At 40.7% G+C, this 57671-nt stretch carries 53 protein-coding genes and 3 pseudogenes (1 of these 56 running past the window's edge); 10 read left to right on the forward strand and 46 right to left on the reverse strand.

Annotation, left to right across the window (positions count from 1 at the left end):
* Positions 1-18: 18 nt before the first annotated feature.
* Positions 19-1005: a transposase gene (locus tag HMPREF9960_RS03465; protein ID WP_005590162.1), complete on the forward strand. Its 987-nt coding sequence runs from the start codon at positions 19-21 to the stop codon at positions 1003-1005.
* A 72-nt stretch (positions 1006-1077) separates the two neighbouring features.
* Here the strand turns inward: HMPREF9960_RS03465 and HMPREF9960_RS03470 are convergent, their stop codons facing one another.
* The 7 genes from HMPREF9960_RS03470 to HMPREF9960_RS03500 all read right to left on the reverse strand — a co-directional run bounded on the left by HMPREF9960_RS03470 (position 1078) and on the right by HMPREF9960_RS03500 (position 8285).
* Positions 1078-2148, reverse strand: coding sequence for an ABC transporter substrate-binding protein (locus HMPREF9960_RS03470; RefSeq protein WP_005590161.1), 1071 nt, complete (start codon positions 2146-2148; stop codon positions 1078-1080).
* A complete protein-coding gene (locus tag HMPREF9960_RS03475; RefSeq protein WP_005590157.1) occupies positions 2145-2918 on the reverse strand; it encodes an ABC transporter permease in 774 nt (257 codons plus the stop codon). Before HMPREF9960_RS03475 ends, HMPREF9960_RS03470 begins: the two co-directional genes overlap by 4 nt.
* The gene (locus tag HMPREF9960_RS03480) at positions 2915-3721 is read right to left on the reverse strand and encodes an ABC transporter permease (protein WP_005590155.1); all 807 of its coding nucleotides are present in this window, start codon (positions 3719-3721) and stop codon (positions 2915-2917) included. The genes HMPREF9960_RS03475 and HMPREF9960_RS03480 overlap by 4 nt, the downstream gene beginning before the upstream one ends.
* Complete coding sequence (locus HMPREF9960_RS03485) at positions 3702-4859, reverse strand: ABC transporter ATP-binding protein (protein ID WP_005590153.1); 1158 nt, start codon at positions 4857-4859, stop codon at positions 3702-3704. The genes HMPREF9960_RS03480 and HMPREF9960_RS03485 overlap by 20 nt, the downstream gene beginning before the upstream one ends.
* A 203-nt stretch (positions 4860-5062) precedes the next feature.
* On the reverse strand, positions 5063-5965 hold the full coding sequence (gene murB, locus HMPREF9960_RS03490) for a UDP-N-acetylmuramate dehydrogenase (protein WP_005590152.1): 903 nt from the start codon (positions 5963-5965) through the stop codon (positions 5063-5065).
* 165 nt (positions 5966-6130) lie between these two features.
* A complete protein-coding gene (thrB, locus tag HMPREF9960_RS03495; protein ID WP_005590150.1) occupies positions 6131-6997 on the reverse strand; it encodes a homoserine kinase in 867 nt (288 codons plus the stop codon).
* A 1-nt stretch (position 6998) separates the two neighbouring features.
* The gene (locus tag HMPREF9960_RS03500) at positions 6999-8285 is read right to left on the reverse strand and encodes a homoserine dehydrogenase (protein WP_005590149.1); all 1287 of its coding nucleotides are present in this window, start codon (positions 8283-8285) and stop codon (positions 6999-7001) included.
* Between the two features lie 132 nt (positions 8286-8417).
* On the opposite strand from HMPREF9960_RS03500, the gene HMPREF9960_RS03505 reads away from it, so the two are divergent.
* The gene (locus HMPREF9960_RS03505) at positions 8418-9350 is read left to right on the forward strand and encodes a polysaccharide deacetylase family protein (protein WP_005592191.1); all 933 of its coding nucleotides are present in this window, start codon (positions 8418-8420) and stop codon (positions 9348-9350) included.
* A 100-nt stretch (positions 9351-9450) separates the two neighbouring features.
* On the opposite strand, the gene HMPREF9960_RS03510 is transcribed toward HMPREF9960_RS03505, so the two are convergent.
* The 8 genes from HMPREF9960_RS03510 to HMPREF9960_RS03545 form a co-directional block, all read right to left on the reverse strand.
* Positions 9451-10407 carry an ABC transporter permease gene (locus HMPREF9960_RS03510; RefSeq protein WP_005590147.1) on the reverse strand — a complete coding sequence of 319 codons (957 nt, stop codon included), beginning with the start codon at positions 10405-10407 and terminating at the stop codon, positions 9451-9453.
* Between the two features lies 1 nt (position 10408).
* Complete coding sequence (locus HMPREF9960_RS03515) at positions 10409-11503, reverse strand: ABC transporter permease (RefSeq protein ID WP_005592208.1); 1095 nt, start codon at positions 11501-11503, stop codon at positions 10409-10411.
* Between the two features lie 13 nt (positions 11504-11516).
* On the reverse strand, positions 11517-13031 hold the full coding sequence (locus tag HMPREF9960_RS03520; protein WP_005590145.1) for an ABC transporter ATP-binding protein: 1515 nt from the start codon (positions 13029-13031) through the stop codon (positions 11517-11519).
* Positions 13032-13167: 136 nt separating this feature from the next.
* The gene (locus HMPREF9960_RS03525; protein ID WP_005590144.1) at positions 13168-14223 is read right to left on the reverse strand and encodes a BMP family lipoprotein; all 1056 of its coding nucleotides are present in this window, start codon (positions 14221-14223) and stop codon (positions 13168-13170) included.
* Between the two features lie 71 nt (positions 14224-14294).
* Positions 14295-14684, reverse strand: coding sequence for a cytidine deaminase (locus tag HMPREF9960_RS03530; protein ID WP_005590143.1), 390 nt, complete (start codon positions 14682-14684; stop codon positions 14295-14297).
* Entirely contained in the window at positions 14671-15333 is a 663-nt protein-coding gene (gene deoC / locus HMPREF9960_RS03535; protein ID WP_005590142.1) for a deoxyribose-phosphate aldolase, read from the reverse strand. The genes HMPREF9960_RS03530 and deoC overlap by 14 nt, the downstream gene beginning before the upstream one ends.
* A 17-nt stretch (positions 15334-15350) precedes the next feature.
* Positions 15351-16628 carry a pyrimidine-nucleoside phosphorylase gene (locus HMPREF9960_RS03540; RefSeq protein WP_005590141.1) on the reverse strand — a complete coding sequence of 426 codons (1278 nt, stop codon included), beginning with the start codon at positions 16626-16628 and terminating at the stop codon, positions 15351-15353.
* 2 nt (positions 16629-16630) lie between these two features.
* Positions 16631-17218: a class I SAM-dependent methyltransferase gene (locus HMPREF9960_RS03545; RefSeq protein WP_005590139.1), complete on the reverse strand. Its 588-nt coding sequence runs from the start codon at positions 17216-17218 to the stop codon at positions 16631-16633.
* A 93-nt stretch (positions 17219-17311) separates the two neighbouring features.
* Between HMPREF9960_RS03545 and coaA the strand changes: the two genes are divergently transcribed.
* From coaA to HMPREF9960_RS03565, 4 genes and pseudogenes are all read left to right on the forward strand, one after another.
* Positions 17312-18232, forward strand: a complete 921-nt coding sequence (coaA, locus tag HMPREF9960_RS03550; RefSeq protein WP_005590138.1) for a type I pantothenate kinase — start codon at positions 17312-17314, stop codon at positions 18230-18232.
* Between the two features lie 70 nt (positions 18233-18302).
* A pseudogene (rpsT, locus tag HMPREF9960_RS03555) lies at positions 18303-18538 on the forward strand (30S ribosomal protein S20).
* A 65-nt stretch (positions 18539-18603) separates the two neighbouring features.
* Entirely contained in the window at positions 18604-19122 is a 519-nt protein-coding gene (locus tag HMPREF9960_RS03560; protein WP_005590136.1) for a DNA topology modulation protein, read from the forward strand.
* A 301-nt stretch (positions 19123-19423) separates the two neighbouring features.
* Complete coding sequence (locus HMPREF9960_RS03565; protein ID WP_005590134.1) at positions 19424-20152, forward strand: TraX family protein; 729 nt, start codon at positions 19424-19426, stop codon at positions 20150-20152.
* 279 nt (positions 20153-20431) lie between these two features.
* On the opposite strand, the gene yaaA is transcribed toward HMPREF9960_RS03565, so the two are convergent.
* Entirely contained in the window at positions 20432-21160 is a 729-nt protein-coding gene (gene yaaA, locus HMPREF9960_RS03570) for a peroxide stress protein YaaA (RefSeq protein WP_005590133.1), read from the reverse strand.
* Between the two features lie 170 nt (positions 21161-21330).
* Between yaaA and HMPREF9960_RS03575 the strand changes: the two genes are divergently transcribed.
* The 3 genes from HMPREF9960_RS03575 to HMPREF9960_RS03585 all read left to right on the forward strand — a co-directional run bounded on the left by HMPREF9960_RS03575 (position 21331) and on the right by HMPREF9960_RS03585 (position 23356).
* Positions 21331-21777: a DUF1836 domain-containing protein gene (locus tag HMPREF9960_RS03575; RefSeq protein WP_005590132.1), complete on the forward strand. Its 447-nt coding sequence runs from the start codon at positions 21331-21333 to the stop codon at positions 21775-21777.
* Positions 21761-22408: a PAQR family membrane homeostasis protein TrhA gene (gene trhA / locus HMPREF9960_RS03580; protein WP_005590131.1), complete on the forward strand. Its 648-nt coding sequence runs from the start codon at positions 21761-21763 to the stop codon at positions 22406-22408. Before HMPREF9960_RS03575 ends, trhA begins: the two co-directional genes overlap by 17 nt.
* A 189-nt stretch (positions 22409-22597) precedes the next feature.
* Positions 22598-23356 (forward strand): CPBP family intramembrane glutamic endopeptidase, encoded by a 759-nt coding sequence (locus HMPREF9960_RS03585; protein ID WP_005590130.1) that lies wholly within the window; start codon positions 22598-22600, stop codon positions 23354-23356.
* 119 nt (positions 23357-23475) lie between these two features.
* Here HMPREF9960_RS03585 and HMPREF9960_RS03590 read toward each other — a convergent pair whose 3' ends face one another.
* From HMPREF9960_RS03590 to HMPREF9960_RS03605, 4 genes are all read right to left on the reverse strand, one after another.
* Complete coding sequence (locus tag HMPREF9960_RS03590) at positions 23476-25116, reverse strand: hypothetical protein (protein WP_005590129.1); 1641 nt, start codon at positions 25114-25116, stop codon at positions 23476-23478.
* Entirely contained in the window at positions 25106-25849 is a 744-nt protein-coding gene (locus tag HMPREF9960_RS03595; protein WP_005590128.1) for an ABC transporter ATP-binding protein, read from the reverse strand. Before HMPREF9960_RS03595 ends, HMPREF9960_RS03590 begins: the two co-directional genes overlap by 11 nt.
* 110 nt (positions 25850-25959) lie before the next feature.
* A complete protein-coding gene (locus HMPREF9960_RS03600; protein ID WP_005590127.1) occupies positions 25960-27573 on the reverse strand; it encodes a M20/M25/M40 family metallo-hydrolase in 1614 nt (537 codons plus the stop codon).
* Between the two features lie 124 nt (positions 27574-27697).
* Positions 27698-30742: a CocE/NonD family hydrolase gene (locus HMPREF9960_RS03605; RefSeq protein WP_005590126.1), complete on the reverse strand. Its 3045-nt coding sequence runs from the start codon at positions 30740-30742 to the stop codon at positions 27698-27700.
* Positions 30743-30921: 179 nt separating this feature from the next.
* Here HMPREF9960_RS03605 and HMPREF9960_RS03610 point away from each other — a divergent pair, with 179 nt between their 5' ends.
* On the forward strand, positions 30922-32370 hold the full coding sequence (locus HMPREF9960_RS03610) for an alpha-amylase (protein WP_005590125.1): 1449 nt from the start codon (positions 30922-30924) through the stop codon (positions 32368-32370).
* Positions 32371-32442: 72 nt separating this feature from the next.
* On the opposite strand, the gene HMPREF9960_RS03615 is transcribed toward HMPREF9960_RS03610, so the two are convergent.
* The 26 genes and pseudogenes from HMPREF9960_RS03615 to HMPREF9960_RS03745 form a co-directional block, all read right to left on the reverse strand.
* Entirely contained in the window at positions 32443-33417 is a 975-nt protein-coding gene (locus HMPREF9960_RS03615; protein WP_005590124.1) for an alpha/beta hydrolase, read from the reverse strand.
* Positions 33418-33512: 95 nt separating this feature from the next.
* Positions 33513-34550, reverse strand: a complete 1038-nt coding sequence (locus HMPREF9960_RS03620) for a M42 family metallopeptidase (protein WP_005592209.1) — start codon at positions 34548-34550, stop codon at positions 33513-33515.
* Positions 34551-34739: 189 nt separating this feature from the next.
* On the reverse strand, positions 34740-35444 hold the full coding sequence (locus HMPREF9960_RS03625; protein WP_005590122.1) for an MIP/aquaporin family protein: 705 nt from the start codon (positions 35442-35444) through the stop codon (positions 34740-34742).
* Between the two features lie 70 nt (positions 35445-35514).
* On the reverse strand, positions 35515-37341 hold the full coding sequence (gene glpO, locus HMPREF9960_RS03630) for a type 1 glycerol-3-phosphate oxidase (protein ID WP_005590121.1): 1827 nt from the start codon (positions 37339-37341) through the stop codon (positions 35515-35517).
* A 56-nt stretch (positions 37342-37397) separates the two neighbouring features.
* Positions 37398-38906 carry a glycerol kinase GlpK gene (gene glpK, locus HMPREF9960_RS03635; protein WP_005590120.1) on the reverse strand — a complete coding sequence of 503 codons (1509 nt, stop codon included), beginning with the start codon at positions 38904-38906 and terminating at the stop codon, positions 37398-37400.
* Positions 38907-39063: 157 nt separating this feature from the next.
* Positions 39064-40491, reverse strand: a complete 1428-nt coding sequence (locus HMPREF9960_RS03640; protein ID WP_005590119.1) for an AcpB/EbpR/MafR family transcriptional regulator — start codon at positions 40489-40491, stop codon at positions 39064-39066.
* Between the two features lie 191 nt (positions 40492-40682).
* On the reverse strand, positions 40683-41195 hold the full coding sequence (locus HMPREF9960_RS03645) for a DUF6630 family protein (protein ID WP_005592216.1): 513 nt from the start codon (positions 41193-41195) through the stop codon (positions 40683-40685).
* A 134-nt stretch (positions 41196-41329) separates the two neighbouring features.
* Complete coding sequence (locus HMPREF9960_RS03650) at positions 41330-41785, reverse strand: hypothetical protein (protein WP_005590116.1); 456 nt, start codon at positions 41783-41785, stop codon at positions 41330-41332.
* Positions 41778-41969, reverse strand: coding sequence for a hypothetical protein (locus HMPREF9960_RS03655; protein WP_005590115.1), 192 nt, complete (start codon positions 41967-41969; stop codon positions 41778-41780). The genes HMPREF9960_RS03650 and HMPREF9960_RS03655 overlap by 8 nt, the downstream gene beginning before the upstream one ends.
* Before the next feature lie 54 nt (positions 41970-42023).
* Positions 42024-42911, reverse strand: a complete 888-nt coding sequence (locus HMPREF9960_RS03660) for a DUF4300 family protein (RefSeq protein WP_037586144.1) — start codon at positions 42909-42911, stop codon at positions 42024-42026.
* Between the two features lie 241 nt (positions 42912-43152).
* Positions 43153-43464, reverse strand: a complete 312-nt coding sequence (locus HMPREF9960_RS03665; RefSeq protein ID WP_005590110.1) for a hypothetical protein — start codon at positions 43462-43464, stop codon at positions 43153-43155.
* Positions 43465-43577: 113 nt separating this feature from the next.
* Positions 43578-45344 carry a glycoside hydrolase family 13 protein gene (locus tag HMPREF9960_RS03670; RefSeq protein WP_005590109.1) on the reverse strand — a complete coding sequence of 589 codons (1767 nt, stop codon included), beginning with the start codon at positions 45342-45344 and terminating at the stop codon, positions 43578-43580.
* Positions 45345-45584: 240 nt separating this feature from the next.
* Positions 45585-45958, reverse strand: a pseudogene (locus HMPREF9960_RS03675) (hypothetical protein).
* A gap of 428 nt (positions 45959-46386) precedes the next feature.
* A protein-coding gene (locus HMPREF9960_RS03680; RefSeq protein WP_408641163.1) for an IS3 family transposase occupies positions 46387-47519 on the reverse strand; the annotation gives its coding sequence in 2 pieces (ribosomal slippage) (positions 46387-47249 and positions 47249-47519; 1134 coding nt in all).
* A 336-nt stretch (positions 47520-47855) separates the two neighbouring features.
* Positions 47856-48800, reverse strand: a complete 945-nt coding sequence (locus HMPREF9960_RS03690) for a HEPN domain-containing protein (protein WP_005590103.1) — start codon at positions 48798-48800, stop codon at positions 47856-47858.
* A 96-nt stretch (positions 48801-48896) separates the two neighbouring features.
* Positions 48897-49094, reverse strand: a complete 198-nt coding sequence (locus tag HMPREF9960_RS11105) for a resolvase (protein WP_428835773.1) — start codon at positions 49092-49094, stop codon at positions 48897-48899.
* A 144-nt stretch (positions 49095-49238) separates the two neighbouring features.
* Positions 49239-49517 carry a recombinase family protein gene (locus HMPREF9960_RS11110; protein WP_005590101.1) on the reverse strand — a complete coding sequence of 93 codons (279 nt, stop codon included), beginning with the start codon at positions 49515-49517 and terminating at the stop codon, positions 49239-49241.
* A 128-nt stretch (positions 49518-49645) separates the two neighbouring features.
* On the reverse strand, positions 49646-51397 hold the full coding sequence (locus HMPREF9960_RS03705) for a recombinase family protein (RefSeq protein WP_005590100.1): 1752 nt from the start codon (positions 51395-51397) through the stop codon (positions 49646-49648).
* 457 nt (positions 51398-51854) lie between these two features.
* Positions 51855-52079, reverse strand: coding sequence for a helix-turn-helix domain-containing protein (locus HMPREF9960_RS03710; protein WP_000919629.1), 225 nt, complete (start codon positions 52077-52079; stop codon positions 51855-51857).
* A 103-nt stretch (positions 52080-52182) separates the two neighbouring features.
* Positions 52183-54012, reverse strand: coding sequence for an SAG1250 family conjugative relaxase (locus HMPREF9960_RS03715; protein ID WP_005590094.1), 1830 nt, complete (start codon positions 54010-54012; stop codon positions 52183-52185).
* Complete coding sequence (locus tag HMPREF9960_RS03720; protein WP_005590092.1) at positions 53999-54364, reverse strand: MobC family plasmid mobilization relaxosome protein; 366 nt, start codon at positions 54362-54364, stop codon at positions 53999-54001. Before HMPREF9960_RS03720 ends, HMPREF9960_RS03715 begins: the two co-directional genes overlap by 14 nt.
* Before the next feature lie 4 nt (positions 54365-54368).
* Positions 54369-54725 carry an SAG1252 family conjugative relaxosome accessory protein gene (locus HMPREF9960_RS03725; RefSeq protein ID WP_005590090.1) on the reverse strand — a complete coding sequence of 119 codons (357 nt, stop codon included), beginning with the start codon at positions 54723-54725 and terminating at the stop codon, positions 54369-54371.
* 290 nt (positions 54726-55015) lie between these two features.
* On the reverse strand, positions 55016-55306 hold the full coding sequence (locus HMPREF9960_RS03730) for a DUF5960 family protein (protein WP_001080186.1): 291 nt from the start codon (positions 55304-55306) through the stop codon (positions 55016-55018).
* A pseudogene (locus HMPREF9960_RS10770) lies at positions 55296-55660 on the reverse strand (hypothetical protein). The gene HMPREF9960_RS03730 and the pseudogene HMPREF9960_RS10770 overlap by 11 nt, the downstream one beginning before the upstream one ends.
* Positions 55657-57072 carry a Y-family DNA polymerase gene (locus HMPREF9960_RS03740; RefSeq protein ID WP_005590087.1) on the reverse strand — a complete coding sequence of 472 codons (1416 nt, stop codon included), beginning with the start codon at positions 57070-57072 and terminating at the stop codon, positions 55657-55659. Before HMPREF9960_RS03740 ends, HMPREF9960_RS10770 begins: the two are co-directional and overlap by 4 nt.
* Positions 57073-57074: 2 nt before the next feature.
* On the reverse strand, positions 57075-57671 hold the 3' portion of the coding sequence (locus HMPREF9960_RS03745) for a LexA family transcriptional regulator (protein ID WP_037586146.1). The gene runs 69 nt beyond the window's last position; 597 of the gene's 666 nt are visible here — the last part of the coding sequence; the start codon falls outside the window, past its right edge; the stop codon is at positions 57075-57077.

Below are 57671 nucleotides of genomic sequence, written 5' to 3' on the forward strand. Positions count from 1 at the left end.
ATTTAGAAAGGCTATCCCATGCACATTCACTATAACACAAATCAAACGACTTTACCACTAGAACTTGCTTGCATTTTACCACAAGACCATATTGTCTTTACCATTGAAAAAGTGGTGAATGCCTTGGAGTATAGTCACTTTCACGCTTTCTATCATAACTTTGGTCGGCCGTCTTATCACCCTAAAATGCTTTTAGCAGCTCTACTATTTGCCTACTCACAAGGAATTTTCCCTGGACGAAAAATCGAAAAAATGATGATTGAAAATATCGCTATGCAGTACCTAACGGGACAGTTGGTTGTCAGCTACCGCACCATCAATCGCTTTCGAGTCGGTGCAGGGATGGAAGACCTCATTCGTGATCTTTTCATTGACCTCAATCTTCGTTTGAAAACGGAAGAGTTAGTGACTTTAGATTGTCTGTTTATTAATGGCACTAAGATTGAAGCCAAGGCTAACAAGTATAGTTTCGTATGGAAAAAGGCAACGAACAAGTTTTCCCTCAAACTTCAAGAACAGATACAGATCTATTTTCAAGAAGAAATCACTCCCCTTATCCATCAAGCTATCGAACTGGATACACAAGAGCCTATCTCCTCAGAGCAGTTGCTTGAATTCGCTCAAGTCCTTGAAGAAGAATTGGGAAAACTGAACCAGAACATTGAGGAGACACCCGTTAAAGGGAAGGATGAACGTAAAACCCAGCGTCGGAAACTCAAGAAAGTCTTGCATAAAGTCAAGGAGGATTTTTCAGTACGTACTGAAAAATATGAGAGCTATCAAGACTTAAAAGCTAAAGAATGCCAGGCGCTTTTATCTCCCGAAGGTAGACAGATTTTCGCTCAACGTAAGGTTGATTTGGAACCTGTCTTTGGGCAGATAAAGGCTTGTTTGGGTTATAAGAGATGTAACCTAAAAGGCAAGCGTCAGGTGAAAATTGACATGGGATTAGTGCTCATGGCCAATAATCTCCTTAAATACAATAAGAGAAGGAGTCAAAATTAAAAGCTAGAGTTCCGCAATTGGAAAGCTCTAGCTTTTTTGTGGTCGAGAACTATTTTATCTCAGGCTCTTTGGCTATTTGCGATACATTTTGACTTGAAGATAGAGGTCATTGTAGGTTCCGAGCCATTTTGGACCTAATTGCTGATAGACTTCCAGATGCTTCATGGTTTCCTCGGTTGGATAAAAGGCCTCATCTTCCTGTACCTCTTCTGGCAGCATGGCCTTGGCAGGAAGGTTTGGCGTTGAGTAGCCAACATAAAGGGCATTTTTATAAGCATTTTCTGGTCTCAACATGAAATTGATAAACTGATAGGCAGCTTTTTTATTTTTGACCGTCTTTGGAATAACGATATTGTCAAACCAAAGATTGCTGGCTTCTGTAGGCACGACATAGCGCAAGTCTTCATTGGCTTCCAGCATTTGGCGAGCTTCACCAGAGAAGGTCACGCCGATAGCCGCGTTATTCTGAATCATATAACCCTTCATCTCATCAGCGACGATGGCCTTGATATTGGGCGTCAGAGTGTAAAGTTTATCGACAGCCTCCTGCAGCTGGTCAGCATCTTTGGAGTTAAGACTATGACCATTCGAGTTCAGACCAATCCCCATGACTTCACGGGCTCCGTCAATCATCATGATGGAGTTTCTGTATTCTGGCTTCCAGAGATCGTTCCAGTGTTCAGGCGCGTGCTCGACCATTTTAGTATTGTAAACAATGCCCAACGTTCCCCAGAAATAAGGAATGGAATACTGATTTCCTGGATCAAATGGCTGATCCAAAAAGTCTGAACCAATATTTTCCAGGCCTTTGATCTGGCTATGGTCCAATTTCTCCACCAAGTTTTCCTTCATCATTTTGGCAATCATGTACTCACTTGGGATTGCGATATCGTAGGTTGTACCACCTTGCTTAATTTTTGTGTACATGGCTTCGTTAGAGTCGAAGGTTTCGTACTGCACCTGCACGCCTGTTTCCTTGGTAAACTCAGTCAGTAATTCCGGATCAATGTAATCTCCCCAGTTATAGACAACCAATTTATCACTGCCCTTACTATTGGCTTTACTCTCAATCCGATAGCTAATGCCCCACAAAATCAGGATAATCGCAAGAATCCCTGCTAAAAACGAATAGAGTTTTTTCATGCTGCTTCCTCCTTCTCACGCGTGATAAAGTAATAGCCAATGACTAAAACGATACTAAAGAGAAAGACCAGAGCAGACAGGGCATTGATTTCCAAGGAAATTCCTTGCCGTGCACGGGAATAAATTTCTACGGAAAGAGTTGAGAATCCATTTCCTGTCACAAAGAAGGTCACAGCAAAGTCATCTAGTGAGTAGGTGAAGGCCATAAAGTAGCCGGCAATGATCGCTGGCGTCAGATAAGGCAGCATGATTTCCTTGAGCATCTGGACTTGACTGGCTCCCAAATCATAAGCAGCCTTAATCATGTCATCATTCATCTCTTTCAGCCTTGGCAAAATCATCAGCACAACAATAGGAATTGAAAAAGCGACGTGGCTGGCCAAAACGGACACAAAGCCCAGCTGGAATTTAGCCGTGGTAAAGAGAATCAGGAAGCTAGCCCCAATCATGACGTCAGGCGCCACCATCAAAATATTATTGATGGATAAGAAAGCGTCCTGATATTTTTTGCGGGCTTGGTAAATATAAATAGCACCAAAAGTTCCGATAATCGTAGCGATGAGAGAAGACAGAAAGGCCAAGAAGAATGTCTGCGCCAAAATCAAAATCAATCGTGAATCTTCAAACAGCTTTTGAAAATGAACCAGATCAAAGCCCGTAAATTTATTCATGTCATCGCCAGCATTGAAAGCATAGGCAATCAAGTAAAAGATCGGAAGATAAAGGATTAGAAACACAATCGCTAAATAAAGATTAGCAAATTTTTTCATCGTTCTCTCCTTTCCTTGGTTGCCCACATGGTGAAGAGCATGGCAATAATCAGAACTACTCCGATGGTTGAGCCCATTCCCCAGTTTTGCGTCGTCAAGAAATGCTGTTCAATGGCTGTTCCCAGCGTAATAACACGATTTCCACCGATCAAACGCGTCAGCATGAAGAGGCTGAGACTGGGAATGAAGACGGACTGCACACCACTTCTCACGCCATTCATTGAAAGTGGAAAGACGACATTGCGGAAAGTCTGCCAACGATTGGCACCCAAGTCATAGCTAGCATTGATGAGATTGGGATCCAAATCATCCAAGACGTTGAAAATCGGCAGAATCATAAAGGGCAGCTCAATGTAGCTGGCAACAAAAATAAAAGAAAAGTCAGTGAAAAGAATCTGCTTGGGACCGATACCGATAAAGGTCAAAAATTCATTTACCGAGCCGTTTTGCCCAAAAATACCGATAAAGGCATAGGCCTTAAGCAAAAGATTGATCCAAGTCGGCAGGACAATTAGCATGAGCCAGAGCTGGCGATGCTTGAGCTGGGTCAAAAAATAAGCAGTCGGATAGGAAATGAGCAAGGTCACCAAGGTGATGATGCCTGCGTAAAATACCGAGTTAAAGCTCATTTTCAAATAGGTCAAATTCTGCGAAGTGAAATAAATACGATAGTTTTCCAGCGTGAACTGCCCTTCGATATTAAAGAATGATTTCCAGACAATCATCATCACTGGAGCTAGGACAAAAAGCAGAATCCAAAGAAAATATGGAAGCATAAAAAGGTTAGAGGTTGTTTTCTTCATCTCTTTCCTCCTCAATGGCATTGATCAGCCCTGCTTCTTGTTCTTCGATTTCTACGTATTCTTCAATCCGAGCATCGAATTCTTCTTCGGTTTCATTGAGGCGCATGATATGGATATCCTCTGGCTCAAAGTCCAGACCGATTTCTTCTCCGACGATGGCCTTGCGGGTCGAGTGAATCATCCATTCATTTCCGAGTTCATCATAGGCGATAATTTCGTAATGAACCCCGCGGAAAAGCTGGGTATCTACTTTAACCTGCAGTTTTCCTTCTTCAGGCAGAGTAATGCGCAAATCCTCTGGACGAATCACCACTTCAACGGATTCGTTTGGTCGCATGCCTCCGTCAACTGCTTCAAAACGCTTGCCATTGAACTCGACCAAGTAGTCTTCGATCATCTTACCTGGAAGGATATTAGATTCTCCGATAAAGGTCGCAACAAAGTGGTTAATTGGCTCATCATAGATATCCACTGGCGTTCCTGACTGGACAATCTCCCCCTCATTCATGACAAAAATCCAGTCACTCATAGCTAAGGCTTCTTCCTGGTCGTGGGTGACAAAGACAAAAGTGATCCCGAGGCGCTGTTGGAGTTCACGGAGCTCATATTGCATATCCGTCCGCAACTTCAAATCCAGCGCAGAAAGAGGCTCGTCTAGTAGGACAACCCGAGGCCGATTGATGATAGCACGAGCAATGGCTACCCGCTGACGTTGACCACCTGAGAGTTTCCGAATAGAGCGACGCTCATAGCCTTCTAGCTGCACCATTTTCAGCACTTCAGCAACTCGCTCTTCAATTTCTTTTTTGTCTACCTTCCGTAACCGCAACGGAAAGGCTACATTCTCAAAAACATTCATATGCGGGAATAGAGCGTAGGACTGGAATACAGTATGAACATCCCGCTTATTAGTAGGAATGTCATTGATGCGAACACCATCCAAAAAGATGTCTCCCGTTGTCGCATCTAGCAGTCCTGCAATAATATTAAGGATGGTTGACTTCCCGGAGCCAGAAGCCCCTAGAAGCGTATAAAATTTTCCTTCTTCTAATTCAAAGTTAATATCTTTGAGAACGACGGTGTTACTGTCTTCAAAAACCTTCGAAACGTTTTTGAACTCAATAATTGGTTTTTTCAATTGGCATAAATTCCTTCTTTTCCATGTATTAACAGATTTTTGGTTCTGTCAGACCAAAAAAACCTCTCGAGGGCTACTATGGCCCTGCATACTTGCGATATCGATAGGCTTTCACCCCCTTTACTAATGACACATGGATATTGGCTATTCCAAAGACTTAGACAAATCTTAGAAAAGCAATCAGATAATTACATATTGGACTCTTATGCTTCTCCAATAATTCGAACTTCTCGTTCCAGAGTGACACCTGAATGCTCCTCGACTGTTTTAATAACATGAGCAATCAATTCTTCATAATCACTAGCTGTACCATGATCGACATTAACCATGAAACCAGCATGTTTTTCTGAAACCTCTACACCGCCGATTCGATAGCCTTTTAGACCGGCCTCACTGATTAATTGACCAGCAAAATGTCCCAGAGGACGCTTAAAGACCGACCCACACGATGGGTATTCTAAAGGCTGCTTGAGTTCACGTAGATAGGTCAGGCGTTCCATTTCCTGACGAATGTTTTGGTGGACACCTGGTGCCAGACCGAACTTAGCTGAAATGACGATGTCGCCAGTTTCTTGAATAAGTGAATGACGATAACCAAACCGCATATCACGTGCATCCAAGGTCTTAATTTCTCCTTCAGGGGTCAAGACCTTGCAAGAAACAAGCACATGAGCAATTTCTCCGCCATAAGCGCCAGCATTCATAAAGACAGCACCGCCGACACTACCCGGGATGCCACAGGCAAATTCAAAGCCAGTTAAACTATGATGAAGGGCAATACGAGTAGTCTGAGTTAGATTGGCACCAGCTTCTGCCTCAATCGTATAGCCATCTACTGTTACATTATTTAGCTTGTCAAACATGATGACAAAGCCTCGAATACCGCCATCTCGAACGATAATGTTACTTGAATTCCCAAGCACCAACCAAGGAATATTTTCACGATTGGCCAATTTGACAATCCGAGCCAATTCATAACGGTTGCGTGGAAAAACTAAGAAATCGGCAGCTCCGCCTACCTTTGTATAAGTGTATTGACTCAAAGGTTCATTAAAACGGATGTCGATTCCTTCTAATTCCGCAGAAAATTTTTCTAGGTTTTGCATGACTTACTCTCTTTTTTACAAATTACACTCTATTATATCAAAATTAAATGATATTTACGATAGACTAAGGGAATTAAAGATTCTTTTTCAAAGCAAAAAGAAAGAGGAGAACGAAGATTGTAGACCAACACTGCGTCCACAAGTTCGTCATCCTCAAACTCTCTTCTATTTTTCTACACGTACACCCTGAGTATCGACTTGCAACTGGAAGACTTGTCCATCAAAGCCTTGTTCCTTGATTTGCTGATAAATCTGCTCAGCTTTGTCTTTTGAAGATAAAACCATAACAGTCGGACCAGCTCCAGAGATGTAAGTCGCAAAAGCGCCCTGTTTTCTGGCTAAGAATTTAATGTCAGAAAATTCTTTGATAAGCGGTTGGCGATATCTCTCATGGAAACGATCGGATTCGATAGCACGACCAGCTGTTTTCATATCGCCCTTTAAGAGCGCTGCAACTGCGACATTGGCTACAGAGCTTGCTGCAACAGCTTCCTTGTATGAGAGGCGATTAGGCAAGACACGGCGGCTTTCAACTGTTCTCAACTCATAATCTGGAATAAAAGCGATAAAGCTGACCTCTGGGAAATCTGATACAACAGCTGAAACTTGATTTTGGAAAGAGCTTGCAATCACTAGATTTCCATAAATCGCTGGTGCGACATTGTCGGGATGCCCTTCGATTTTTGTCGCAATTTTCAACTTTTCATGATCTGATAAGTTCAGATTTGCTAACTGATTGGCCAGTTCAATCCCTGCAACGATAACAGAGCTAGAAGAGCCAAGACCGCGCGCCAAAGGAACATCGCTAGTCATTTTTAAGCGATGAGGCTGAAGGTCCGGGGCCAATTGCAGGGCAATCTTGATTAGTAAATTCCGTTTATCCGTTGGAATTCGAGGATTGAGGTCATGCTCAATGACCCACTCCTGACTTTCTTCCAAGACTTCGATTTCTAGATATTTGGAGACTGCGACACCAACTGAGTCAAAACCAGGCCCGATATTGGCACTGGTTGCTGGTACAATAATTTTCATCTTATTCTCCTAATACTTTAAAGGTATTGAGCAATTCGAACTCTGGTACCTCACGAAGCTTGGCAACTACATTTTCTAGCTGAGTCTTGCTGACAGCATGCGTGATGATGACCACACGTGCTGTTTCACCATCCGTACCTTCTTGCAGAATTTGCTTGAAGGAAACTTCTTCAGCATTGAAGATTTCAGCCAAATGCAATACTTGACCCTTGGCATCTGGAGCCAAGATAGAGAAATAATAGTTGCTCTTAACATCCTCAGGTTTAGCCAAGACAAGCTCGCGACTAAATTCATTGAAAGCTTTGCCAATTGTGCCTTCATTTAGGCGACGGACAATACGGACGATATCCGCAACGACACTGGTAGCAGTTGGTTTTTGACCTGCACCTGGACCGTAATACATGGATTCTCCGATACCGATTGACTCGACAAAGACCGCATTCATTACGCCGTTTACGCTAGCTAGTGGATGCGCTTTTGGCAAGAAAGTCGGTGTCACTTCCGCAGCGATCCCTGATGGTGTTTCCTCAATTGAGCCAACTAATTTCACTACATAGCCCAAATCTTGAGCAACAGCAACGTCTTCAGGCGTGATATTGCGAATACCTTGGTGGCTGACATCTTCAAACTTGATGTTCATACCAAAAGCAAATTGGCTGAGGATGACCATTTTATAGGCTGCGTCAATTCCATCAACGTCGTTCGTCGGGTCACTTTCAGCAAATCCTAATCGTTGTGCTTCTGCAAGAGCATCCTCGTAAGACCAGCCTTCTTCTACCATCTTGGTCATCATGAAGTTAGATGTTCCATTGACCACACCCAAAACGCGGGTAATCTTATCAGATGCCAGTGAATTAACCAAGGTGCGCAAAATAGGGATACCGCCTGCAACAGCAGCTTCATAGTAAAGGGCAACGCCATTTTTCTGAGCAATATCTAACAATTCAGAACCATGAACTGCCAGCAAGTCTTTGTTGGCTGTCACCACATGCTTACCTGCTTCAAGTGCACGTGTGATAAAGGTTTTAGCTGGTTCAATCCGTCCCATCAGCTCCACTACAATCGCAATTTCGCCGTCATTTAAGATTTCATCTACATTAGTTACAAAATTGTAATCATTTCCAGCTGCCAAAAGACGTTCTTTTTCAGCATCATCCTTGACTAAGACTTTAGCAACTTCAATCTCAGAATGAGCAGCCTGAACAATCTTTTCACCATTTTCTTTCAACAAGAAAGGAACACCACTGGCAACTGTTCCAAAACCAAGTAAAGCAATTTTAATAGACATGAGGAACTCCTTGAATATTTCTTATATAAAAAACATTATAACAAAAATATATAGAAATGCCTACAAATCTATTTGTATATTTGTTATAATGTAAGTAAAAATTTTAAACTCATGAGATTAGAAGGAGATACCATGACAGATAAACACATTGGAAGACGCATGCAAAGACATAAAGCTAAGAAAAAGGCATTCCTTTTTTCTATTATCAATCTTTTCTTGCTCCTTGCCCTAATCGTAGGCGGAATTTATCTTTGGAAGACTCAGTTCTCTCCTAGCAATCAATCTTCTGCAGGCAACCAAACTGTGCAATCCACCTCGAAGCCAGACTCTACCTCAACAAATGAAGAAGCTTCAAAAATCAAGTGGGTAAAACAAGACGAGCCTGTTAAGATCCCAATCTTGATGTACCATGCGATCCATGTAATGGATCCCTCTGAGGCAGCCAATGCTGGTTTGATTGTAGATCCAACTACTTTTGAAAGTCATTTACAGGCCCTGAAAGAAGCTGGTTATTATACTTTAACCCCAGATGAAGCTTACAAAGCTTTGACAGAAAATGTCCTACCTGAAAATAAAAAAGTAGTCTGGCTGACCTTTGACGATAGTTTGAAAGACTTTTATACCAATGCCTTCCCGCTACTTCAAAAGTACCAGATGAAGGCAACCAACAATGTCATTACTGGATTTGTCCAAGCTGGCCGTGAAGATATGCTGACGCTAGATGAGATCAAAGAAATGAAGGAAAAGGGAATGTCCTTTGAAGACCATACCGTCAACCACCCTGATCTATCAACTGCTACTGCTGATCAACAAACCCTTGAACTACGTGATTCTAAAGCCTTTTTAGATGACAATCTATCACAGAAGACGACGACTGTTGCCTATCCATCTGGCCGCTATAGTGATGCGACCTTGCAGATTGCTGAAAGTCTAGGCTATAAGATGGGATTGACGACCAATAACGGCCTGGCTTCCCTGTCTAATGGGTTGCTCTCACTCAATCGTGTTCGAGTGAACCCAACTACTACTGCAGAAGATTTATTAAACGAAATCGCTACAAATTAATCTCAGAAAGCTTGCTTCAGACGAAGCAGGCTTTTTCTATTTCCGATAGCAACTTCTTCTAATCACAAAAATACCAGTTCCAAAGAACTGGTGTAAAAGGTTATTTAGACTTGATGTAGTTGATACCGTCTGCTTTCGGAGCAACAGCTTTACCGAAGAAGGCTGCAAGAACCACAATCGTCAAAACGTATGGTGCAATCTGTAGATAAACTGTTGGTACTTTTGAAAGAAGAGGCAACTGATTTCCGATAACGGCCAAACTTTGAGAAGCCCCAAAGAAGAGACTTGCCAACATAGCGCCGATAGGACTCCATTTACCAAAAATCATAGCTGCCAAGGCGATAAATCCTGGACCTATGATAGTTGTCACAGCAAAGTTAACGGAGATTGACTGAGCATAGATAGCTCCACCAATACCGCCGAGCAAACCAGAAATCATAACACCGCAATAGCGCATGAGATAAACATTGATTCCTAGTGTATCTGCTGCCTGCGGATGTTCCCCAACTGAGCGAAGGCGCAATCCAAATTTTGTCTTAAACATGATAAACCAAGCAAGGAAAGAGAAGGCGATGGCCAAATATCCCATCAGACTTGTATGTTTGAAGAATATATCTCCTACGACTGGAATATCAGACAAAATAGGAAAATTAAATTTACCAAATGAACGCTGAATGTTGTCTGTTTGCCCCTTGTTGTAGATAGCTTTAACAAGGAAGACTGCCAAGGCTGGTGCTAGCAAGTTTAGAACCGTACCACTAACAACGTGATCCGCGCGGAAGTTAATAGTTGCTACAGCATGGATAAGGGAGAAGAGCACTCCGACTAAGCCAGCAGCAATCAAGGAGAGCCACGGAGTCAAGCTGCCAAAACTACTTTCGAAAGTCAGATTAAAGAGAACGCCTGTAAATGCTCCCATTACCATGATCCCTTCCAAGCCGACATTGACGACTCCGGCATGCTCCGAATAAGCTCCACCGATACTTGTAAAAATCAAGGGAGCCGCATAAATCAGCATAGATGATACTAATAAACCTAATATCGTTACAATACTCATCCTAGTTTCCCCCTTTCACTTTACCAGCTTCTTGCTTACGGTTTTTAAACAATTCAAAGACTGTCTTACCAGTCAGACGCTCAATCAGGTAATGGGCGCTGACAAAGAAGATAATCGAAGCTGTCACGATATTGACTAATTCTGTCGGAATCTGAGCCACGTTCATACCTGGCGCACCGACACTTAAAACTGCAAAGAGGAAGGCTGCAAAGAGAATTCCAATTGGAGAATTGGCTGCCAAAAGACTGACTGCCATACCATTGAAACCAACGCTCAATGAACTGCCTTGTACAAAGACATTCTGATAAGTACCCAGTCCTTCTACGACTCCTCCAAGTCCTGCAAGGGCACCAGAAATAATCATGGACAAGATGATGGTACGTTTAGAAGACATCCCTGCATACTCAGCTGCATTTGGGTTAAGACCAACAGCACGGATTTCAAAGCCAAGTGTTGTTTTCTTCAGCATATACCAGATTAGCACAACTGCAATCAAGGCAAAGAAAATACCAATATTCATCCGAGAGTTAGCTGTCAAACTTCTCAGCCATTCTGTTTGATAAATCGCATTGGCACCAACACGCTTACTAGAGTCAACACTCTGCATCACAGATTTTGGAAAGCTGCGGATAAAAGCATTTCCAACGAAGAGGACGATATAGTTCATCATAATCGTAACGATGACTTCACTCGTTCCTAAATAGGCACGTAGAATCCCTGGAATAGCACCAATGATCCCACCAGCCACTGCAGCAATGACTACAGTTGCTAGCAACATCAGAGGGCGAGGTAGGTCAGGGAAGGAAAGGGCAAACCAACCAGCTAAAATCCAACCAGCCAAGGCTTGGCCCGGAAGTCCGACATTGAAAAATCCAGCCCGACTAGCAACGGCAAAACCCAGACCAATGAGAACTAGAGGTCCCATTGCCCGAGAAATTTCACCCAAACTTCTCAAAGAACCGAATGCCGTTTTAAAGAGGGATTCATATCCCCAGATGGCATCATAGCCAAAGATAGCCATGACAATCGCTCCCAATAAAATCCCTAAAAGAACTGAGATTAAGGGAACTGCGATCTGCTGTGTTTTTTTAGACATTTGAATCTCCCTTCTAAATCTTACCACCAGCCATGAGAATACCAAGTTCTTGCTTATTGGTTTTCTCTGGAGTCACAATTCCTTGAATCTTACCATCATGGATAACGGCGATTCTGTCAGAAAGATTGAGTATTTCATCTAGCTCAAAGCTGACAACAAGAACTGCCTTACCTTGAGTACGCTCCTCAATCAAGCGTTTATGGATATATTCAATCGCTCCGACATCAAGACCGCGGGTTGGCTGACTGACAATCAACAAATCTGGATCACGATCCACTTCCCGAGCAATGATAGCCTTCTGCTGGTTTCCTCCTGAAAGGGCTGAAGCAGGTACATACTCGCTAGCTGCCCGCACGTCAAACTCTTTCATCAGATTGCACGCGTAAGAGTAAATATTATTGTAATTCAAGATGCCGTTTTTGCTGAGTGGCTCCTTGTAGTAAGTCTGCAAAGCAATATTTTCAGAAATGGACATCTGCAGCACCAACCCGTCACGATGGCGATCTTCAGGTACGTGGCTGACCTTCATCTCTGTAATCTGACGTGGTTTCTTACCAAGCACGGACTGGTTCTTGATCAAAATTTCACCCGAGCTCGCTTTTCTAAGTCCTGTAATAGCTTGAATCAACTCAGTCTGACCATTTCCGTCAATCCCTGCAATCCCAACAATCTCACCAGCACGAACATCCAGTGAAAGTCCTTTAACAGCTGGAACGCCACGATTCTCTTCAACGACAAGATTCTTGATTGAAAGAACTGTTTCTTGCGGATTAGAAGGTTTCTTCTCAGTCTTGAAGGAAACAGCCCGTCCCACCATCATTTCTGCCAAGTCTTGGTTGGTTGCACCAGCAATTTCAACGGTTTCGATCGATTTTCCTCGACGAATAACGGTCACTCGGTCAGAAACTGCACGAATCTCATCCAACTTATGGGTAATAAGAATGATAGACTTACCTTCCTTGACCAAGTTTTTCATGATTTTCATCAATTCATCAATCTCAGATGGTGTCAAAACAGCTGTTGGTTCGTCAAAGATGAGGATATCTGCACCACGGTAAAGGGTCTTCAGAATTTCAACCCGTTGTTGTGCTCCGACGGAAATGTCTTCAATCTTGGCAGATGGATCGACCGACAAACCATATTTCTTAGACAAACGCTTAATTTCTTGCGTAGCGCGTTTCAAGTCTAAGATGCCATTTTTTGTAATCTCACTTCCAAGAATAATATTTTCAGCAACAGTGAAGGCTTCCACAAGCATAAAGTGCTGATGCACCATCCCGATACCAAGTGAGGCCGCCTTTGATGGAGAGTCCAGCTTAACTGGCTTTCCGTTTACTACAATCTCACCACTAGTCGGCTCAAGTAGGCCGGCCAACATATTCATCAAGGTTGACTTCCCGGCACCATTTTCTCCTAAAAGAGCGTGAATTTCACCTTTTCGGAGTTCCAGATTGATTTTATCATTGGCCACAAATTCACCAAAAATCTTGGTAATTTCTCGCATTTCAATGACATTTTCATGTGTCATGGCTCTTTCCTTTCCAGAATTTCATTTTATGTCGATATAACCTCCTCGGACTCCTATCCTAGTAGGCTTAATCGATGCAAAGGCGTCAGAATTTAAAAATGAGCGACCCTAGTAGGTCGGATCGCTCAACATTCAATTATTTATCAGGAACTGTGATACTACCGTCAAGGATTTTTGCTTTTGCTTCTTCAACAGCTTTTTTAGCATCTTCAGAAAGGTTGGTTGTTGTCAAATCAACACCACCGTCTTTCAAACCAAAGGTTGTAGTTTTACCACCTGGGAATTTACCTTTAGCTGTTTGGTTAGCGATGTCTTGGACAGTCTTACCAACTTGTTTCAAGCTTGATGCCAAAACAAAGTTAGATTCTTTACCATCTTTAGATTTGTATTTACCTTCTTCAGTTTGGTCACGGTCAACACCAAGTACCCAAACTTTTTCATTTTCATTTCTTGTTTCGTTGATTGACTTAGCTTCGTTAAATACTCCAGCACCAGTACCACCAGCTACTTGGTAAACAACATCCGCACCACCAGCATAGTGAGCAGCTGCAATTGTTTTACCTTTAGCTGCATCGCCGAATGAGCCAGCATAGTCCACTTTAATCTTGATAGATGGGTCAACTGATTTCACACCAGCTTCGAAACCTTTTTCAAAACGTGTGATAACTGTTCCTTCTATACCACCAATGAAACCAACTTGTTTTGTCTTAGTCGTTTTTGCAGCTGCAACACCAGCAAGGTAAGCTGCTTCATTGTCTGCAAAGACTGCTGAAGCAACATTCTTTTGACCTTCAATCACATCGTCAATAATAACGTAGTTAATACTTGAATTATCTTTAGCAGCAGATTCAACGGCATCACGAAGGGCAAAACCGATACCAAATACTAAGTTGTAACCATCCGTAGCAGCTTGGTTTAGGTTGTTCGCGTATTGTGACTCGTCTGTTGATTGGAAGTAAGTATAGCCGTTATCTTTTGAAAGGCCATTTTCTTTCCCCCAAGCTTGCAAACCTTCCCATGCAGATTGGTTAAATGACTTATCATCAACACCACCTGTATCGGTTACGATAGCAGCTTTTAAATCAGTTTTAGCGTTAGAGCTATCTGATTTAGACGCACGATTCCCACATGCAGCAAGTCCGATTGCTGCGACAGACACTAGACCAAGACCTAGCCATTGTTTCTTGTTCATTTCTGAACCTCCTATATAAGATGTGCAACTTAGTTGCAAGTTTAATTTTGGTCAGTTGACCAGCAACAGACTCAAGTTAAGTCTGTAAAAGAGTATGGAAGTAACTCCTTGACCGTCATCACGACCGTCGATTTATCTTTAGCGACCAAGGTCACTGGTAAATCCTGATTAAAAAACTCTGCCATTACTTGGCGGCAGGCACCACACGGAGAGATCGGTTTTTCCGTTTCTCCGTAAACAATTAATTCCTCAAAGTCTAAAAAGCCTTCAGAAACAGCTTTAAAAATGGCTGTTCGCTCTGCACAATTGGTCAAGCCGAAACTAGCATTTTCGATATTGACACCTGTGAAAACTTGTCCATTTTTAGCTACTAAAACAGCTCCGACAGGGAAATGAGAGTATGGAACATAGGCATTCTTCGTGGTTTCTACAACTAAATCAATCAAATTAGTAGTCGCCATTAGCCACGTCTCCCTCCATAATCGCTACACCAGAGGATGCTCCAATGCGAGTCGCACCAGCTTTGATAAAGGCAAGTGCATCTTCGTAAGAACGGGCACCGCCAGAAGCCTTGACTCCCATATCTGGCCCAACTGTCTTACGCATCAAAGCTACATCCGCAACGGTTGCACCACCAGTTGAGAAACCAGTAGATGTCTTGACAAAATCCGCACCAGCTTTCTGAGCAAGCTGGCAAGCTCTCACTTTCTCATCATCTGTCAAGAGGCAGGTTTCAATAATAACCTTAACTAAGGTTCCTTTGGCAGCTTCCACAACAGCTCGAATGTCTCTTTCAACTAAGTCAAAGTTTCGAGACTTTAGAGCACCGATATTGATGACCATATCGACTTCATTTGCTCCATTTTGGATTGCATCACTCGTTTCAAAAGCCTTGAGCTCCGGAGTATTCGCTCCCAGAGGAAAACCAATGACTGTACAGACCTTAACATCCGTAGCTTTTAGTGCTTGCGCAGCAAAACTCACCCAAGTCGGATTGACACAGACGCTCGCAAAGTCGTATTTCTTTGCTTCCTCAATTAAGGTTTCAATCTGCTCCTGACTTGCATCAGGTTTCAAAAGCGTATGGTCAATGTATTTGTTTAATTTCATGTTTGATTCTCCTAGAATTAAGCGATCACTTCGACAATCTCACTTACTGCAACGCTTTCACTACCTATTCTAACATTTTTTTGGAATTCTGTAACTAGTTCTTGAGAAATTTTTTCATTTGCGTAAATTTTTGCGACAATTTCCCCAATTTCGACTGTTTCGCCAACCTTTTTTTCAAACACGATTCCAGTTTCATAATCTAGTTTATCAGATTTGACCGCTCGGCCTGCTCCTAATCTCATCGCAAACAAGCCAAATTCCATAGCTGGAAGCTCTGTGATAAAGCCAGATTGCTCTGCTCTCACTTCAGCCACATAAGCCGCCTGGGATGGCCGATACAAGTCCTCTAGATCACCACCTTGAGCCGCAATCATCTCTTCAAATTTTTTCAATGCTGCTCCATTTGTCAGATGTTCTCTGATTTCAGAAACTGACTTCTCAACATTAGCCAAATCAAGCATAATCCGAGCGAGCTCGCAAATAAACTCCGTAATATCTTCGCGTCCTTGTCCTTGAAGGATTTCCAGTGCTTCCAGGATTTCCAAACGATTGCCAATGCTAGTGCCCAAAGGCTGACTCATATCGGTAATAACTGCGACTGTTCTACGTCCGACAGCCTTGCCCAAGTCTACCATAGTGCGGGCTAGAACACGGGCATCCTCTAGATTTTTCATAAAGGCACCTTCACCGACGGTCACATCCAGCAAGATGCTGTCCGCACCAGCGGCGATTTTCTTGCTCATAACTGAACTGGCAATCAAAGGAATCGTATCAACTGTAGCAGTCACATCACGCAGGGCATAGAGAAGCTTGTCTGCCTTGACCAGCTGGTCTGACTGACCGATGACGGATACACCAATATCCTGAACCTGCTTGATGAAATCTTCCTGACTGCGCTCGACTTGGTAGCCCTTGACAGACTCGAGCTTGTCTATGGTACCACCCGTATGCCCCAAGCCTCGACCGCTCATCTTAGCAACGGGTACTCCAAAGCTAGCTACGAGAGGAGCCAAGATTAAGGTAACCTTATCTCCCACTCCACCAGTCGAATGTTTATCTACCTTAATCCCTGAAATAGCTGACAGGTCAAACTGCTGGCCTGTCCCCACCATGGCCATGGTCAAATCAGAAATTTCTCTTGTAGTCATTCCTTTAAAGTAAACAGCCATGGCAAAGGCTGACATCTGGTAATCCGGCACTGTTCCAGCTACATACCCCTCAATCAGCCATTCAATCTCTTGACTGGACAACTCTAGTCCATCTCGTTTCTTTTGAATAATATCAACTGCCCGCATTTTTACTTCACACTCCTTAGGATATAATAACCTTTGTCCTTCTTTAGAGTCTCGCAGTTGCCAAATACTTCTTCCATCTTGGCTTTAGCACTAGGAGCTCCTTGTTTCTTTTGGATAACAATCGTCAAATCCCCATCCGCTAGCAAGTGATCATAGCTACCTGAAATAACTTCATGCACCACCTGCTTACCGGCTCGAATCGGTGGATTGCTGATAATATGATGGAATTGTCCGGCCACCTGCTCGTAAACATTGGACTGAAAAATATCTGCAGATACTTGGTTCGCATCCGCATTTTTTCTAGCCAAGTCTAGCGCTCGCTGATTGATATCCACGAGAGTGACTTCCAGCTCTTGCGCTTTAGCCAGAGTCAAGCCCAGCGTTCCATAACCGCAGCCGACATCCAGCAGCGTTTCTTTTTTGTTAAATTCCAAGGCAGACAACAACACTCGACTGCCATAGTCGATCATTTTTTTGCTAAAGACACCAGCATCCGTTAAAAAGGTCATCTGTTGTCCTAATAGTTCCACTTTTAATTCATGAATGTCATGTTTGGCATCCGGATTTTCTGCAAAATACATTTTAGTCATAAAACCATTTTATCATAAATTTTCTAGATTTGTAAATCGTTTTCATTTCTCCAAAAGTATGTTATACTAAAATCCATCATATAGGAGTAACTTATGACAAACGAATTTCTTCACTTTGAAAAAATCAACCGCCAAACTTGGCAAAATCTGCATCGAAAGAAAAATCCACCGCTTACTGAGTCCGAGCTCAATTCTATCAAGAGTTTCAATGACAAAATCAGTCTACAGGATGTAACAGATGTTTACCTGCCTCTGACAAATCTCATTCAAATTTATAAACGTTCCAAAGAAGATCTCGCTTTTTCAAAAGGTATTTTTCTACAAAAGGAGAGCAAAAGGCAGCCCTTTATTATCGGAGTATCTGGCAGTGTTGCTGTTGGAAAATCAACGATTAGCCGCCTATTGCAAATCCTCCTGTCACGGACTTTTACAAATGCCACCGTTGAATTAGTGACGACAGATGGCTTTCTCTATCCTAATCAAACTCTGATTGAAACGGGGATTTTAAATCGCAAGGGCTTCCCTGAAAGCTATAATATGGAACTCTTGCTGGACTTTTTAGACCGCATTAAAAATGGTCAAAACTATGAAATTCCCGTCTACTCACACGAAATTTATGATATTGTCCCAAATGAAAAGCAGGAAATTAAGGCAGCTGACTTTGTCATCGTAGAAGGTATCAACGTTTTCCAAAATCCGCAAAATGAACGCCTTTATATGACTGACTTTTTTGACTTCTCTATCTACGTAGATGCCGAAATCGAAAATATTGAGTCTTGGTATCTAGATCGTTTTAAAAAATTACTGGCACTAGCCAAGCACGACACGAATAACTACTACCATCGCTTTACGACCCAGCCTGAAGAAGAAGTCATGGCGCTGGCCCATAATATCTGGGAAACAATCAATCTGGTGAACCTATTAGACTATATTGAGCCAACTCGTAATAGGGCCGAAGTGATTTTGCACAAGGCTAAAAATCATGAAATTGACGAAATCTATCTAAAAAAATAATTTAGACTTGTCAAATCACAACTTTTCATATATAATTAGATAGTTAGTATTTTCAATGGAGGTGAATAACTTGGCAAACATTAAGTCAGCTATCAAACGCGCTGAATTGAACGTTAAACAAAACGAAAAAACTCAGCTCAAAAATCAGCTATGCGTACTGCAATCAAAGCATTTGAAGCAAACCCGTCTGAAGAACTTTTCCGTGCTGCTAGCTCAGCTATCGATAAAGCAGAAACAAAAGGTTTGATCCACAAAAACAAAGCAAGCCGCGATAAAGCACGTCTTTCAGCTAAACTTGCTAAATAATGCATTGTGCATACAAAGGAGCTCCACGGAGCTTTTTTTGTTGCTCATTATAAAGGAGAAATTATATGAAAATTGCTATCATCGGCTACTCCGGATCTGGCAAGTCAACCTTAGCCCAGCAGTTAGGCCACTTCCACCATATTCCCGTGCTTCATCTGGACACGATTCGGTTTGAAGAAAACTGGCAGACTCGTAGTCAAGACCAAGTCAAGGCTGATTTAGCGGATTTCCTCAAGCGAGAACAATCCTGGGTCATCGATGGCAACTACTCCTTCGCCTGCTTTGAGGAAAGGATGGCTCAGGCTGATCAGATTATCTTTATGAACTTTTCTCGCTGGAACTGCCTCTATCGCGCCTTCAATCGCTACCTCAAATATCGAAATCAGGTGCGAGAGAGTATGGCTTCTGGCTGTACTGAAAAACTGGATTGGGAATTCATCCGCTGGATCCTTTGGGATGGTCGGACAAGAGAGACTAAAAATCTCTATCAAAAAGTTCGCCAGACCTATCCTAAGAAATTCATCGAATTGCAGAATCAAAAGCAATTATCAGACTATGTAAAAGAATCTGGGACAAAAGTCTAACCTTAAATATAAAAAGCGAACAAAACGGAGTTATCTGACACTCAGAATTCTGTCTTGTTCACTTTTTTGTCTAATCTATCAATTTTAAGAATTTATAATAAAGAATCCCTAAAATCAAAATCTTTTTGTCCCAGCCTCGTTCAGTCTTATTTGTCAAGAAAAATCAGAAGTATTCATCGATGAGGTAAAAAGGTGAAATTCCAACTTACAAAATTGTAAGAAAAATGAGAGAAATGTAAGCTAAAGAAATGGAAAGAAGAAACTCTTTCTTGTATCATAGGAAAGGAAAAAGGAGAATCCTATGAAAAAAATGATTGACAATAGCAGTTTGAAACTGCTTGCTATGCTTGCAATGCTGATTGACCATATCGCCTGGGTATCTTTTCCACTGGCTACCAATATGAATATTCTCTCTCCTAACTGGCTGGCCAATAGTATGCACATAATAGGCCGCCTGGCTTTTCCAGTCTTTGCCTTTTGTATTGCGGAAGGCTATCGGCACAGTCATGATGTGAGCAAGTATATGAGACGATTGGGGCTGCTGGCTCTTATCAGTATCATCCCTTTCTCTCTGATGGGCTGGGTTACTGGTCTTGGCTTTATCATGCAAAATACGGTTGTTACTCTCTTTTTGGGGCTCTGTGCTCTTTATTACAGTGATCAGCAAACAGCAACCTGGAGAAAAGTTCTAATTATTCTACTCTGTTTTACTCTGTCCATTATCGCTGACGGCGGACTGACGGGAGGAGTTTTTGGTATCTATTCCTTTGCAAAGATTAAAGACCCAATCTTCCGAAAAATTGGCGGTGTCTTGGCATTGAACAGTGTGCAAATCCTAATTTTGGCCTTCAATTTCTCCTATGATGGTCTGGCTGATCTGGCTGCCACCTGTCTTCTGTTTCTCCTCGTGACCTCTTTCTACAACGGTCAAAAAGGGGCCAATATTGGAAAAGTATTTTACTGGTTTTATCCCCTTCATTTGCTCGCCCTGTCTCTGTTTCGAATTGCCTTTCTCTTATTTCTAATGTAGTTAATGAATGTATTAAAAGTTGCAGTAGAATACCTGTTAAGTTAATTTTTCTTTTGGTAAGTCTAAATAATAGAGTAAAAGAGTCTGGGACAATAGTCTCTTTGCTACAAAAAAGAGTTTGGAACAAAAATATTTCAATTTTTAAAAATCTTAATTATTAAGCCCTTTAAATCTATAATTAAATGCGAAAAGCGAACAAAGTAGAATTCTGATTACCAGAAAACTAGTTTTGTTCGCTTTTTATATTTGAAGCCAGACTTTTGTCCCAGCCTCCTTTTCTTATTCTTCTTTTACAAAAACCAATTCTTTATCATCTGAAAGATCCGCTCGATAGGCAAAACCTGCAAAAGAGAGCTGTTTTATTTGCTCAAGATTATCGACCTGGGCTTCCATCAAAGCAGTCAAAAATTGCCCACGCGCTTTTTTGGAAATAGTAGAATGGCTTTTGAGTTTGCCAGATTTTTCTTCTAAAAACTTGAACCGAAGCATCTTCTCTCTGACGGATTTATCAAAAACATCCTCAAATTCACTGGACAAGAGAGAAAGCAGCATATCTTCGTCCGCTACTGCTTTTGTATACTCTTCCCGCCAAAATTTTTTCAGCGTTTGACCATTGGGCTTTAGCCCCACCAAAAAATCCAACCGATGAGGGGCAATCGGACTCAGAGCAGGAATGACCCCATATAGACTAGAAGTTAAAAGCAAATGGTCTTGAATGTAGGATTTCTCCTCTTGTGTCCAATCTTTTCGCTTGATATTGCGATACATAAGCCCGTCAAATAAGTGCAAGGCTGGATAGGTCTCCGCTTCATTCTTGCTCAGGTTTTGAATTCGCTGGTATTCTATTTCAGCCATCTGCGGACTGATTTTGTATAATTTTTCCAGCTCCGTGGCTGAGTGTTTTAATAGCTCTTCTATTATGATTTTGCTTTTCGGCGTCAACTGGTAGCGCCCCAGCGAGCTCTGATTTTCATTCATTTCTTTGGCGGTCGGAATTAAAATCTTCATATTTTCCCTTTCTCATCTTGGATTCAGAGTCCATTTTCCTGTTTTCCTTACTCATGATTATAGCAAATTTTGGACAAATTGGATTTATTCTTGACTTTAATTTTCAAAAATGATATTATCTAGTTATCGAAACTAGATAATAGAAAGTTTAAAATTTGGAAACGAAAAATATGTTCCCGAGATGGGATGAATTACCTGTTCTTGACCTGTATCTGGACCAAGTCCTGCTCTACGTCAACAAGGTCTGTAAGCCAGCTTTTACTGCATCCGACAAAGGCTTGACTGCATCCATGATCAATAATTATGTCAAGCATGCCTATCTTGAAAAACCTTTAAAAAAGAAATACAATCGCCAGCAAGTTGCCCGCTTGATTGCCATTACAAGCTTGAAAACTGTTTTTTCTATTCAAGATATTGCTGCTACTTTAGATATGCTCAATGCTGAGACCCAGTCTGAAGAGCTCTACAATGATTTTGTGGATTATATGAACGGACGGAAGCTTGAAGTGACTCCGATCATTGCCAGTGCTTGTCAGACCTTAAAACTCTACCAGCAAACCCTTGCTTTTATCCAAGTACCCGAAAAGGAGGCCGATAACGATGAACTACGCGCTTAAACTCAGTAAACAACTCTCTTTTGGAGAGGAAATTGCCAATGCTGTCACTCATGCCGTCGGAGCTGTTTTGATGCTGATTCTTCTACCCATCTCTGCTATTTACAGCTATGAAGGGCATGGCCTCGTTTCTGCTGTTGGTACTTCTATCTTTGTCATTAGCCTTTTCCTCATGTTTCTTTCTTCTACCATTTACCACTCCATGTCCTATGGCTCTACCCACAAATACATCCTACGGATTATTGACCACTCCATGATTTATATCGCTATCGCAGGCAGCTATACGCCAGTCGTCCTTTCACTCATGAATGACTGGCGGGGTTATCTGATTATCGTGATTCAGTGGGGCACGACCATCTTTGGTATTCTCTACAAAATCTTTGCTAAGAAGGTTAATGAGAAATTCAGCCTAGCCCTCTATCTAATTATGGGTTGGCTGGTGATCTTTATCATCCCGCAAATTATCGGACAAACTGGACCAGTGTTTTGGGGACTCATGCTAGCAGGCGGTCTTTGCTACACAGTAGGTGCTGGTTTTTATGCCAAAAAGAAACCCTACTTCCACATGATTTGGCACCTCTTCATCCTAGCCGCTTCTGCCCTCCAGTACTTAGCTATTGTTTATTTCATGTAAAACTGCTTTTCAAGCAGTTTTTTCTATAGCATAAGGCAGCTCTTCAACCAATCCTGCAACAGGTCTGCACTAACCACCTCTCAAAAGTAAGAACTTTGAAATAATATAAATTTAAGCTTTCTCTGCTAAGATAAAGATAGAAAAGATGATCTCTGGCAATTAAATCTGCCAATTATGGAAGGGAAATGAATGACTATTTTATCAAAAATCCGCCCATCGCAGCCCCTGAAAGAGCTGAAATGGTTCGATATTCTTGTGATTACTCTGCTCATGTTTGGTCAGTTCATCTACACATCAACCGAACTTTATCTAGCTAGCTTTGCAACAACAGCGACGACAGCGGCAACTGAAACGGTCAGCAATACAGCTAGCGAAGGCGCAGCATTCTCAAGCAATTTCAATCTTCAGCTCCTGATGCTGGTCTTGACCATTCTATACCTATTGCTTCGGCGCTTCGACTTTAAGCAGCTTCCTATCCGTCTGAGCTGGTCAGTTCTCCTTTGGACTCCTCTTATTTTTGTAGTGGTAGGGTTCTTTGGTGACATTGTGACGACACTGAGTGGCGAGTATAATTACTTTGATTCAACCCTCTGGTCCTATATAGATTTACTGGAAATCTTCCGGAAATTTGCTGAACTGACACCTATGGCCATCCTCTACGGACTTCTCAATGGTTTCTATGAGGAATTCTTCTTTCTGGGTCTTATGACCTCAGTCAAGGATAAGTATAAGTGGTGGGCACTGGCCTACTCTACCATCATTCGGATTTCTTTCCATACTTATCAAGGAATGCTCTGGGCCTTGGTTATCGGAGTGGTCTATGGTCTCTTCTACTATTTTCTTTACAAGTACAAGGTCAAGAACCTCCTGCCTTTCTTTCTCATGCACGCCTTGGCGGATATGTTTGGCTCCAGCTTAATGTATGTCTTGATTAACTGGCGTTCTTAAAAGGATAAAAATCAGCTGACATACAGTTTATATCGGAAAACTATAAAATAAATCGCAACTAAAAAGCTTAGAAACAAGGTATCAAGTAACCTCGCTGCTAAGCTTTTTATTATGGTCAATTAGCAATTGAAACTAGCAATTTCGCTATCAAGTTTTTTCATATAGTAGCGATAGATCAGATAAGAAACAAGTCCACAAATCAAAATCAGCAGAAGGGAAAGGAGATAGAGAACTGTGATAGGCAGGGAATATGAAATCGCATAGAGAACGCCAATCACGATAATCACTCCAATGGTAAAGGCTAGTGCCAATAGGGTCTTACCCATACTGTTATCTCGACTCATCAGCTCGTTGACATTGGACCAGTTGGTCACCAAATGCTTATAATCCCGATGATAACCCCAAGCGCTCCAAGCTAGACTGGCCATAAACCAAACCAGTAGCATAACGAGAAACGTCACCAGATGAACATGGAAGATAAGACTAGTCACCAAAAGAAGAATCACTGGTAAAATGGACTGAATTGCAAAGAGATACCAAAATTTGAGACGAACATATTTTCTGAGCTCAAAAGGCAAAACCTTCAGATAATCAAAATTTTCCCGCTCCAAGGATAAACCTATAGAGGTCAGATTACTCCCACCCGAATTGAGGGTGGCGATAAACATAGATAGGAAGCTAAGCGGAAGCAAAAATCGTGGAATCAAGAACGGGCTAACATCTAGATCTGCTTTGACTGCCCCCATGGCCATACTAAAAATAATGATGTAAGGAATCAGTGCTGACATGAAGAGAGCCTGCAAGATGACCGAACCTTCACTCAGCAGCCGAATGTGATAGCGCCAGACGAACTTCTTGAAATTCTTGGCCTCGTCCATATTGATATCGTGCACCCGCTCACGTTTGCCACTTGCTGCACCTGTCATCAAGGCTGCCTCATAAAATTCTGGTATAACCTTGAACTTAACCACCAAAAAGAGTAGAACCGCCACGGCAAGCCAAGCTAGAATCCCTAAAATTGCAGACAAGCTAAAAGGATTGATGATAAAGTCGTAAAAGGCTACAACGGGCGGGAAATAAGGTGTGGCTATTGTATTGCTGGCGATACTACGACTGTTCATTTGATTGATAAAGATATAGAGTCCTACCGAACCAAGGGAAACCAGCCCTAGAATCACATTGGATAGAATAGTCTTATACTTTCTAAAGAAAGCTGTCTTGGTGATAAAATGCACCAAAATCAAAATGATAAAGGTTATAACAGAGCTTAAAATGACAATCGAAATCAAGGCCATAGGCAGGCCGACTAAAGGATTTCCGCCTTGAAGACCTAGCACGATGAAATAGCTATACATGGGCAGAATCGCAATCAAGAGAGTCAGGACAACAGAGATGCTCTTGCCAACAATGATTTCTGACTCACTAAAGGCATAGGGCCGATAGGACTGCAGGTCCTTGCTTTCATAGAAGACATTATAGAAAACGAGGAAGCCCTGCGACATGGAGAATACAGCAAATATGGAGACCATATTGGCAAAATGTCCTGGATTGCCCACCATGTGATTGAAGGCACTCATGATACCAAAGAAGAATAGGTAGACCAAACCCAAAATCAAATACATTCGAATAGCCTGCAGGGAGACATTGACCTTGACCTCTGGATTCTTTGCCTGCTTCTTGCGATATTGCTGCAGCTGCGAAGCTTGGATAGCATAGAGAATATTGATATCAACTAATTTTTTAATCGCTTTAAGGCGCATCTGAACTCACCTCTTCTCTGCGGCCAGCCAGACCTAGATAGATGGTTTCGAGGGACTGGTCTGGATGCTGGGCTTTCAAGTCTTCAACCGTTCCGTAGAATATCAGCTCTCCTTTTTTGAGAATGGCAATCTTGTCGCATAGCTGTTCAGCTACTTCTAACACGTGGGTTGAAAACAGAACTGTATTTCCCTTGTTAGCATGCTCACGCATCATCTGCTTGAGATCAAAAGCTGCCTGAGGATCCAATCCCGTCAAGGGCTCATCCAAAACCCAAATATCTGGATCGGACAAAAGGGCACCAATAACAAAGACCTTCTGCCGCATACCGTGTGAAAACGACTCAATCACTTCATAGCGATGGTTGGCAAAGTCAAAAATAGCCAGCAGTTCACCCAAACGAGCTTCTACTTCTGCCGTGGTCATATCGTAGGAAGTCGCTACTAGCTCCCAAAATTCATTAGCTGTCAGGCGCAAGAAAAGGTCAGGAGAATCAGCTACATAGCCGATTTTTTTCTTGATTTCTAAACGATTACTGGATAGCTCCTTGCCATCCACAAAAATTTGTCCCTGTGTCGGATTGATGACGCTGACCAAGGATTTAATGGTCGTTGACTTACCCGCTCCATTGTGACCAATCAGACCGACAATCTCACCGCTTTCCAAGGTCAGATTCAAATGGTTAAGCGCCAGCTTGCCATCATAGTCTTTTGTAACATCTCTAAATTCAATCATGAGAATCTCCTTTACTATGTTTTAAGCTTATTATACTATCTTAAAAGTTATTTGTCTTAAAATGAGCGAAAAAGTTCGGATTTTGCTTTGAAAGAATCCATAACTATCCTTTAGACCTTAAAAGATTGAGCATTCTCCAGCAGATAGAGCAAGAAATTAGGAATGGTTTCCAGCATATCCTGCTCATAGACACGCTCAGTAAGCTGATGCAAGTCCTTGCCCCATGGACCGAGATTGATACCGAGGATATGATTGGCCGCAATTTCTGGGAAATCCAGATGATAGAGATTCTCAGGCACAGGCATACTGGCAATCAGGTCTTGGTATTCAGCGACAGGCTTCTCCAAGGCACAGTAACTAAGGTCACAAATTCCCATGAAAAATTCGTCCACTTGGAGTTGACAGCTGGCTTCCTTGTCCAGATAATCTTGATAGAGTTGAACGACCTCATCAATCCTAATCGGACTGTCCGACAGACGACGACAATTCATGGATGGGTAGTAAGGCGGCGCGATTGCTAAGACAACCAAAGCTTCCTTACGGTCGTAGAAATCTAAAACTTTCTGGATATTTTGAATGCTGATTTCCTGATAGGAGGCACCCTCTTGCAAGGCTTGCTGGGCTTCTTCATAAATTTTCTTCAAGGTACCTTCAAAACCGATTTTTTCTTGGCATTCTTGCAGTAATTCCTGATAAGTCAGCACGCGCGGTTTCGGTACATGCTTCCTTTCTTGATAGACTTTCTGAAGCTGACAATAGTTTTGATAAAAGCCATCTACTGCTTCCTGACTGAGATTCTTTATGGTCGCCAGCAGCTCACTTGGACTCTTTTCTAGATAAAGGACGCTGAAATAACCTGCAGCACGCAGCACTGTTGACACATCATAATTTTCCTTCAAATCACGCAGATAAGACCATGATGGCAGAGGCGAACGTTCGCCGTAGGCCATGTCGGATAGAGCCGGATTGAGGTCAATTTTTTCAGCAACCTTGGCCAGCAAGGACAGGGCATTGATTCCCTTTAGTGGCTCTTTCATATGAGAAAGGATGCCCTGAGTCACGACAACTGGCATCAACTTGCCGACTGTTCCTATATGAAGTACCTTTTCCTCCGCTGACTGACTCTCAAAAGGCTCAGAATCCACAGCCAGAAGGTAATGAAGCTGGAAGCGCTCCTTCAATTCAGCAAGCAAGGCTGTCGCTGCCCGCATTCCTTGGGAATAGGACTCCTCATCTCCGACCGACAAATAAAGCAAATTGACCTGACCAGACTGTATCTGACTATATCTCTCCACTACTCCCAGCTGCAAGGCCAGAGCGGCCTTCATGTCGCAAGAGCCCCGACCGAACTGCCACTTGTCCGACGCAATATCCGCTAAAAGATCTGAATCTGAAGAAATGGAGGGTAATTTTTCTTTAAGGGACTGATTATCAAAAGCCCAGTCTTTGAGACTGCCAAAGTCCTCAATATCTACTGTATCATGATGATGAAAAAGAATTACGGTGTCAGCTGTATCCCGCTTGACCAGCGCCCAGTTGACACTGCGTTCATAAAAATCATTTGGAATCTGATAGCAGCCAAACAGCTCAGGATGCTCCTGAAAATAAGGAATCTTCCCTATCCGCTCCTGAAGAAAGGCTTCAATCTTCCGTTCAGAACTAGTATGGGTAAAACTTTCAATCGCCATACTTTGGTCAAAAATATCTTGAATATACTGTTTCATTCTTTCTACCTCTATATTGCTGGTGCTTCTGGCTTGCAAGCCAAGGCCAGCTGAAAGACGATAAGGCAAAAGCAGCCAATCTTTATCTAGTCAGGAATGTTTGGCTGCTTTTTTCTTGTAATGACTAACGATGAGAATATTTCTTAACGAGGCCAGACATGCCGAATGTGCTGACAAAAAGCACCAAGCCTAGATAGAACATTCCTTTTTCTGAATGGCTACCAGTTTTTGGCAAGGAAGCTGCGGCTTGTTGAGCTTGTTGAACAGCTGCCTGCTCCACTTGAGACGCTTCTGGTTGACTAGCCAATTGCTGCACTTGAGGCACCACTTTCTGACTGCCTAATTGCTGCATATGGTCAGTCACGCCTTTCTCATCTTCTTTACGTCCAACCCTCAAATCGACTAACGGAGCTTCTTGTTGTGGCTCCTGTCTATCAAAGATATATTCTGGGACTTCTCTGATTTCTGGTGCAACTAGCTTTTCACCAAGAATTTCAGGTAAGTTAGCATATTCCGTATCAAGGGCACTTGCTACATAATCAGCTTTTTGAGAACGACTCGCTTCCACAGTCGGTACTAGCGCACTAATAGAATCCGTCTTGAAAGTCACCGCATACTGACGCTTAATTGTCAGGTCGCTAGGGTCATAAGTATTGAAGACCAGAGCTAGCTTGTGGCCTTTTTTCACCGTGTAAAGATTCGGCTGCAAATACATGGTATAATCATGAAATTGGCCGACTTTTGGCTTAATACTTTTTTCTGAACTAGACGGTGTATAGTCTGATTCTGGATTGGCTAAGTTTAGCCAGCCCTTAGCAATGACCTTGTATTTGGTTTTGGTTGTCGCAAAGTTTTTAACATCCAGATTGCTGAGATTGCTACCCATCCAGAAGTCACCAGCCTTGCTGTCATCACTAGCAGCACCATTTCCAACAACATCAAACTCTTTGTCTGATACATCTACCAAGAGCGTATTGACCTGCAAGTTTTTGCCACTGCCCTTGGCCAAGGCTGCCTTGAAGTGGACTGGAATATGGCCCTTGATAGTCGTGTCTTCTTTGACTTCTGTCATAAAGGTCATGTTGGACTTAGAAGATCCTTGACTGACAGTTTCATCTCGCTTGCTAGTGTCAATCCCAGCAGCCGCATAGTCACTGGAGATAGTTTCTTCTAGACGTTTGGACTTAGCTGTCAAAATCAAACGATTGGTGCTTTTCCAATTGTCATAGCTCGTCCATTTATTTGGATCGTAGTTATTTTGTGCCAAGACAGCAGGAAGCTTGCTGACATCGTTCTTGACATCGTAAAGATAATGAGAGAACCAAATATTGAGTAAGTCATAGAAATCTTGATTGTTGGCCTTGATACCATACCCTCGAGAGATAGCTGCTGGATGGACATGGTCTCCTTGGTGGAGGTAGAGTTTTACATTTTGTCCCGCTTTTTTCAAGACATCGTACATAAGCTCGAACTGTTTGGTTTTGACGTTGTCATCATTTAAGCCATGTACCAGCAGGGCGCTAGTCTTTATCTTTCCTGAATTTAGGGTATAATCGCGTTCCCGCCAAATTTGGCTATAATTGCGACCGTGAGCTTTTTGGTCCTTGTTTAGCTGATTGATGTAGTCAGCATACTTGTTCCAGATTGAAGCCCAATCGTCTTGGTCGAGCATCCGAGTAGAAACATAGAGTGACAGCCAAGACAGATCACTGTATGGCGGATTGCTGTAAGCTGTCCCTTGACTATTGAAATAATCATACCAGCTAGCAATTCCTGCGGCTGGAACGATGGTTCTCAGGCCTTCTACAACCGTTGTTGCCACACCGAAAGTTGTCGTACCGGCCCAAGATAGGCCAGTCATGCCGACTTTGCCATTGGCCCAGTCAGCCTTGATTTCAATATTGCTAGTTCTGTCTGTGTAGGCTGTCCGTTTACCGTTAACCCATTCGACAATATTTTTAAAGGCTTCTACTTCCAAATCAGATCCAGTCGTATTGAAGCCTTCTGACCCCTTAGTACCTAGACCAGCACTGGAAACAAAGGCATAGCCGCGCACTAGGAAGTAATCATACCAGTTCAAATTCTCGTAATCATAAATCCCTTCATAAGGGCTATAATAGTACCAATCTGACGCTTTGGCTTTCTTCGCCGCATCAATACTACTCATACTAGACACCGGTTGGCGCTTAGCAGGCTTATTGTGCAAACTCTTCATGTCATAAGAACCGTTTGTCGGCAGATTGAGACTTTCTAAGGTCACATAGTTTTCATCCAAAGTCCCCGCGACATAAGGACGGGCTTCTAAAATCGTCGAAGCCTTAAAATCACCTTGAGCTACTGCTTTCGGAAGTTGTACGATAGCCTTGACGAGGTCACGCTTTCCGTCTCCATCCGTATCATGATCCGTCTCAACATAGACAGGAAAACGGACGATATCGCTTTTCTCATACGAATAGTCTTTATCTTCCTTAGCTCCACTACTGTATGGGAAAATTGGCTGCGCCCGACCATTCAAAAAGAGCGGTGCTTTCTTTTCAGCACGATAGGCATCATGCAGGCGCTTGGCAACTGCATACATAGTCTGCAGATTGCTTCCCTGTACGCGAGCCGTCAAATCGGCCTCTTTATCAATCATTCCCATGCTCTTAGCTAGATTCACTCTATCTTGAGCACTAGTGCCTAGCTGAGATTCATTGACGGCTGCCCATTTCAGTAGCTCATCGACTGCTTCTTGTAGGGTCAATTCCTTATCAGCCAAGGCAGGATTTGAAAGACTCCCCGTATAAGCAGACAGGTCTTGTCCTTTAGCAGTGGCAGGCACAGCAGAAGGCACCAAGCTAGCATCTTGAGCCAAAGCTAAAGGTAGCGACTCCAATGATGAAGCAGACTTTTCAGAGTCCACAACTGATTTTTCAGCAGTGACCGATTCCTCTTCTTGCTTTTCTGGTCTTGCAGTAGCCGACGATTCCTTGCTTTCAACCTCTAAAACTGCTGGTTGCTGGACTGAAGATTCCGGTTCAGATGGCTTTGCGACAGCTTCTGTTTGAAGAATTTCCTTGCTTTCGACATTCGCCTGACTCGCCTCATCGGCTTGAACAACCTGGCCTAGGGCCAAAGGTGCAAATAGCGAGACTGATAAGAGTAACCTCACTAGTCCTCTCTTTTTCATAAAGAACCCCTTTCTTTTTATAAAGTTTATTACTTGTCCATTATACTATGTAAGCGTTTTAAATTCAATGCTAGTTTTATCTTATGAGCAAAAAATATAAAATTAACTTATATAAACGTTTGTGTCATCATTCTTCTTTTGGTAAAATAGACCCATCCCAAGAATGTGAGGTATCTCGTATGGAAAATCAAACATTAATGCAATATTTTGAATGGTACTTACCAAATGATGGACAACATTGGAATCGATTGGCGGAGGATGCCCCACATCTTGCATCAAAAGGTATCCGCAAGGTTTGGATGCCACCAGCTTTCAAAGCAACAGGCTCAAATGATGTCGGCTATGGAGTTTATGATCTCTTCGACTTAGGTGAGTTTGACCAAAAAGGAACCGTCCGCACCAAATATGGTTTTAAGGAAGACTACCTAAAAGCTATCCAAACTCTCAAAGCCAATGGCATTGAACCCATGGCTGATGTAGTCCTCAATCACAAAGCAGCTGCGGACTACAAGGAGCGTTTTACTGTCGTTGAAGTGGATCCTAACGACCGAACTAAGGTCTTGTCAGAACCTTTCGAAATCAAAGGATGGACTAAGTTTGTCTTCCCAGGCCGCAATAAAACCTACAATGACTTTGAATGGCATTGGTACCACTTTACCGGTACGGACTATGATGCCAAAAACAACAAGTCAGGCATTTTCCTTATCCAAGGAGACAATAAAGGCTGGGCAGACGATGAGCTGGTGGACAATGAGAACGGCAACTATGACTATCTCATGTATGCCGATATTGACTTCAAGCATCCAGAGGTCATTCAAAACCTCTACGACTGGGTTTACTGGTTTATCGAAACAACAGGTGTTCAAGGATTTCGTTTAGATGCTGTCAAGCACATTGACTCCTTCTTTATGAGAAATTTTATCCGCGATATAACTGCAAAATACGGTGAGGATTTCTATGTTTTTGGGGAATTTTGGAACAGCGATGAGACGGCTAATAACGACTATCTAAAAAATATCGAATACCGCTTTGATCTGGTTGACGTCAAGCTCCACCATAATTTCTTTGACGCTAGCATAGCTGGGGCAGACTTTGACCTGCGGACGATTTTTGATCAGACGCTTGCTAAGAATCATCCTGAATCAGCCGTGACCTTCGTGGACAATCACGACACCCAGCGAGGACAAGCTCTGGAGTCTACTGTCGAAGAATGGTTCAAGCCAGCAGCCTATGCTCTTATCCTACTTCGAGAGGAGGGACTGCCTTGCGTATTTTATGGTGACTACTATGGTATTAGTGGGGAATTTGCCCAAGAGAGCTTCCAAGACGTACTGGACAAGCTCTTGGATATTCGTCTCAACCTAGCTTACGGTGAGCAGACTGACTACTTTGACGATGCCAACTGTATCGGATGGATTCGCCAAGGCAAGGACGGTGGTCAGCCAATCGCTGTTGTTATCAGCAATGACCAAGCCAGCAGCAAACGTATGCTGGTCGGTTCAGAATGGGCTGGTAGAGAATTCAGCGATTATCTGGGCAACAGCTCTCAAATCGTAACCATTGACGAAGAAGGCTGGGGAGAATTTCCAGTGGAGGAAAAATCAGTCAGTGTCTGGTCTGTCAAATAATTTGTATATCCAAAACCGAGAGGGAAAAATTCCCTCTCGGTTTTCTCGTATTTCAAGCTCCTATAAAACCTACTATTTTAAAAACTGCTTTATTTTTTCTGCCAACTCATCACTGGCGTAATCATGCACATAATGAGGGCAGTCTAGTAGAATTAGCTCTGTCTGTGGATGCTGCGCTTCAAAATCCTTCTGGAAGCTCTGCCATTCTCCCTGACTAAAGCCAGTCCCTTGGCCATTTGAAGAAAAGAGCAAGAACGGTCGTTCAGGAAGCTTTTCCTTCGAAACTAGCTCAGCATTTTGTTTGACCTGGGTGACCTCTTCATAAACAGCATTTGACAGTGAACGACGATAGAAAAGAGCCTTGTATACCTGCTTTTCTTCTGCTGTCAAATCACCAGACGCAAGAGCGGGAACCTGCTTGTCAGCATCATAAAATACCCGACTTAAGCCTAAATTAGCAGCCATTTGTAAGCCTTTATAAGCTAAAGGATAGAGCCTCAGATCAGTGTAAGAACTCGGTAAAGCCATATCCAGTCCGATAATGCCTTGGACTTCTTCTGGATATGTTGCAGCCCAATGAAGCGCTTCTAGCCCAGCTATAGAGTGTGCTACCAAAATATATGGGCCTTTTATTTCAGCCTTTTGTAAAGCCTGCCTCGTCTGGGCAAGTACCGTGTCAATGTCTCTGCTATCCCCTTGGCTGTCATCACTGAAGCCATAGCCTAAGCGTTCAACAATAACAACCCGATAGTCTTTTTCCAATTTAGAATAGAGGCTCTTAAAGTCAAGAATAGGGGACGTTGTGCCACCACCCGCCAAAAAGACCAGCGTCTGCTCTCCCTGACCAGTTACATAGACATTCATATTCTTGCCGTCTACTTGAACCAGGCGCCCTACGGGTTTATCAAGCATTTTCTGCTCTTTAGTCAGGCAGATTTGATGATAAGTAAACATTAAGACCAGAGCACTTATAATTGTAAAAAGCAAACACAGAAAGAATTTCTTCAAATACCTGAACATCATAACTTTCCAAATATCTTTAAGCATCTACGAAGACTTAACCGATTAAACAAGAACAGCCATTCTGATTTCCATAGGATAATCAGATTTCTGCCTTTTATTCAAGACTAGATGCTCTACTATTACTCCACCAAGCCACTTCTCAGATAAGCGTCCACCATGCGCTCAGTTGCAACGACTGAGTCAATATGCGTGCGCTCATAAGAGTGACTGGATTCGATGCCAGCGCCTAGCAAAGCGTGCTTAACTTCTGCTCCTGCGCTCATGGCTGCAGAGGCGTCCGATCCGTAAAATGGATAGATGTCCAGTTTGTAAGGAATCTCCTGCTCCTTGGCTAAATTTACCAAATGCTGGCGAAAAGCATAGTGATAAGGTCCTGATGCATCCTTAACACATATGGAAACTGTGTACTCATCTGTCTGCTGATCGTCACCCATAGCGCCCATATCAACAGCCAGATACTCTACTGCTTGCTCTGGTAGGCTGGAATTAGCCCCGTGACCGACTTCCTCAAAGACGCTGAAAGCAAAATGAGTCGTCACCGGTAGCTGAATATTTTCCTCTTTATAAACGCGCAAAAGATTGAGCAAAATAGCTGCGCTGACCTTGTCATCCAGAAAGCGGGACTTGATAAAGCCTGACTCAGTAACCGTGGTACGCGGGTCGAAGGAAATAAAATCCCCGACCTCGATTCCTAAATCCCGCGTTTCTTTCTCACTTGTCACCTTTTCATCCAAACGTACTTCCATATTGTCCTGAGTACGCTCAACCGTCCCTGCATCCTTATAGACATGGCAGGATGTCTGGTGAACCAAGATAGTCCCGCTGATAGTCTTGCCACTGCTGGCCACATGGATCAGACAGTTTTCTCCTTCAATCATGTTCCAAGGGAAACCACCAATCCGATCCAGCTTGAGGCGACCGTCTGGCTTGACCGCACGTACAATAGCTCCCAGAGTATCCACATGGGCCGTCACGACCCGATGTTGAGCATCATTTGCTCCTTTAACCACGACATGGACGCCGCCTTTATTGGTCCGGACAGGCTCATAGCCCAAGTCTTCTAGTGTCTTCACCAGATAATCCGCCACCTCAGCCGTAAAGCCTGTTGGGGAAGGAATAGCCGTTAATTCTTGTAAATATTGAACAGTTTGATTCATCATAACTCCTTTAGATCATTTATACTGTCAATTATAGCATAAATCCGCTGTCAAATATCGTCCTGACTGGCTCTTTTCTCCTGATTTTAGATTGATTTAGCAAATTCTTCGATGAATTAGAAAATCTATACAAAAATCCTCTTCTCTAAGCTTATATGAGTCTCGGAGAAGAGGATGCTTTATTTTAGTCTAAAATAGGGAGAAGACTGCTACTGCAAGGACAGCACCAATGATTGGTCCGACAACTGGAATCCAAGCATAGCTCCAATCGCCATTTCCTTTGTTTGGAATCGGAAGGAGGCTGTGCATGATCCGAGGTCCTAAGTCACGAGCTGGGTTGAGGGCATAGCCAGTCGTTCCACCAAGTGAGAGACCAATCCCGACAATGAGTGTTCCGACTGCAAAAGTGCCAATGCCTGCTTGCAGCTTATAAAGTCCTAGAGCGAAGATAGTCAGTACAAGGACAAAAGTTCCAAGGATTTCGCTAATCAGATTTGAGAAGGTGTCTTTGATAGCTGGGCCTGTGCTGAATGTGCCAAGGATGTTAGCTGGATTTTCTTCAGCCAGATAATGAGGCTTGAACTGCAGGAAGACGAGGAACTGTCCAACCATAGCACCTGCAAACTGAGCGAGGATATACGGAAGAACAGATGCCCAAGGTAAATCACCTTTCATAGCTACTCCGATAGTTAGGGCAGGATTCAGATGGGCTGGTCCAAGGTTGCCAGATACAAAAGCAGCGATGGCAACGGCAATCCCCCATCCCATGGTAATCACAATCCAACCTGAATTGTGACTCTTAGTTTTGGGAAGCACCACGCCTGCAACGACGCCATTCCCCAAAAGGAGCAAGAGCAGGGTTCCTAAAAATTCACCAAATATTTCTTTCATCATCTATATTACTCCATTTAAAAGAAGGGGAGGCTAGACAGGAGAACTGGTCCGCCACCTCTTCTTCTATTTTCTATTTTTTCAATTCTGCTAAATCATTATTCGCAAGGGCAGCTTCTAGGTCATTTCGATAGGCTGCTTTTTCTTCTTCTGTCCAGTCGTAGAATCGTCCCATTTCATCCAAAACTGGCTCTACAATCGCATCTAAGCTGTCCCGCATAAAGAGCATGTGGTTTGTCCGGCGAAGCAGGAAGTCAACTGGACTGAGTGCTAATTCGTTACGCATAGCATAGTGGAGCGACAAGGTATCCGCTAGGCTAAGACCTGGCGCTTGCTCGATGCTATGGGCGAGAGCAAAGACCTTAGGAACATTGGAACCATAAAGGTTGGCAAGATAGAAGGCCTCCTTGCTGTCCAATCCACGTGAGACACCAAGTTGCGCAAAGGCTTCGATCTCGGAATTGACATTAGCTGGGTTGAGTTCTCCGCCTGAAACAGGGTAGGTCTTAGAGTTGATGAGCTTGAAGCTGCGGTCGAATTCGGCTTTGAGGATTTCAACAACGCGCTCCATAGCGCCTTCTGCCATCTTACGATAGTCCGTAATCTTACCACCAGCAAGGGTCAAAAGACCATTGTTATCACGATCTAAACTAGAGCCACGAGATACGGCAGATGGATCTAAGTGTTTTTCAGATGTACTACTTTCAAGCTTAGTAACAGCCGCTTCGACATCCTCACGAGATTTTTCTTTAGCCAAATAGCTTTCAACAGTCGCAATCAGTGCATTGAAGCTTTCGTCGCTAATGGTACCGTTGTTTCCGCCGTTGTAGTCAGAAGCACTGTTTCCTGCAATCAGAGGACGCAAACCTGCCCAGCTGCTTTCGATGTCGTCAATTGTGATCTTGGCTTCTGGGAAGCGATTATTGACAATGCCCAAGAGGTAATCCACATCTTCTTGTGTTACTTTTGGATGCTCTAGGTCGCCAGTGTAGTCGGTGTCAGTCGTACCAAAGTAGGTTTTATTTTCACGTGGAAGAACAAAGACCATCCGGCCGTCTCCCAAGCCTGTGTCAAAGTAGACTGGCTGAGAAACCTTGATCTTGCTAGAGTCAACTACCAAGTGAACACCCTTGGTTGGACGCATTTGTGAGTATTGCTCACCGTCATTTGATAGATTGCGCACCTTATCGCTCCAAGGTCCAGTTGTGTTGATGACTAGGCGAGCCTTGATTTCAAAGACTTCATCCGTCAAGAGGTCACGCGCAACAACGCCTGTAATCTTTCCAGATTCATCAAAGAGGAAGCCTTCTGCCTTAACGTGGTTGGCAATGAGGGCACCGTCTTGGTTGGCGCGTTTGATATTTTCAATTACGAGGCGTGCGTCGTTATTGCGGAAGTCAAGATAGACACCGCCACCAACCAGGCCCTCCTTCTTGAGTTCAGGTTCCCGTTCGAGCACTTCTTCCTTGCTCAAGACCTTGTTAGCAGCTGGTGTGTTGTTGACACCAGCCAGAAGGTCGTACAAGTCCATAGCTACTTTGAGACGGAAGAGGCTGAAGGTAGCGCCATCTTCTTCATAGACAGGAAGCAGCATAGGATCTGGTTTTGGAATATGGGGGGCAATTTGCTGTACCACAGCACGCTCAGAAACTGTATCTGAGACCACCTCTACGTCGAATTGCTTAAGGTAACGAAGGCCACCATGGACCAATTTGGTAGAACGGCTAGAAGTCCCTTCTGCAAAGTCCTGCATTTCAATCAGACCGGTCTCCAGTCCACTAGCTGCCGCTTGCAAGGCTACCCCAGCACCGGTAATCCCACCACCAATAATCAGGAGGTCCAAGGTGCGTTCCTGCATTTTTTTTATCGATAATTCACGTGTTTTCTTTGAAAATTCCATAATTACACACTTTCTAACTTAGTCATTTCATGCTTCTACTGACTTGATTATCAAAATCAGTCGTCGATTTCTGCAAAGACTTGAGTTGCCTTAACGGCTTTTTTCCATCCTTTGTAGAGTTGTTCCTTACGGGATTCATTCATAGACGGCTCAAAGAGTTCTCCAGTTTCATTGAGAGTACGGAGTTCGTCTAAGTCTTTCCAGTAGCCTACTGACAGTCCTGCCAAGAAGGCTGCACCAAGAGCAGTTGTTTCTAAGTTTTTAGCACGGGCAATATCGATTCCCAAAATGTCAGCTTGGAATTGCATGAGGAAGTTGTTCATAGCAGCACCGCCGTCAACTTTGAGGACTTGAATAGCAGTCTTGGCATCCACCTGCATGGTATCAATGATGTCTCGTACTTGGTAAGCGATGGATTGCAGGGTAGCTTTGATAAAGTCTTCTTTGCTGGTTCCGCGGGTCAAGCCAAAGACAGATCCACGTGCATTTTGATCCCAGTACGGAGCGCCCAGACCTGTAAAGGCAGGTACGACATAGACTTCGTCATTGTTGTGAGAATTGAGAGCATATTTTTCAGATTCTGGTGAATTTTCAACCATGCGAAGACCGTCGCGCAGCCATTGAATGGCACTTCCGGCAATGAAGATAGAACCTTCTAAAGCATAATAAACCTTGCCATTAATTCCGTAGCCAATGGTTGTCAAGAGGTTGTTTTCAGACAGCTGCATCTCTTCACCAGTATTCATGATGATGAAAGAACCAGTTCCATAAGTATTCTTGACCATGCCAGGCTCAAAAGCTAACTGTCCAAAGAGAGCTGCCTGCTGGTCACCAGCCATGCCAGAGATTGGAACTTCTCCACCGTAGAAATGGAATGGAGCAGTCTTGCCATAGATTTCTGAGTTAGAACGAACTTCTGGAAGCATAGCCTTTGGAATATTGAGGATTTCCAAAATCTCGTCGTCCCATTTGAGTTCCTTGATGTTATAGAGCATGGTACGAGCTGCATTTGAGTAGTCGGTCACATGAGCCGCGCCGTCGGTCAATTTCCAAACCAGCCAAGTATCGATAGTACCAAAGAGCAATTCGCCTTTTTCAGCTCTTTCTTGTGCTCCCTCTACATGATCCAAAATCCAGCGAACCTTGGTAGCAGAGAAGTAAGCGTCAATAATCAAACCAGTCTTTTCATGGAATTTTTCCACATAGCCTTGGCTTTTCAGCTGTTCAGCCAGAGGAGCAGTCTGGCGAGATTGCCAAACGATAGCATTGTAGATAGGAAGACCTGTATTCTTATCCCAGACGACAGTTGTTTCACGCTGGTTGGTGATCCCGATGGCTTCGATTTGACTTGGTTTCACACCGCTTTCGATAAAGGCTCCAGCAATTACAGACTGAACAGAATTCCAAATTTCATTGGCATTGTGCTCAACCCATCCAGCTTGAGGGAAAATCTGAGTAAATTCTTTTTGGCTAGAGCTGACCTTCTCTCCCTTTTTGTTAAAGATGATGGCACGGGAACTAGTAGTTCCTTGGTCAATGGCCATGATGTATTTTTCTTGTGACATGTACTGTCCTCCTGGTAAAAATCTTGAGGAGATTTCCTCTTTACAGTAACTAGTATATAAAATAAAGCGCTTTCTTCTTCATCAATTTTTTTAAATTTTAAAAAATTTGAGGAGATTGTGTGAAAATCACAAAGAAACCTAGATTTCTCTAGGTTTCTTAATGAAATATCATGTGACGGATTTGAGCCAAGTCTTCCAAATCCAAGTCATTTTTTAAATAATAGACGGGAATCTGCGGGGTCTGATGAATTGGATTATTGGTGATGATAAGGTCATAGTTTTTAGCTGGGTCATAGGATTCAATGCTAATAAAACGATTGTACTCTAAATATCGTCTCAAAATGGCTGTCATTCTGGAAACAACGATAAAGCTATCCGTCAAGTCCATGCCTATCTTGATGACTTGACCATCGTTTTCAGCAATGTACTCCATCAGCTGGAGCCATTCCCACAAAACTTTTTTATCCAGAGATGTTCCCTGCTGGAAAATAGGCAGTTTGCTAAAAATAGTGTCTGCCACTTGTCGATAATCGTCTTCGCTCCATAAGTAAGGATGGCGAAGTTCCAGATCATGCTTGTATTTATCCTGTAAGAGATAGCCTTTGAAAAGAAAGACGCGGGCGCAGAGCTGACTGAGTTCGTAGGTTACCTGGTCTTCAATATAGTCACCTAGCAAGTCCTGGCCCTTCATCTCTTGAATCAGTTGCGTAATCAGACTAGCAATTTCACCGCCAAAGCCTAATATATACTCCATGGTGTGCAGGGGCAGAATCCGATGGGAAAGCAGAAATGAAAAGAAAATCATCATTTCCCCATCTTCCTGACTTAGAGTAATGTGCTTCCCGGCAAAGAAATCATTCGTCCGGCGATGCAAGCGCTGGTAGAAGATATTTTCAAAATAGCCCTGCATCTTCTGCTCAATGTTTTGAAATTGACAGGCATTGACGCGCAGGCGCTGCTGAGTAATATGCGCCCAAAGAGTCAAGTCTAATCGCTGTCCTTGCGAGAGCTGAGCTCCACAGAGTTCTTCTAAGACGGCAACTTCCTGCCTTCTCTCTGATTTTTGAAGTTCCTTTTCCCAAACTTGACTGGACCAGACCTTGCGAAGGAGGCAAAAATAAAAATAGCGGATCTGGTGCTCAGGACCTTTCAAGCGACCATTTTGGATAGATAGCTCAAACTCTGATAAAATCTGATTTAAACCAGCTATGTGGCGGCCGAGGGTCGCTTCACTGATCATGAGTTCTTGTGCTAACTGGTGAGCCAAAAACTGTTGATGATAGAGCAGGTAGTTTAAAATCTGGTATTTGACGGCATTGCTCAAAAAGAGTCTGCGAATGTCCCGTCCCTTGGTATCCGGTCCGATGGACAGGCTGAGTGTTTCTTCCTGAAGCTGGATGGATAAGGCTGTCTCATGTTCCATAGCCTTGTCGTTAATCAGGCTAATGTACTTGGTCAAGGTTGCTTTCGAGAAACCGGTTTCAGATATGACGGCCTTCAAACTGGATGTAGAATGTTGCTGTAAATAGGACAGGACAATAAACTGCCCCGCTTCACTCTTTTCCATTAAGTCTGCTATATACATTCGAAAACCCTTTCAGTTTGCTAATCTTAGCTTAACACAAAAAGAAAAAAAGACGAAGCAATCTGCTTCATCTGCTACATCCTTCAAAGCATAAGCGAAAAAAGGAAACCTGAACCAGCTGGATGATTTTCCCAGCCATCTCAGGCTTCCCTTGTATCATCAGGATTGGTTCACCCTTTTAAGTACGATATTTACATATTCTTTGCAAAATCAAAACGGAACCCAACCTTTTGACCTAATTGAGTCAGTTCAGTCAAAGTCTCTCTACTGCAAATAAACATGACATAGCTGTCGCTGTCAATGTCCATTGCTCCGACGCAGTAGCCTGCTTCCTCCCATTTTTCATCCAAGACCTTGCACCATGATGGAATGTCTCCATCTTCATCTAGCCACTCATCTTGCAGTGGGAGATTCTTTTGATCTGCCAATTCTTTCATGAAATAGGTGAAGTCTTCTAACTCAGCCTTCCAATCCAGCTCAATGACATCACCACTCTCAATTAACTCATCCGCAATCCCGATCCAAACGATGGTATCTTCTGACTCATCGTCCTCTATCCCACGATCGTCATAGCGATCGATATTTTCATCAAAGTAGTCCCACGGTGAGGCAAGACAAGCTTCTATAGCAGAACGGACAGAGCTGTCCTCTGTAAGCAGTTCAACCATGCTGGTAAAGATTTCTTTGTTCAGTTCATTTGTCATAACTGACTCCTTTCTTGTCCATAAGGACATATTTTTAACGTTATTGAAAAAAATTTTATCTATAATCTCGACTAATCCTAGTCATAGGACTGATGATTTAGGCAATTATCACTTGTTCGTTTAAGAGGGTTTCATCATCCATAGTGTTCAGAACCTTCAATATCTCGGTAGTGGAGTTCTAAATCTGAAATCAATTTTTCGCCATATTCCAATAATTGAGCTTTAGTGAGAGAATTTACATTCTTGTCAGAGAAAGGGAGCCTTTCCTTCAAATCAATTCGACAACTTCCAATAAGACTCGCTTGGATATAGGCTGTATAGTCATTTCTAGCAGACGCCCAGCCCATTAGTTGAAAGTCCATTTCAAAGCGAATGAACAATTCCCTACCATTCTGCTGCAAGTCTACAATAGTAAGACCGTCGCTGTCATGAATTTCGGATGAATCAACCATATCTAGCTTTTCTCTATTAAGATAGGGCAAATTCTCAGATAAGGCTTTGAAGACGGACAATTCCTCTACTTTATGAGCAAAAGATTCCCATAAAATAATGTCTAAATCTTTTATTCGTAAGTACTGCTCTTCAATCATGATGCTTCTTAGTCCTTTCTAATAAGATGATGACACCTAGTAAAACAAGAATTCCAATTACAAAAACAGCTATTTCTAATTCTTTTAATCCTTCAATATAGGGTACGATATAGATACTTGATTCCACAAGTAGGAAACCGATAAGAATAAGGGCAATCAAAAAATATGTCTGTTTTTTATCCATTTTTATGGCCTTCCCTTAACTAGAGTTTACATAAAACTTAACTACCTAGAAATTCTATTTCCCCTCTACCCACTTATCATTGTCCATGATAAAGGGCTTGGCCAGTCCTTCTCCTGTGTAGTCTTTATATTTTGTCTGCAAGTATTTGTAGACATCTTCCTTGGTCGCAAATTTGATTGCCTGATAAGGCTCTTCAAATGTCAGCTTTTCGACAAACAGATAGCCGTCTTTATCTGGAACCAAGACGCCGACATGCCCTACAAAGAGAGAATCACCGTCAAGATTGTCGTGGACGATGACGGAGAGCATCCGAGCCTTTTCGCTAAACTTAAACTGTTTGAAGTATTCCTCCATCTTCTTAGCATGTACCTTGACATCTTGGGTCGCTTGAGTCTTGATTCTTGAGAATAGGATATTAAATTCTTCCTTATCCTTGGCATCAAAGAGCTTGCCCTTGTCAATCGAGTCATTATCGATGAACAAGAGTTCGTCATCTTTTGCTATTTGAGGGATTTCAATGCTATTTTTCAGCAAAGTATAGGTATTGATCCGACAATTTGTCCCGATAAAATCGCCCTTCTTTGCCTGCCAGAGAGGATTGATTTTTTCTACGTCATATTCTGTTTTGGTAAACTTAGTGAAATCGCCTGTTAAACCAGTCGAGCCAACAAGTCCATTGTAGTCATTGACTAGATTGACAAAGTTATCGACACTGTCTTTGTTCAAGTTAGCAGCCAACAAATTCTTAACTTCTTCGACACTTTTTTGACTATTTAGATTTGAATAAGTCGCCTTCCATGGGTATTTTTCTGAGCTAGTCTGACCAACTGTCTGATTCTCTTGACTGCCGTTTGATTGCTTTTGCGTCTTCCCACATGCGGCTAAGCCAAGAATAGCCAAGGTGCAGGCACTCATCAACATAATCTTTTTTACTTTCTTCATTCTTTCGTCCTTTTTATATTTTTCCAATATTCATCTTCAAATAATTCCTCTTGTTATTATAGCAAGAAATACTGAAAAACAGAAAGGAAAAATCTATCTTGGATAGAAACTTCCTTAAGCCATAAAAAATGACTGCACTTTTATCAACGGCAGTCACTTTGATTTATAAATTGATGAGCAAGGTAGAATAGCTAACTCCAAATGCCAACTTAAAGAAAGGAATCGCTATACACTGGTAAGTCTACTTAATCTTGTGCTTGTTCATCTTTTCTTCAAAGATAGCTATCATGATAGCGCGCAATTCCTCACGCTCCTTTTCAGGAAGCTCTCCTGCTTGCTTAGCTACAGCGTAAAGTTCTGGGTATTGCTTGGCAACTCGCTCAACCGTCTTGGTCGTTGCATGCCCTCTCACAAGGAAGGGAATTCGCTTAAGCCATTCTTGTGGCACCAGCGCCAAAATCTTTTTAGCTGCTTCCTTATCGCTAATGACGGCTGTACTAAGCCCCTCTTTGATCTGCTCCTGCTCTTTTTCGGTAAAATCATCTAATTCCATTCTGAACTCCTCTTTTCTAATAAGTTACTTGCTCTTCTTAAATAGACTGCTCTTAGATTGGGTTTTTGAAATTTGAGTAACCCTGACAAGTCTTTCAGTCAAATTTCCAAAAATTAATTTGCAGCAGTTTCCAAATCTTCCGCAAAGATTACGAAGCCTTTTGGTAAGATATGAAGCTGCCCGTCCGATATTTGGCAATGACTTGCTAGAATTGCAGAATCACTCTCTACAAGATAATTTTCTGCTGATTGGTTAAAAATTGCTCGGACCTTTTGACCATCATAGTCCCATTCCAGAGACAGCACATCCGGATTGATTTTTTCTAGACTATATTTCCCATGCTGGATAATGTCTGAGACACTCTTGCGAAGCTGAATCAATCTCTTCATGAAATCGAGCATCTCATTGCTATCGGAAACACGTTCCCACGGCATCACACGCCGACAATCTGGATCTGGCCCTCCGTCTAATTCTAGCTCGGTTCCATAGTAGAAACACGGTGTTCCCCTTTGTAAAAAGAGGCAGGCTAGGGCAGATTTGACCAGTTGGACATTTCCCTTGGCAGTAGTCAAAATACGCTCCGTATCGTGCGAATCCAGAAGATTGAACATCACTTCCGAAATCTGCTGTCTATAATACATGGACTGACCATTGATCTCATCGATAAATTGACTGGTCTTTTTAACCCCACGCAAGAAATAATCCTTGATACTGTCAGAGAGAGGATAGTTCATGACTGCGTGAAATTCATCGCCATTTAACCAAGGCTGAGACGTGTGCCAGACTTCTCCAAGAATATAAAGATCAGGCTTTTTAGCTAAGACAGCCTTACGAAAATCTCTCCAAAATTGGTGGTCGACTTCGTTGGCCACATCCAGCCGCCAAGCATCGATATCAAACTCTTCAATCCAGTAGGTCGCAACGCTCAACAAATAGTTCCTCACTTGAGGATTGGCTGTATTTAGCTTTGGCATATAGCTCTCAAAGGCAAAGGTATGGTAAGGGAGCTTTCTTGGATTGCCAAGCTTATCCTTTGTCACTGGGAACTCTTGAACATGAAACCAATCTTTATAAACCGAATCTTCCCCGTGTTTAAGGACATCCTGCCACTGTGGAGATTGGTCTCCGATATGGTTAAAAACAGCGTCCAGCATGATTTTCATGCCTCTCTGATGGGCCTGATCTACCAGTTTACGGAAGGTTTCCTTGTCTCCAAAATGACGGTCAATTTCGAAATAATCCGTCGTATTGTACTTGTGATTGCTTGGGGATTCAAAGATAGGACAGAGATAAAGGCCTGTAATGCCCAAATCCTGCAAGTAATCTAGATGGTCAATAATTCCCTGTAAATCTCCACCAAAGAAATCCTCACTTTTAGGCGTGATTGACGAATCCCAAGCTAGAGAACCTTCTGGTGAAATCTCAGGATTGCCGTTGGCAAAGCGTTCTGGGAAAATCTGATACCAGACCGTCTTTGAAACCCAGTCAGGTACATGACAAGCATCAATTTCATGAATATAAGGAAGCTTAAAGCCGTTTCCTTCGTAATGAAGGTTTTCTAGCGTATTTTCAACACATCCCTTATCACCATACAAGATAGTCTGGCCTTGCTTATCCTTAATCTCAAAGAGATACTGAAGTCGCGCATAGCCAACTGTAACCTCTACTTGCCAGTAATCAAATAAAGCATCAGAAGTTACTTTGACCATTTCCTTACTCTCTTCATAATGATCCTCCATGAAGATAAAAGGATCTCCATAGTGCAAGGCTATACTTTCGATATCTCCCCTTTTCGTCCGAATGCGAATGTGCATTGTCTTATCTTTGTAAAGATAAGCATACTCCGACTCTGGCCTGTGGTAAATCGCTGACAATTCCATATTTCTCTCCTAGATTTCTTTTTATAAACTCATCGCAATTTTGTGCAAACGATTTCAAGACATAGCCCTAGTATATCACTTTAAAAAAATGAATGCAAGGTGATGTTTTAGGGATATAGTAAAAAGCCTTGAGGTCAAGGCTTATAATGTTCTTTCCAAAACATAACACAATATATTCTTTAAAATACTATGTAAAAGTTCATGCTATAACTACCAGCGTTCGACATCATTTTCTACATACTACATCTGCAACGTTGTTATCCAAAAACATATTGCTGCTATAAGAGAAAGCGGAGTTATACCATATTTTTCTTTTTACTTTTTGAAATAATGTTCATAATCGTATTCAAAGACAGATAAGCGGCAAAGAAGAAGCAAATATATTTAGTAACCTTGAAAGACAGCCACAAGGGAATAAAACCTCCAGCTTGCAAAATAATGATCATGGCAAAAATTTGGATAGCCACCAAAATGACTGCCGCAATTCTAAATTTCTTAGGTAAGATTTTATGCTGTCCACCCATTGTAAATTCTCCCAAAGGCAAACCACAGGCAACAAGAACCGTCATCATTGCTATAGCTCCAAATACCACTGCACCTAATATTGAAAACATCAATCCATATCCTCCCTTCGTAAAATACAAAGAATTTTAGTTACAAATCCAGCTTTGTTTCACTCATATTCCTATAAATTTATGATATACTCTTACAAAATTTTTAAATTTGGTAGCCCCATCTCTTTCTTATCGCCTGTGTTAGGTCTCTATTTTCTTGTAATATTGTCTCTTTACAGCTCTTCTAGCACTTTTCTTTTTAATCTGGGTAATATAGAGTGATGTAATTTCCAAACCTAATTTTTCTAATATATATTCATATTAGCATATAGAGCACTTTTTGAAATCAAGCTCATCAAAGCTATTCAACGTCTATATGAATAATATTATTAACTTTGGATAGTAACACTACCACCTCAACATAACGAGTTTATGAGACTCAAAAGATTAGGGGGAAGCTTTTGAAGATTTGAAAAGGCAACACTTTTCTATACAAAATTTATAAAGTGTTTTTTTAAAGCGCTGATTCGCTTAGCGATTGGGGTTTGGTAGTTAAGACTGCTATGAATGCGATGATGATTCCACCAGTAAACATAGTCCTTTGTTTTAAGGATTAGTTCTTTCAGCGAATGGAAGGTTTCTTGGTTGACAAACTCGAGTTTGAAGGCACGGTAAGTACTCTCAGACACGGCGTTGTCATAGGGACAAGTTGCTTGACTTAGAGACCGAGCGATGCCGAATGCTTCTAGCATCTCATCAATCAGCTGGTTATCAAACTCCTTACCACGGTCAGAATGGAATAGCTTGACACTGGTAAGCGCATAAGGAATGCTTTGAATGGCTTGTTTGACGAGCTCTGCGGTCTTGTGCCACCCAACTGAAAGACCAATAATTTCACGGTTGAAGAGGTCAATGATCAAACAAACATAAGCCCAACGATTTCCAACACGGACGTAGGTCAAATCTGTTACAATTGCTTCAAGTGGCTTTTCTTGGTTAAATTGTCGAGCCAATAGGTTTGGAATAGGTGCTTCATTTTTCCCTTTAGAATTCGATTTGAAGGCAGCCTTCTGGTAGACGGATACGAGATTCAATCGCTTCATGATGCGACGAATCCGCCGACGAGACAAGATAATCCCTTCGTTTTCCAGACATTTCTTGAGTTTTCTAGCACCATATCTAGACTTGCTCTCACGGAAAATGGTTTTAATCATTTCTTCAAGCTCTGCCTCAGACTTTGGTTCTATGGCTTTGTAGTAATAGCTAGCACGAGGGATGTTCAAGCAACGACACATGGCTGAAATGCAATATTTATCCTTATTAGCAGTGATTACTTCCCTTTTTGTGCCATAATCACTGCCGCTTGCTTTAAGATATCTAATTGCATTTCAAGCTCTTTATTTCGCTTCCTAAGAGCGATGAGCTCACGTTGTTCATCGGTGAGATTATCAACAGACTTAAAGGAACTAGTCGTTCTTGCCTGTTTGACCCACTTATCAAAGGTAGAAGGTGTTAAATCATATTCTTTGATAAGCTCACTTCGTTTCATACCAGCATTATGAAGATCAACGATTTGTTGTTTGAAGTCATCTGTGAAGTGACGGCGAGTTTTTCTAGACATATTGTTCTCCTCTTTTCTTTAGTGTAGAACACTTTATAAAATCTGTCTAGTTTAGTGTAACCGATTCAATTAGTTACTATTTTCTAATAAGCTGAGGCATTCAGCAGTTCGCTGTTATCGTCTCATCACACACTCCTCGCTCTACGACATCTATCGAAGAAAGAGCAAATTATCGATTTCTACTTCGCTGGTGAATCATCTCGTGCAAGCAGTGATACCGCCTCAACATGTGCTGATAGTTTCCTTCTATACTAGTAGACGAAATTTTGGTCTTAATAGTTAGAATTATACTATTATACTAAACTACTTTACTCCTTAATAAGTTACCATTTCACTCTATTTTGACCAAAAATCTCTATCAAACTTCTTAGTCTTTAAGTAGCCTTGACTAAAACTAAAACCAAAAAAGAACTGAGCAATCATTTGTCGAGATAAGAATTCAACATCACCTAAATCCTCAGGAATGATAGTAATCTTATTGCCATGTGCAATATCATTTCTAATTTTTACAAGTTGTTGAATTCTGCTACTGTTTATTTTAAGTAAGTTGGCTTTATCAGAGTCACTATTGTCCATTTTATCAGTAATAGCACTTAGTGCTAAAACAATGCGTCTATGATTCATCCTCTCCAGACTACTTTCAAATACTGAATGTAGCTCTCCAGCCAATTCATTAAGAGTATTTTCATCAAAAGAAGTATTATTAAAATTTGACAATAACAACTGACTCAATAAGTTTTTTGTTAAATTTTTTCTAGCAGCACTAGTAGTACCATTCAAAATTCTTGTCTCAAGTACTAATTTGGCAACTCTTTCGACTGGCTTAAAGTACATAAAGAACTGTTCTTCATGGTGATTTCTATAATCATGCAATGCAGCGACAGAGCACATCCTCATCAATTCTAAAATTTCATCCCTACGCTTTCTATTTGCTTTACGTTTTAAGCTACGTTCTATTTGAGCTAGTTTGTTACTCCATTCAACTACAGTAGGATGATCTTTTAACTTTTCCTCTAGAATATCCTCAGAATTATAAAACTCATATTCAAAAGTAGATAAAGGCAAAGTAGTAAAAAAAGAAAATACTTGTAAACACTCTTTAATATTTTGTTTTTGATCTGACTCAATAGTTAGATAGTGGCTATCATTACTATTCACATACTTTATCAAACAATTCCAAAATAGTAGTACTGCTCCATTCGGTAAATTTAATCTAGTACTCCAAAAATCACTAAGGCTTACATAAAAATCATCAAAATCTAAAGTCACATAATATGCCATTACTAAATCTCCAGTCTACAATTTTATTAATATGATTATACCACTTTTAAGTCGACTAAACACTAAAAACTAGCAACCCTCATCAGATTGCTGTTTCTACAATGTTACCTCAGTTCCATCAAGGAATACTATCTTAATCGAACCATCAATGGCTAATTCAATATGATTGAGTACCTGACACATTACCTCAGCATCAAATTCTAAACTTTCATGAGCTATCAACTGCTGTAGCCTATCACCGTACATCTGTCCAAGAAGGTCACCTTCTTCATGTAGCCTTTTCCACTTAGCCATCAATAAGTCTTTATTATCCTGTAATTCTTCAACTGCTCTAAGGAAAATCATTTCAAGGGTAGCTTCGACAATATGGTTGTTTTGACAACCAATCTGACCTTTAACCTTGTAGTGGTTATTACACTGCCAGACCGTACGTTTGCCTCAACTTGTAGTCCAATTTTTTCTACCAAAAGCTGAACCACATTCGGCACAAAACACTTTTTTTGTAAAGGGATTGTTGTCTTTATGCATGATATAAAATTGTAGCTTATGTTGTTCTCTAAATCTCTTTCTTCTTACTATCTCTAGCTGAACAATCTCCCACTTCTCTCTATCTAAAATTGGTTCATGATTGTTTTCAATATAATATTGATTAACTTGTCCATCATTATCTATTCGTTTCTTCGTTAGGAAATCAACTGTATAAGTTTTCTGAAGCAAAGCATTACCCTCAGCAGTTCTCTGTTACCGTATCATTTCGTCGTAATCTCCTCATTCTATGAGTCCTATCCCATGGGCCGAACATCTACTTCGTCGATGAATCAGTCCGCACAAGCAGTGCTACCGCCTCAACATGCGTTGTTTTCTTTATTTGTACACTTTTTTTCTTCATCGGTTACGGAATTAAAACACAATTTATCATTATCTATTTTAGCATTCTTTCTTTTAGATTTGTAAGATTTTGCATCTTTAGTCGAAGAATCTCCCGTTTTAAAAATTATAGTCAACATTGCTGGATCAATTTCTCCATCAGAATTTATTCCGCCTACTATTATTTTTTCAACGATACTTTCAAAAATATCCTTGTCAAACTCCGTCAAAGTTTTTTGTGAAGTTAAAATTTCTTTAAAATTCTCTAATCTACTTTTTATATCAACTTCTGATTTTAAAGTTACTTCTAAGTTTACTTTTTCTTCTAAAAGTTTTTCTTTCTCAATTTGTATTTGATTGAATTTATCTTCATATACAGAATCACTTATTTTTCCATCTAGATTCATTGAAACTAATTTTTCTTCTTTTTTGTACAACGAATTTAATTTACTAACTATCTTTGTCAACTCCACTTTTAAGGTATCATCAGTAAGCTCTTCTTTTATAATTTCAAGAAAGTCTTCAGTTAGGTTATTATTTTCATAAAACAACTGTTGGTAGCTCTGTAAAAAAGCATTTTCTATTGCTTTTTCCTCTATTCCTTTACTATGAGTGCAATACTTTTTACCTCTCTTTATAGATGTTGTACAGTGCCAAATAATCTTTTTGTACTCTGAACTAGAGTGCCAACTTCTTCTAGACAGAACAGTACCACAAAAACCACATTCTAATCTACTGCTAAAAGGGTACATTCTTGAATATCTTTCTCGTTTACCTTTTATATTTGCTATGGTTTTTTTGTTTCCTGATCTCCGTAATCGAATTTCTTGCGCCTGTGTAAAAATTTCTGGACTAATTATCGCATCATGATTATTTTTAATGTAGTATTTATCTTCTTCACCGAAATTTATTAAACGTCTCTTACTAATGGGGTCAACAGTGAAAGTTTTTCCCATTAGAATATCACCTTTATACTTCTCGTTTTTAATAATTCCTAAAACTGTTGTATCTTGCCAGTGATCAAGACCTCTCGGAGTTTTATAACCTAGTTCATCAAGTTCTCTAGCTATTGCCCTACCCCCAATACCATCAATGTATCGTTCAAAAATATAACGTACTATCTTGGCTTCTTTTTCATTTATTGATATCGACTTTGTATCTTGATTATAGTCATAACCAAGACAACCTTGAAAACCAATAAGTTCTCCACGTTGCATCTTCATTTTTAAACCCTTTTTAACATGGGCAGATGTATTTTCAACTTCCTGTTGAGCCACTGAACTTAATATCGTCAATAGTAACTCACCATCCATAGTTAAAGTATCAATATTTTCTTCTTCGAAAAATACACCAATTTGTTTATCTTTGAGCAAACGAACATATTTGAGAGTATCTAATGTATTTCTAGCAAAGCGAGCAATGGCTTTGGTAATGATATAGTCTATTTTTCCATCAAGGCAATCTGAAATCAATCTTTGAAAATCTTGTCTTTTTCCAACTTGAGTTCCTGAAATCCCTTCATCAGCATAAATGTCAACCAAAATCCAATCTTGGTGCTGTGATATATACTCTCTATAATGACGAACTTGAGAATCATAGCTATTTTTTTGATCATCACTATCGGAACTAACACGACAATATGCTGCTACTCTCCTCGATAAAGAACCACTATTATCATTTCTTCTAGTTACTAAAGGATTTGCTTTTATAATTTCAACGTTGTTTGACATGGCTTAACCTCCTATTTCTCTGCATTTATTTTACCGCAACCAATAAAAAAGGTCAGCTAATTTGTGTATATTTTACGCAGTTTCAGCTTTATTTTTTCATATTCTTTTTCGCTAATAAGTTTTTTTAAGAATAATAGATTTAGCATCTCTAGCTCGACTATATAATTTTCTAAATTTGATTTCAAAAAATCACTTCCCTTTTATCTTTTATCAATCTCCTCCATGGCATGACTGATGAAGTCATCATAAGAATTTCACTTGCTGCTCTTTTACGTTGGCAGCCTGAACGGTCAGAAGTATCATTGTATATCATTTGTATCATGGCATATAAAGTATCGCTCTATTTTATTGATGGTTTTAATATCGCTCTTATCATGGCGAGCCATTCAAAACTGCTCCACAAATGAGGAAAGTACCATTTTGGACTATTCAATTGTCAATGTGCTTTCTTAACCTACTACTTTTTGGAGTAATGGTCTTCTTTATTATCCACTCGACCTACAAGGTAATCTAGACTCACCTTATAAAAATCTGCAAGTTTGATAAGGTCATTTATAGAGATTAGCCTGCTACCAGCTTCCATTTTAGAATAAGATGATCTTGTACAATTCAAAACGATTTTCGCAATATATTCTTGTGTCAAATCATCATCTTCACGTAAATCTCTAATCCTTTTCAACATTTGTTGTCTCCTAAAACAAGTATAATATAGTTATTTTCTTATTTTTAAATATGTGACAAATTGGCACATGAAACTATTCTATATATACTTTTTAGGAAACTGTTTACTCTAAATGTATCTCATTTTCCTCAATAGATTTCATATTTTGTTTTTTCTTATATTTCTTTATTGTTTTATTAAACATTTCAAATAAATTTATTGCTTCTCTATGTTGTTCCTTCAGTTTTTCAATTCTTCCTTTATAGAAGTATAAATCCTTCTCTATTATATCTACTGAACTTTTACCTTGAATACTATTTTCTAAATTGCTAGAACTATTTGTCGTATCATTCAACAATACTTCTTCTAAATTAGTTAAATCATTAATTTTATTTTGAACTTGTTCAATCATATTCTCTAGATATGATATTTGGGCAATGAAATCATTTGTTATATCTTCAAAATTATTCGGACTATTTTCCTCAGATATAAGAAAATCTAATTGTTCTATTTTTTCTTTAATTTTGCTTAGAGGAATTCTTCTATACATATAATGCGGTTCATACTGAACATTAAATTGCCTAATCAAAGTTTTACCTTTCATAAAGCGATTTTTTTCTGCTGAATCTTTATGATATACATAGTAAGAACTAGTTTCTCTGAGAAATACTTTAACTTTTTCTTCTTCCATATTGATTTGAATATTTGGTACAAAAATAAGTCCTTCTTGTCGGATACCAAACTGTACCTTAATGTAAATTCCATCGTCTACTACTTCTTCTATTTGATTAAGATTCAACTCTACTTCAAACTCATGAACAGTATCCCTATTTCTCTTGAAATCTTGATAGGATTTCCATAACACCTCTTCTGTCGGCAACTCTTTTTCTTTAATTAGCTTTTCTTTATTGTAAAGTTCAACTAAATTTTTATTATCTAAGACAAAAGTTTCATTTTTGTTATTAAAATAGTCTTGAAAATAACTAACACTGTACTGATTCGTTTTTCCCAATTCCTGCTCTGAAAGCTTAATCCCATTAAATTCAAATAGAACATGTTTTTCTTTCGGAATTATTTTTAAGTCAAAAAATTCTGCTTGTTGAATCAATTCATTCATATTCTTCATTTTCGGAAGTAGAAATTCTAAGATGTTTATAATTTCCCTTTGAACAAACTTTTGCTTAAAATAAGTTTCATTATAAGGTTGTTTTCTATTCAATTTATCATCACGTATGACTTGTTTCATATTTGAATCAGTCATAAAAAAAGTAACATGCTTGTGTCTAAAATCAATTTTTAAATGTAAAGCTTTTGCTTTTTTCCTGAAATCTTCAAAATTTTTCGAGTTCTCTATTAGAAAATATACTCGTTGTTTTATTTCATATTTGTAATTGGTTTTTCGATAAACTTCATACTGACGATGCGAATAACGATTTTCTATAATCTTTGCACCTGCAATTTTTGAGAGACGATCTGAAACCATTCGTAGATTACGTTCTGACTTATAATTCCATAGAAACTTTTTATCAGAATTCTGATCAATTGAATTTAGAATGATGTGATTGTGGATATGACCTTTATCGACATGTGTTGCTACGATAAAACGAAATCTACCTCCTGTCAACTCTTTAACTGTCTCATAACCAATCCGATTGATTTGTTCGGGAGTAAGATGGTCATCTGGAGCAAAAGACTGAATGATATGATGAGAATGAATTTTTCGTTGATTTACTTCTTGCCTATCATGACGAAATTCATAAAGACCATCATTACTTAAAAAATTATCATTGTACATCTTCACTAGTTCTTTATAACTAGGAAAATCTAAATAATTTCTCATACCAAAATCTGAAACTAGTGCTAGATTTTTTGTTTTACTTGGATTCAAAATATATTTGATTAGTTTACTACGATAATTTTTTCCATGAATCGCAAAGTGTTTAGTGATGACCATAAAATTTCCTCAATTTTTCAGATTGAATAAGAAAATCTTTCTCCACTTCTACTATTAACTCTTCTATACCTTTTCTCAATTCATTTAACTCAACTTCCGTTATTAAATTCGAATAATTTATGCTTCTGGCTATTTGATTAATATTATTTCCGATTCGTTTTAATTCAAAAATCAAATTTTGATAACCAGTTGTATCAATGGTGATGAAATTCATGCCAGGGTCAAGTAGGGTTCGTCGAGCATATTCTGAAAAAGATTGACAACCGCTTTGGTCGATACAATGTTTCAACTGACTCAATTCGCTATCAGACAGAAACACTTTCTTGAGATTGGTTCGGTAACGATGTTCCATGTACTCACCTCATGTATTTATCACGGAAGTCTTGGCTGAGGGGAATGGAGTTTCCAACTTCTTTAATCAGCTCCTGTACGCAGGTTAAGAGAATAGATACATGATCTTGGGTAACTTGATGTTCGGACTGTGCTATTATTAAAACATCATGAACGTCACGACTGATTTGTTCTAGTTTTTGGGATTGCCAGAGGGCAAACCACTTTTCAGCAGTCATTTCAAACTCTTCCTCCAGCAATTTATTTCGAGCAAAGGGCGAAAAATGTTTAAATCCCTTATTTTTCATTATCACTTCAATCATTTCCAATTCATTTGCGGTTAAATTAACCTCTTTGCGAATGTCTCTGTATTGTTCTGACATACTATTTCCTCACTTTCATCAATGGTTGGACAATCCCCGACCCCGTATTAACCACGGGAAACTTGCAAAGACAAAATCTATCATCTTGTAAGGCTTTGCGAGCTCAGATATTGTGTCCACAATATCCCAAAAATCATATCGCCTGCCATTTCAAACCTCACGGTTCAAAAAACAAACGATATGAAAATGTGGTGGCACGCCCCCAAACCCCCAAGATAAATCTAAATTAAAAAAAGTATAACAAATACTTTTTGATAAAATTATCACAGAAAAAGAGCCCTGTCGGACTCTTACAAACTAAAACAATGTCTCTGATATTCATACTGTCTAATGCCACTACTGTCTTTGTTCATCTTGATAGAAAAAACAAAATAATGGTCACGACCGTCTAAAGATTTGCTTTTGTTAAGTTTAAAATAATGTTTTTGAGACATAGCCATTGTGCGTAAAATATCATCAGTGATAAATGTTAATGGTATATCTAGAGCGGAATATTTGTAAAAATCTGACTCAAACCGTAAATAAGAATCAGAAAAATAATCCAGCTGTAATTTATCATCATATAATTCTTTACGATTCATATAAATCCAACCCTTCTATCTGGATATCGAGTATATCTTCCCATCTTAATCGAAGAAAACCAGTGTCTGATTTTATAGATATAAACTCTTTTCCAATCTCTTTAACAATACCTGATACTACTTTTCTTTGATTAGAAAACTTAAAAACAAAAGTTGCAGGGAATACATTCGTATAAAGTTGACGAACAAATAGAACTTTCTCTTCCAATGATAGGGAAATGGAGATATCTCCTTTATTTTTTCTGCCCAAAGAGAACTGGAATGTTCTGATAAAAAGAAGCCCATCCACTTAGCCATGCCACGATCCTGATATACTCGGGCAGACTCAAAAGGTAAATAAGAACGATTCATCATTTTAGTCCATCTAATCCTCCAGCTGAATGACCACCAATGAGTTTACTTCTTGCAATTGTTCTTGAAGCCTGATCCAGGGCATTTCCTTTCAATAGTGAAGTAAAACCAAATTCTGTTCTAATAGCATCAATTGCGGACTGGAGCCTTTCTTCTTTTTCTATTTTTTCAATATCATCAAATAATGAAATCAATCCAAAGGATTCATCCACTAAACTGGAATAATTCACTGCCACATTCCTGATAGCCCCGGAAGTATATTTAGTGTGAAATAACTTTAAAACATAGTTTGTCAGTAGTGCTGTTTGATTGGTCGGTTCAATCTTCATTTGAGTATGAATAGACCGTTTCTGTTCCACTTTAGAATACCCCAAGTGTATAGAAACTACTGTTGCTTTTTTACCTGCTCTTCTCAATCTAACCGCAACTTGTTCTGCCATTTCACGAAGTATAATTTCAATATCTCTTTGCTTTATATAATCTCTAGGTAAAACTTGCGAGTTCCCTATTCCTTTTGATTTTGGCTTATAAGGTTTATGAACATTGCTTTCATCAATCCCATTGGCATGAAACCATAACTCTAGTCCCATAATCCCAAGCTCTTTTTTAATCAAGTCAGGATTAGCCTTTGCCAATTCTTTAATCGAAAAGATGCCTAAACCATGTAATCTCTTCTCCATCCGATTTCCAATTCCCCAGAAATCTGTCATTTTAGGAATAGTCCATACTTTCTTTTCGACATCCTCATAGGACCAATTGGCTCTCATTGTCGGAGTTTTTTTAGCTTCATTATCTAGTGCTAACTTAGCTAATAAGGGATTGGAATTAGACATGCCTACAGTTGAATAGATTCCTGTTTTTCTCCAAATCTTTTTTTGAATAGCAGCCGAAATAATATCTAATTTATCTTTCCTACTAATTCTTCTATCTGGCACAAAATAATTTAATGAACTGGTTAAATCAATAAATCCTTCATCAATTGAGTAGGGATAAATATCGTCTGGTGCCGCAAAATCTTGAAAGATTTTTTGAATCTCCATATTGACTGCAATATAAGTATCCATTCTCGGAGGAACAATCACTGTTGATTTTGCCCATTCCTCTATATAACGAACATAGTCCATCGTTGTCGGTAAGCCTTGTTTTCTAGCATTATAGTAAGAAAATTTTCGAGTCTTTACATCAAATGGTAAATCATAGGAACGTCCAACATTTGATTTCCCAAATACCTTTTTAAACATAGGAGAGGAAGCAAGGATTAAACCAGCAGAATTATCTGCACGACTCATAACACAAAGTGAAGTCTTAAGTGGATGCAGGCCTCTATCTACACATTCTACACTTGCGTAAAAAGATTTCATATCAACAAAGGCAATGTCACTTTTAGGTTCGAGACTATAATCAAACCAACTCATACTTAGTCCTCTAAAGGAATAAAGTTCCCAACGATTTTCCCTATAATGCGAGGATTCTCATCATAAGGTGCAAACTTATCTGAATAGTTCCGATTGAGTGAAACTAAACGAAGTCCATTTTCTTCACGATACACTTTCTTAATATAGGTTTGACCATCCCAATCTATCGCATAAATAGCTCCATCATAATCAAATCCTGTTTGCTTAATAAGGGCTACAGAACCATTTTCATATGTCGGTTCCATTGAATTACCAAACACCCATGATGCAAAGTCATAATCAAATTGATGATTGAAGTAAACTGTATCGTAATTACCATCATCAAAGTAAGCTGTTCCTGTACCAGCTGATAATTTTTCATAGACCTTATAAGCAAATCGTTCAGAAACTTCTACAACTTTAGAGTTTTGATTGTTCAATAAGTCTTTTGCATAATGAAGTGTCGCTTTTTGATTCTTTTCAGTTAGCTTGAGATAAGTTTCAACTATTTCATACTCTGATTCAAAATATCGAGGATCAACATTCAAAATCTGACTCAATTTGGTTAGATTATTTTGATTCGGTTTTGTTTTACCTGATTCCCAATTAAAGTATGAGGC

This window comes from Streptococcus cristatus ATCC 51100, assembly GCF_000222765.1.
GTDB classification, from domain to species: Bacteria; Bacillota; Bacilli; order Lactobacillales; family Streptococcaceae; genus Streptococcus; species Streptococcus cristatus.

Excerpts from the sequence above, each read along its gene's own strand:
- HMPREF9960_RS03615 (WP_005590124.1), bottom strand. The coding sequence starts at position 33,417 with ATGCTTAAAGATATTTGGAAAGTTATGATGTTCAGGTATTTGAAGAAA.
- trhA (WP_005590131.1), top strand. The coding sequence starts at position 21,761 with ATGAACTACGCGCTTAAACTCAGTAAACAACTCTCTTTTGGAGAGGAA.
- HMPREF9960_RS03650 (WP_005590116.1), bottom strand. The coding sequence starts at position 41,785 with ATGATTGAAGAGCAGTACTTACGAATAAAAGATTTAGACATTATTTTA.
- HMPREF9960_RS03640 (WP_005590119.1), bottom strand. The coding sequence starts at position 40,491 with ATGTATATAGCAGACTTAATGGAAAAGAGTGAAGCGGGGCAGTTTATT.
- HMPREF9960_RS03505 (WP_005592191.1), top strand. The coding sequence starts at position 8,418 with ATGACAGATAAACACATTGGAAGACGCATGCAAAGACATAAAGCTAAG.
- HMPREF9960_RS03665 (WP_005590110.1), bottom strand. The coding sequence starts at position 43,464 with ATGGAATTAGATGATTTTACCGAAAAAGAGCAGGAGCAGATCAAAGAG.
- HMPREF9960_RS03645 (WP_005592216.1), bottom strand. The coding sequence starts at position 41,195 with ATGACAAATGAACTGAACAAAGAAATCTTTACCAGCATGGTTGAACTG.
- glpO (WP_005590121.1), bottom strand. The coding sequence starts at position 37,341 with ATGGAATTTTCAAAGAAAACACGTGAATTATCGATAAAAAAAATGCAG.
- HMPREF9960_RS03600 (WP_005590127.1), bottom strand. The coding sequence starts at position 27,573 with ATGAAACAGTATATTCAAGATATTTTTGACCAAAGTATGGCGATTGAA.
- HMPREF9960_RS03545 (WP_005590139.1), bottom strand. The coding sequence starts at position 17,218 with ATGACTAAAATGTATTTTGCAGAAAATCCGGATGCCAAACATGACATT.
- HMPREF9960_RS03725 (WP_005590090.1), bottom strand. The coding sequence starts at position 54,725 with ATGTCAGAACAATACAGAGACATTCGCAAAGAGGTTAATTTAACCGCA.
- HMPREF9960_RS03690 (WP_005590103.1), bottom strand. The coding sequence starts at position 48,800 with ATGGCATATTATGTGACTTTAGATTTTGATGATTTTTATGTAAGCCTT.
- HMPREF9960_RS03560 (WP_005590136.1), top strand. The coding sequence starts at position 18,604 with ATGAAAATTGCTATCATCGGCTACTCCGGATCTGGCAAGTCAACCTTA.
- HMPREF9960_RS03740 (WP_005590087.1), bottom strand. The coding sequence starts at position 57,072 with ATGAGTTGGTTTGATTATAGTCTCGAACCTAAAAGTGACATTGCCTTT.
- deoC (WP_005590142.1), bottom strand. The coding sequence starts at position 15,333 with ATGAAATTAAACAAATACATTGACCATACGCTTTTGAAACCTGATGCA.
- HMPREF9960_RS03575 (WP_005590132.1), top strand. The coding sequence starts at position 21,331 with ATGTTCCCGAGATGGGATGAATTACCTGTTCTTGACCTGTATCTGGAC.
- HMPREF9960_RS03705 (WP_005590100.1), bottom strand. The coding sequence starts at position 51,397 with ATGTCAAACAACGTTGAAATTATAAAAGCAAATCCTTTAGTAACTAGA.
- HMPREF9960_RS03520 (WP_005590145.1), bottom strand. The coding sequence starts at position 13,031 with ATGACACATGAAAATGTCATTGAAATGCGAGAAATTACCAAGATTTTT.
- HMPREF9960_RS03605 (WP_005590126.1), bottom strand. The coding sequence starts at position 30,742 with ATGAAAAAGAGAGGACTAGTGAGGTTACTCTTATCAGTCTCGCTATTT.
- coaA (WP_005590138.1), top strand. The coding sequence starts at position 17,312 with ATGACAAACGAATTTCTTCACTTTGAAAAAATCAACCGCCAAACTTGG.
- HMPREF9960_RS03465 (WP_005590162.1), top strand. The coding sequence starts at position 19 with ATGCACATTCACTATAACACAAATCAAACGACTTTACCACTAGAACTT.
- HMPREF9960_RS03660 (WP_037586144.1), bottom strand. The coding sequence starts at position 42,911 with ATGAAGAAAGTAAAAAAGATTATGTTGATGAGTGCCTGCACCTTGGCT.
- HMPREF9960_RS03530 (WP_005590143.1), bottom strand. The coding sequence starts at position 14,684 with ATGGCGACTACTAATTTGATTGATTTAGTTGTAGAAACCACGAAGAAT.
- HMPREF9960_RS03470 (WP_005590161.1), bottom strand. The coding sequence starts at position 2,148 with ATGAAAAAACTCTATTCGTTTTTAGCAGGGATTCTTGCGATTATCCTG.
- HMPREF9960_RS03515 (WP_005592208.1), bottom strand. The coding sequence starts at position 11,503 with ATGTCTAAAAAAACACAGCAGATCGCAGTTCCCTTAATCTCAGTTCTT.
- HMPREF9960_RS03625 (WP_005590122.1), bottom strand. The coding sequence starts at position 35,444 with ATGATGAAAGAAATATTTGGTGAATTTTTAGGAACCCTGCTCTTGCTC.
- yaaA (WP_005590133.1), bottom strand. The coding sequence starts at position 21,160 with ATGAAGATTTTAATTCCGACCGCCAAAGAAATGAATGAAAATCAGAGC.
- thrB (WP_005590150.1), bottom strand. The coding sequence starts at position 6,997 with ATGAAAATTATTGTACCAGCAACCAGTGCCAATATCGGGCCTGGTTTT.
- HMPREF9960_RS03540 (WP_005590141.1), bottom strand. The coding sequence starts at position 16,628 with ATGCGGGCAGTTGATATTATTCAAAAGAAACGAGATGGACTAGAGTTG.
- glpK (WP_005590120.1), bottom strand. The coding sequence starts at position 38,906 with ATGTCACAAGAAAAATACATCATGGCCATTGACCAAGGAACTACTAGT.
- HMPREF9960_RS03480 (WP_005590155.1), bottom strand. The coding sequence starts at position 3,721 with ATGAAGAAAACAACCTCTAACCTTTTTATGCTTCCATATTTTCTTTGG.
- HMPREF9960_RS03590 (WP_005590129.1), bottom strand. The coding sequence starts at position 25,116 with ATGCGCCTTAAAGCGATTAAAAAATTAGTTGATATCAATATTCTCTAT.
- HMPREF9960_RS03655 (WP_005590115.1), bottom strand. The coding sequence starts at position 41,969 with ATGGATAAAAAACAGACATATTTTTTGATTGCCCTTATTCTTATCGGT.
- HMPREF9960_RS03500 (WP_005590149.1), bottom strand. The coding sequence starts at position 8,285 with ATGTCTATTAAAATTGCTTTACTTGGTTTTGGAACAGTTGCCAGTGGT.
- HMPREF9960_RS03565 (WP_005590134.1), top strand. The coding sequence starts at position 19,424 with ATGAAAAAAATGATTGACAATAGCAGTTTGAAACTGCTTGCTATGCTT.
- HMPREF9960_RS03525 (WP_005590144.1), bottom strand. The coding sequence starts at position 14,223 with ATGAACAAGAAACAATGGCTAGGTCTTGGTCTAGTGTCTGTCGCAGCA.
- HMPREF9960_RS03720 (WP_005590092.1), bottom strand. The coding sequence starts at position 54,364 with ATGGAACATCGTTACCGAACCAATCTCAAGAAAGTGTTTCTGTCTGAT.
- HMPREF9960_RS03475 (WP_005590157.1), bottom strand. The coding sequence starts at position 2,918 with ATGAAAAAATTTGCTAATCTTTATTTAGCGATTGTGTTTCTAATCCTT.
- murB (WP_005590152.1), bottom strand. The coding sequence starts at position 5,965 with ATGCAAAACCTAGAAAAATTTTCTGCGGAATTAGAAGGAATCGACATC.
- HMPREF9960_RS03610 (WP_005590125.1), top strand. The coding sequence starts at position 30,922 with ATGGAAAATCAAACATTAATGCAATATTTTGAATGGTACTTACCAAAT.
- HMPREF9960_RS03620 (WP_005592209.1), bottom strand. The coding sequence starts at position 34,550 with ATGAATCAAACTGTTCAATATTTACAAGAATTAACGGCTATTCCTTCC.
- HMPREF9960_RS03670 (WP_005590109.1), bottom strand. The coding sequence starts at position 45,344 with ATGGAATTGTCAGCGATTTACCACAGGCCAGAGTCGGAGTATGCTTAT.
- HMPREF9960_RS03715 (WP_005590094.1), bottom strand. The coding sequence starts at position 54,012 with ATGGTCATCACTAAACACTTTGCGATTCATGGAAAAAATTATCGTAGT.
- HMPREF9960_RS03585 (WP_005590130.1), top strand. The coding sequence starts at position 22,598 with ATGACTATTTTATCAAAAATCCGCCCATCGCAGCCCCTGAAAGAGCTG.
- HMPREF9960_RS03595 (WP_005590128.1), bottom strand. The coding sequence starts at position 25,849 with ATGATTGAATTTAGAGATGTTACAAAAGACTATGATGGCAAGCTGGCG.
- HMPREF9960_RS03730 (WP_001080186.1), bottom strand. The coding sequence starts at position 55,306 with ATGAATCGTAAAGAATTATATGATGATAAATTACAGCTGGATTATTTT.
- HMPREF9960_RS03510 (WP_005590147.1), bottom strand. The coding sequence starts at position 10,407 with ATGAGTATTGTAACGATATTAGGTTTATTAGTATCATCTATGCTGATT.
- HMPREF9960_RS11105 (WP_428835773.1), bottom strand. The coding sequence starts at position 49,094 with ATGGCTAAGTGGAAAAGGCTACATGAAGAAGGTGACCTTCTTGGACAG.
- HMPREF9960_RS03710 (WP_000919629.1), bottom strand. The coding sequence starts at position 52,079 with ATGTTGAAAAGGATTAGAGATTTACGTGAAGATGATGATTTGACACAA.